General features: G+C 66.0%; 52 protein-coding genes (1 of these 52 cut by a window edge). 26 read left to right on the plus strand and 26 right to left on the minus strand.

What is annotated here, in order from left to right:
* Positions 1-241: 241 nt before the first annotated feature.
* Positions 242-1417 carry a tyrosine--tRNA ligase gene (gene tyrS / locus D5687_RS02225; RefSeq protein ID WP_125198261.1) on the minus strand — a complete coding sequence of 392 codons (1176 nt, stop codon included), beginning with the start codon at positions 1415-1417 and terminating at the stop codon, positions 242-244.
* Positions 1418-1531: 114 nt separating this feature from the next.
* Between tyrS and D5687_RS02230 the strand changes: the two genes are divergently transcribed.
* Positions 1532-3127, plus strand: coding sequence for a peptidoglycan DD-metalloendopeptidase family protein (locus D5687_RS02230; RefSeq protein WP_158611717.1), 1596 nt, complete (start codon positions 1532-1534; stop codon positions 3125-3127).
* A 49-nt stretch (positions 3128-3176) separates the two neighbouring features.
* A complete protein-coding gene (locus D5687_RS02235) occupies positions 3177-4301 on the plus strand; it encodes an anhydro-N-acetylmuramic acid kinase (protein ID WP_125198262.1) in 1125 nt (374 codons plus the stop codon).
* A 27-nt stretch (positions 4302-4328) separates the two neighbouring features.
* Here D5687_RS02235 and D5687_RS02240 read toward each other — a convergent pair whose 3' ends face one another.
* The 3 genes from D5687_RS02240 to argC form a co-directional block, all read right to left on the minus strand.
* Positions 4329-5483 carry a citrate synthase gene (locus tag D5687_RS02240; RefSeq protein WP_125198142.1) on the minus strand — a complete coding sequence of 385 codons (1155 nt, stop codon included), beginning with the start codon at positions 5481-5483 and terminating at the stop codon, positions 4329-4331.
* Positions 5484-5557: 74 nt separating this feature from the next.
* A complete protein-coding gene (gene erpA, locus D5687_RS02245; protein ID WP_125198263.1) occupies positions 5558-5911 on the minus strand; it encodes an iron-sulfur cluster insertion protein ErpA in 354 nt (117 codons plus the stop codon).
* Positions 5912-6377: 466 nt separating this feature from the next.
* Positions 6378-7412 carry an N-acetyl-gamma-glutamyl-phosphate reductase gene (gene argC / locus D5687_RS02250; RefSeq protein ID WP_125198143.1) on the minus strand — a complete coding sequence of 345 codons (1035 nt, stop codon included), beginning with the start codon at positions 7410-7412 and terminating at the stop codon, positions 6378-6380.
* 170 nt (positions 7413-7582) lie between these two features.
* Here argC and D5687_RS02255 point away from each other — a divergent pair, with 170 nt between their 5' ends.
* From D5687_RS02255 to D5687_RS02300, 10 genes are all read left to right on the plus strand, one after another.
* Entirely contained in the window at positions 7583-9586 is a 2004-nt protein-coding gene (locus tag D5687_RS02255) for a chloride channel protein (RefSeq protein WP_125198144.1), read from the plus strand.
* A 164-nt stretch (positions 9587-9750) separates the two neighbouring features.
* Complete coding sequence (locus D5687_RS02260) at positions 9751-10311, plus strand: peroxiredoxin (RefSeq protein ID WP_125198145.1); 561 nt, start codon at positions 9751-9753, stop codon at positions 10309-10311.
* A gap of 119 nt (positions 10312-10430) precedes the next feature.
* Entirely contained in the window at positions 10431-11189 is a 759-nt protein-coding gene (gene map, locus D5687_RS02265) for a type I methionyl aminopeptidase (protein WP_125198146.1), read from the plus strand.
* Between the two features lie 4 nt (positions 11190-11193).
* The gene (glnD, locus tag D5687_RS02270) at positions 11194-13890 is read left to right on the plus strand and encodes a [protein-PII] uridylyltransferase (protein ID WP_125198147.1); all 2697 of its coding nucleotides are present in this window, start codon (positions 11194-11196) and stop codon (positions 13888-13890) included.
* Entirely contained in the window at positions 13887-14552 is a 666-nt protein-coding gene (locus tag D5687_RS02275; RefSeq protein ID WP_125198148.1) for an RluA family pseudouridine synthase, read from the plus strand. The genes glnD and D5687_RS02275 overlap by 4 nt, the downstream gene beginning before the upstream one ends.
* 102 nt (positions 14553-14654) lie before the next feature.
* Positions 14655-15053: a succinate dehydrogenase, cytochrome b556 subunit gene (sdhC, locus tag D5687_RS02280; RefSeq protein WP_125198149.1), complete on the plus strand. Its 399-nt coding sequence runs from the start codon at positions 14655-14657 to the stop codon at positions 15051-15053.
* On the plus strand, positions 15050-15373 hold the full coding sequence (gene sdhD / locus D5687_RS02285) for a succinate dehydrogenase, hydrophobic membrane anchor protein (RefSeq protein WP_125198150.1): 324 nt from the start codon (positions 15050-15052) through the stop codon (positions 15371-15373). Before sdhC ends, sdhD begins: the two co-directional genes overlap by 4 nt.
* The gene (gene sdhA, locus D5687_RS02290; protein WP_125198151.1) at positions 15370-17121 is read left to right on the plus strand and encodes a succinate dehydrogenase flavoprotein subunit; all 1752 of its coding nucleotides are present in this window, start codon (positions 15370-15372) and stop codon (positions 17119-17121) included. The genes sdhD and sdhA overlap by 4 nt, the downstream gene beginning before the upstream one ends.
* A 56-nt stretch (positions 17122-17177) precedes the next feature.
* Positions 17178-17873, plus strand: a complete 696-nt coding sequence (locus D5687_RS02295; RefSeq protein WP_125198264.1) for a succinate dehydrogenase iron-sulfur subunit — start codon at positions 17178-17180, stop codon at positions 17871-17873.
* Positions 17866-18123, plus strand: a complete 258-nt coding sequence (locus D5687_RS02300) for a succinate dehydrogenase assembly factor 2 (protein ID WP_125198152.1) — start codon at positions 17866-17868, stop codon at positions 18121-18123. Before D5687_RS02295 ends, D5687_RS02300 begins: the two co-directional genes overlap by 8 nt.
* 30 nt (positions 18124-18153) lie before the next feature.
* Here D5687_RS02300 and D5687_RS02305 read toward each other — a convergent pair whose 3' ends face one another.
* The gene (locus D5687_RS02305) at positions 18154-18567 is read right to left on the minus strand and encodes a VOC family protein (protein WP_125198153.1); all 414 of its coding nucleotides are present in this window, start codon (positions 18565-18567) and stop codon (positions 18154-18156) included.
* Between the two features lie 108 nt (positions 18568-18675).
* Here D5687_RS02305 and dapC point away from each other — a divergent pair, with 108 nt between their 5' ends.
* Positions 18676-19884 carry a succinyldiaminopimelate transaminase gene (gene dapC / locus D5687_RS02310; protein ID WP_125198154.1) on the plus strand — a complete coding sequence of 403 codons (1209 nt, stop codon included), beginning with the start codon at positions 18676-18678 and terminating at the stop codon, positions 19882-19884.
* Between the two features lie 1036 nt (positions 19885-20920).
* A complete protein-coding gene (gene dapD, locus D5687_RS02315; protein ID WP_192894149.1) occupies positions 20921-21745 on the plus strand; it encodes a 2,3,4,5-tetrahydropyridine-2,6-dicarboxylate N-succinyltransferase in 825 nt (274 codons plus the stop codon).
* Positions 21746-21844: 99 nt separating this feature from the next.
* Here the strand turns inward: dapD and D5687_RS02320 are convergent, their stop codons facing one another.
* From D5687_RS02320 to phoB, 3 genes are read right to left on the minus strand one after another with little or no spacing between them, the layout of a single operon-like run.
* Complete coding sequence (locus D5687_RS02320; RefSeq protein ID WP_125198156.1) at positions 21845-22447, minus strand: bifunctional 2-polyprenyl-6-hydroxyphenol methylase/3-demethylubiquinol 3-O-methyltransferase UbiG; 603 nt, start codon at positions 22445-22447, stop codon at positions 21845-21847.
* A gap of 38 nt (positions 22448-22485) precedes the next feature.
* Positions 22486-23910, minus strand: coding sequence for a phosphate regulon sensor histidine kinase PhoR (gene phoR, locus D5687_RS02325; protein WP_125198157.1), 1425 nt, complete (start codon positions 23908-23910; stop codon positions 22486-22488).
* Positions 23911-23959: 49 nt separating this feature from the next.
* On the minus strand, positions 23960-24646 hold the full coding sequence (gene phoB, locus D5687_RS02330; protein ID WP_125198158.1) for a phosphate regulon transcriptional regulator PhoB: 687 nt from the start codon (positions 24644-24646) through the stop codon (positions 23960-23962).
* Between the two features lie 266 nt (positions 24647-24912).
* Here phoB and nadC point away from each other — a divergent pair, with 266 nt between their 5' ends.
* On the plus strand, positions 24913-25749 hold the full coding sequence (gene nadC / locus D5687_RS02335; protein ID WP_125198159.1) for a carboxylating nicotinate-nucleotide diphosphorylase: 837 nt from the start codon (positions 24913-24915) through the stop codon (positions 25747-25749).
* A 25-nt stretch (positions 25750-25774) separates the two neighbouring features.
* Here nadC and D5687_RS02340 read toward each other — a convergent pair whose 3' ends face one another.
* Positions 25775-26101, minus strand: a complete 327-nt coding sequence (locus D5687_RS02340; protein ID WP_125198160.1) for a cytochrome c — start codon at positions 26099-26101, stop codon at positions 25775-25777.
* 145 nt (positions 26102-26246) lie between these two features.
* Between D5687_RS02340 and D5687_RS02345 the strand changes: the two genes are divergently transcribed.
* Positions 26247-26591, plus strand: a complete 345-nt coding sequence (locus D5687_RS02345; protein WP_192894147.1) for an arsenate reductase — start codon at positions 26247-26249, stop codon at positions 26589-26591.
* The gene (dapE, locus tag D5687_RS02350; RefSeq protein WP_125198161.1) at positions 26588-27751 is read left to right on the plus strand and encodes a succinyl-diaminopimelate desuccinylase; all 1164 of its coding nucleotides are present in this window, start codon (positions 26588-26590) and stop codon (positions 27749-27751) included. The genes D5687_RS02345 and dapE overlap by 4 nt, the downstream gene beginning before the upstream one ends.
* 21 nt (positions 27752-27772) lie before the next feature.
* On the opposite strand, the gene proB is transcribed toward dapE, so the two are convergent.
* The 5 genes from proB to D5687_RS02375 all read right to left on the minus strand — a co-directional run bounded on the left by proB (position 27773) and on the right by D5687_RS02375 (position 32250).
* Positions 27773-28891 (minus strand): glutamate 5-kinase, encoded by a 1119-nt coding sequence (gene proB / locus D5687_RS02355; protein ID WP_125198162.1) that lies wholly within the window; start codon positions 28889-28891, stop codon positions 27773-27775.
* Between the two features lie 2 nt (positions 28892-28893).
* Positions 28894-29967 carry an Obg family GTPase CgtA gene (gene cgtA / locus D5687_RS02360; protein ID WP_125198163.1) on the minus strand — a complete coding sequence of 358 codons (1074 nt, stop codon included), beginning with the start codon at positions 29965-29967 and terminating at the stop codon, positions 28894-28896.
* 127 nt (positions 29968-30094) lie between these two features.
* Entirely contained in the window at positions 30095-30352 is a 258-nt protein-coding gene (gene rpmA / locus D5687_RS02365) for a 50S ribosomal protein L27 (protein ID WP_125198164.1), read from the minus strand.
* A 32-nt stretch (positions 30353-30384) separates the two neighbouring features.
* Complete coding sequence (gene rplU, locus D5687_RS02370) at positions 30385-30696, minus strand: 50S ribosomal protein L21 (RefSeq protein WP_125198165.1); 312 nt, start codon at positions 30694-30696, stop codon at positions 30385-30387.
* 135 nt (positions 30697-30831) lie between these two features.
* Positions 30832-32250: a KamA family radical SAM protein gene (locus tag D5687_RS02375; protein ID WP_240031393.1), complete on the minus strand. Its 1419-nt coding sequence runs from the start codon at positions 32248-32250 to the stop codon at positions 30832-30834.
* A 266-nt stretch (positions 32251-32516) separates the two neighbouring features.
* On the opposite strand from D5687_RS02375, the gene D5687_RS02380 reads away from it, so the two are divergent.
* From D5687_RS02380 to D5687_RS02405, 6 genes are all read left to right on the plus strand, one after another.
* Positions 32517-33284, plus strand: coding sequence for a CPBP family intramembrane glutamic endopeptidase (locus tag D5687_RS02380; protein WP_125198166.1), 768 nt, complete (start codon positions 32517-32519; stop codon positions 33282-33284).
* A gap of 66 nt (positions 33285-33350) precedes the next feature.
* Positions 33351-34448: a PQQ-dependent sugar dehydrogenase gene (locus D5687_RS02385; RefSeq protein WP_125198167.1), complete on the plus strand. Its 1098-nt coding sequence runs from the start codon at positions 33351-33353 to the stop codon at positions 34446-34448.
* 58 nt (positions 34449-34506) lie between these two features.
* A complete protein-coding gene (locus tag D5687_RS02390) occupies positions 34507-34839 on the plus strand; it encodes a hypothetical protein (RefSeq protein WP_125198168.1) in 333 nt (110 codons plus the stop codon).
* 86 nt (positions 34840-34925) lie between these two features.
* Positions 34926-36179: a TolC family protein gene (locus D5687_RS02395; protein WP_125198169.1), complete on the plus strand. Its 1254-nt coding sequence runs from the start codon at positions 34926-34928 to the stop codon at positions 36177-36179.
* Positions 36176-37957, plus strand: coding sequence for an efflux RND transporter periplasmic adaptor subunit (locus D5687_RS02400; RefSeq protein WP_125198170.1), 1782 nt, complete (start codon positions 36176-36178; stop codon positions 37955-37957). The genes D5687_RS02395 and D5687_RS02400 overlap by 4 nt, the downstream gene beginning before the upstream one ends.
* 12 nt (positions 37958-37969) lie before the next feature.
* Positions 37970-41245, plus strand: coding sequence for an efflux RND transporter permease subunit (locus tag D5687_RS02405; protein ID WP_125198171.1), 3276 nt, complete (start codon positions 37970-37972; stop codon positions 41243-41245).
* Positions 41246-41363: 118 nt separating this feature from the next.
* Here D5687_RS02405 and D5687_RS02410 read toward each other — a convergent pair whose 3' ends face one another.
* From D5687_RS02410 to D5687_RS02420, 3 genes are all read right to left on the minus strand, one after another.
* Positions 41364-42998, minus strand: coding sequence for an FMN-binding glutamate synthase family protein (locus D5687_RS02410; protein WP_125198172.1), 1635 nt, complete (start codon positions 42996-42998; stop codon positions 41364-41366).
* Between the two features lie 312 nt (positions 42999-43310).
* Positions 43311-43802 (minus strand): DUF302 domain-containing protein, encoded by a 492-nt coding sequence (locus D5687_RS02415; protein ID WP_240031394.1) that lies wholly within the window; start codon positions 43800-43802, stop codon positions 43311-43313.
* A 45-nt stretch (positions 43803-43847) separates the two neighbouring features.
* The gene (locus D5687_RS02420; RefSeq protein WP_125198173.1) at positions 43848-44411 is read right to left on the minus strand and encodes a carboxymuconolactone decarboxylase family protein; all 564 of its coding nucleotides are present in this window, start codon (positions 44409-44411) and stop codon (positions 43848-43850) included.
* Positions 44412-44534: 123 nt separating this feature from the next.
* On the opposite strand from D5687_RS02420, the gene D5687_RS02425 reads away from it, so the two are divergent.
* Positions 44535-45125 carry a TetR/AcrR family transcriptional regulator gene (locus D5687_RS02425; RefSeq protein ID WP_158611718.1) on the plus strand — a complete coding sequence of 197 codons (591 nt, stop codon included), beginning with the start codon at positions 44535-44537 and terminating at the stop codon, positions 45123-45125.
* A gap of 112 nt (positions 45126-45237) precedes the next feature.
* Here D5687_RS02425 and rmuC read toward each other — a convergent pair whose 3' ends face one another.
* From rmuC to D5687_RS02455, 6 genes are all read right to left on the minus strand, one after another.
* Positions 45238-46794, minus strand: a complete 1557-nt coding sequence (rmuC, locus tag D5687_RS02430; RefSeq protein WP_125198175.1) for a DNA recombination protein RmuC — start codon at positions 46792-46794, stop codon at positions 45238-45240.
* Positions 46791-47804, minus strand: a complete 1014-nt coding sequence (gene ribF / locus D5687_RS02435) for a bifunctional riboflavin kinase/FAD synthetase (RefSeq protein WP_240031395.1) — start codon at positions 47802-47804, stop codon at positions 46791-46793. Before ribF ends, rmuC begins: the two co-directional genes overlap by 4 nt.
* A 24-nt stretch (positions 47805-47828) precedes the next feature.
* Positions 47829-49415 (minus strand): murein biosynthesis integral membrane protein MurJ, encoded by a 1587-nt coding sequence (murJ, locus tag D5687_RS02440; protein ID WP_125198176.1) that lies wholly within the window; start codon positions 49413-49415, stop codon positions 47829-47831.
* 65 nt (positions 49416-49480) lie between these two features.
* Positions 49481-50491: a DUF262 domain-containing protein gene (locus tag D5687_RS02445; protein WP_125198177.1), complete on the minus strand. Its 1011-nt coding sequence runs from the start codon at positions 50489-50491 to the stop codon at positions 49481-49483.
* On the minus strand, positions 50491-51045 hold the full coding sequence (locus D5687_RS02450) for a hypothetical protein (RefSeq protein ID WP_125198178.1): 555 nt from the start codon (positions 51043-51045) through the stop codon (positions 50491-50493). The genes D5687_RS02445 and D5687_RS02450 overlap by 1 nt, the downstream gene beginning before the upstream one ends.
* A 226-nt stretch (positions 51046-51271) precedes the next feature.
* Positions 51272-51952, minus strand: a complete 681-nt coding sequence (locus D5687_RS02455; protein WP_125198179.1) for an arylesterase — start codon at positions 51950-51952, stop codon at positions 51272-51274.
* Positions 51953-51957: 5 nt separating this feature from the next.
* Here D5687_RS02455 and D5687_RS02460 point away from each other — a divergent pair, with 5 nt between their 5' ends.
* Positions 51958-52689, plus strand: a complete 732-nt coding sequence (locus D5687_RS02460) for an ABC transporter ATP-binding protein (protein WP_125198180.1) — start codon at positions 51958-51960, stop codon at positions 52687-52689.
* A complete protein-coding gene (locus tag D5687_RS02465) occupies positions 52689-55151 on the plus strand; it encodes an ABC transporter permease (RefSeq protein ID WP_125198181.1) in 2463 nt (820 codons plus the stop codon). The genes D5687_RS02460 and D5687_RS02465 overlap by 1 nt, the downstream gene beginning before the upstream one ends.
* A 26-nt stretch (positions 55152-55177) precedes the next feature.
* Here D5687_RS02465 and D5687_RS02470 read toward each other — a convergent pair whose 3' ends face one another.
* The 3 genes from D5687_RS02470 to ntrC form a co-directional block, all read right to left on the minus strand.
* A complete protein-coding gene (locus D5687_RS02470; RefSeq protein WP_125198182.1) occupies positions 55178-55939 on the minus strand; it encodes an NYN domain-containing protein in 762 nt (253 codons plus the stop codon).
* 69 nt (positions 55940-56008) lie between these two features.
* Positions 56009-56752: a ParA family protein gene (locus tag D5687_RS02475; protein WP_158611719.1), complete on the minus strand. Its 744-nt coding sequence runs from the start codon at positions 56750-56752 to the stop codon at positions 56009-56011.
* A 110-nt stretch (positions 56753-56862) separates the two neighbouring features.
* Positions 56863-57328, minus strand: partial view of a nitrogen regulation protein NR(I) gene (gene ntrC / locus D5687_RS02480; protein WP_125198184.1) — the end only. 989 nt of this gene lie beyond the right edge of the window; only the last 466 of its 1455 coding nucleotides appear in the window; the start codon falls outside the window, past its right edge; it ends in the stop codon at positions 56863-56865.

The raw sequence follows: 57328 nt of genomic DNA on the forward strand, positions 1-57328 counted from the left end.
GTCGGCTCGTCGCCGAGAAGAGCGCGTATCTTACGCCCCTCGTGTCGCCTGTCAACCCCTCGTAGAGGTCTTTTTGGCGACCCTCTCAGCGGCGTTTCCGTCGAGAGGAGCGAGGATTTTACGCTCGCTGCAGCGCCCGTCAAGTGTTTTTTCAATCATCTTTTCGGGGCTGTCTTACGGGGCGTTGGCATGGCCTGTGCCCCGTAAGGAGGAGCGCATCTTACGCGCTTTGCCGGGGGCGTCAACCCCCTCCGACGATGATTTTTGCCAGACGCCGTTTGCCCACCTGAATAATCGACTCACCCGCGGGCAGAACCAGCGCCCGATCCGTCACCGGCTCGCCGCCAAGCTTCACCGCACCGGCCTTGATGTGACGAAAGCCCTCGGAGTTGGACTGGATCAACCCGGCACGGTTGAGCGCCTCGACGATCGCCACCCCTTCATCGAGGCGCACCTCGGGCATGTCGTCCGGCAGCTGCTTTTTCTGAAAACGGGCAATGAACGCCTCGCGAGCCTTTTCGCCGGCGCCCTTGCCGTGGAAGCGATCCACGAGCTCGACGGCAAGCTCGAACTTGATGTCGCGCGGATTGCGCCCGCCATCGATCTCCTCGCGCAGGCGCGCGATATCTTCAAGGGGGCGGAACGAGAGGAGCTCGAAGTAGCGCCACATCAGGTCGTCGGAAATCGACATCAGCTTGCCGAACTGCTCGTCGGCGGGCTCCTCGATACCGATATAGTTGTTGAGCGACTTCGACATCTTGTTAACGCCGTCGAGCCCCTCGAGGATCGGCACGGTCATGACCACCTGGGGCTTCTGGCCGTACTGCTTCTGCAACTCGCGCCCAACCAGCAGGTTGAACTTCTGATCGGTGCCACCCAACTCGACATCCGCCTGCAGCTCCACGGAGTCATAGCCCTGAACCAGCGGATACAGGAACTCATGGACGGCAATCGAACGGTTCTCACGGTAGCGCTTGGAGAAATCGTCGCGCTCCAGCATGCGCGCCACCGTGTAGCGACTGGCCAGCTGGATCAGGTCGGCGGCGCTCTTCTGCCCCATCCACTCCGAATTGAAGACGATACGAGTCTTTTCCGGATCGAGGATGCGGAAGATCTGGCGCTCGTAGGTGCGGGCGTTCTCGCGCACCGCCTCCGGCGTCAGGGTCGGGCGGGTGGCGTTCTTGCCGGTCGGGTCACCGATCATGCCGGTGAAATCCCCGATCAGGAAGATGACCTCGTGCCCACGCTCCTGGAACTGGCGTAGCTTGTTGATCAACACCGTGTGTCCGAGGTGAAGATCCGGCGCGGTCGGATCGAAGCCCGCCTTGATCCGCAGCGGTCGCCCTTCGGCCAGCCGATCCACCAGTTCCTCGCGGACCAGCACCTCGTCGGCCCCCCGACACAACTCCGCCAGCATCTGCGCTTGCTCCTGAGACACGGTTCACCCTTCCAAGAATTACGTTGAATGGCTGCAGAAAGGCGGTTATGTTACCGGTTTTACACCATATATTTCTGCCAGGTTTTTATATCGATGCAACAGCGCCCTCTATTCAAGCCCAAACGCAGGCCATCTCGACTGATACGGCGCACCCTCCTGGTTGGTCTCGGCGTGTTCGCGCTCGGCAGCGTCGTCTGGCAGTTTTTGCCCGGCGAAGGCGCACAAGACGGCGCAGCCACTGCCTCGAAGCCAAGTGACGGCAACGAAATCCCACTGACGCTGGAAGCCATCGAGTCCCCGAATGAAACGGCACGCGAGGCAGGATCGGAATCCGTCTCGATCGACACGCCCACTTCGGGCAAGCAGTCAACGGCCTTTGCCCGATCCGTCAGCCTGGGTAGCCGCCCCAACTTCCATATCCCCGGCCAGGAAGAGGCCCTGAAGGCCATCGAGGCGCCTGAGGCCAATCGGGCTGCGGTCGGCAGCGCGGAGGATCTTGACCCGGTGGAAGGCGAGACGGAGAGCGCGTCACCCTCGCTAGAGGAAACCACCATCACGGTGGATTCGGGGGACACCCTGTCGACGATCTTCGAAAAAGCCGGCCTCGGCTACAGCGACGTGCTAAAGGTGCTCGATCTGGGCGATGAGGCCCGTCGCCTGGAGCGCATTCGACCGGGCGACAAGCTCGTACTGATGACGGACGACGCCGAACAGTTCGCCGGACTCAAATACGACTTCAGCAGCGAGAGCGAGCTTTCCATCTTCCGCAGTGACGGCGACCAGCTGGTGGCCGAAATTACCGACCTGCCCAGCGAGACCCGGCTGGTCTCGGCCGGCGGGACGATCAAGGGCTCGCTCTACCAGTCCGCGATCGCCACGGGCGTCCCCCCGATGCAGATCATGCAACTGGCCGAGGTCTTCGGGTGGAAGGTGGATTTCCTTCGCGACGTGCGGGATGGCGACCAGTTCCGGCTGATCTACGAGGTGCGCGAGCGCGACGGTGAGCGTCTCGGGACCGGTCATATCGTGGCCGCCGAGTTCGTCAATCGTGGCGAGCGGGTACAGGCCGTGCGTTACACCTCACCCAACGGCACGAGCGGATACTACGAGCCCGATGGCAGCAGCCTCGAGCGCGGTTTCCTGCGCTACCCGGTGGAGTTCTCCCGCATCAGCTCGAACTTCAACCCCAAGCGGCTGCACCCGATTCACAACACCGTCCGCCCGCACAACGGCGTCGACCTCGCCGCCCCGACCGGCACGCCGGTCAAGTCGGCCGCCTCCGGCCGTGTGACCTTCGTCGGCTGGAAGCATGGTTACGGCAAGGTGGTCCAGGTGCGGCACGACGCCAAGCACGAGACCCTCTACGCGCACCTGTCCGGCTTCAAGGGCAACCTCAAGCGCGGCGCGAGCATCGACAAGGGCACCACCATCGGCTTTGTGGGCATGACCGGCGCCGCCACTGGCCCGCACCTGCACTACGAATTCAAGGTCCACGGCAAGGCGCTCGATCCGCTCAAGGTCGATCTGCCGGAAGCGAACCCGATCGCCTCAGAGGACCGCAAGGATTTCATCGCCCGGACACGCGGTTCGCTCGAGGAACTGGCCCGCATCGAGGTCGACGTTGAAGGCGAGCAGCCGGTTCACCTCGCCAGCAACGAGCGTGTCTCCCGCGAATCACGTGAGGACTGACCCGAACCGCAAACGCCCCGAAGACAACTCCGAACTCTTCATTGGGGCGATGACGGGCACCAGCATCGACGCGCTCGACCTGTGCCTCTGCGATTTCTCCGGCTCGCAACCCCGCCTGATTGCCCACCACCAGGAGCCGCTGGACGCGACTCTGACCGCCCAGTTGACGCGACTGGCCCGCGGCATCGATGGCGAGGCAATCCATACCCCACCTGTCCCGGCAATCGACGCCATCGACCTGTTCGGCATGGCCGATCGCCGGCTTGCCGAGACCACTGCCGCGGGCGTCGCCCAGCTCCTGAAGCAGGCAGGGCTGCCGGCCAGTGCCGTGCGGGCAATCGGCTCGCATGGCCAGACCGTGCGTCATCGCCCGGACTGGCGGGAAGCGGCATTCACCCTGCAACTGGGTGACCCGAGCCGCATCGCCGAGCTGACCGGGATTACCGTGGCTGCCGACTTCCGTCGCCGCGACATGGCCGCCGGCGGTCAGGGCGCCCCGCTGGCACCCCCGGCCCATGCCGCCCTGTTCCCGCCCGGTCCCGAGGGGCGGATCGTGATCAACCTCGGCGGAATCGCCAATGCCTCGATCCTGCGCCCCGGCCGGGAACCCATCGGCCTGGACACCGGCCCGGCCAACACCCTGATGGATGCATGGCACAGCCGCCATCGGCAGGCTCCATTCGACCGGGACGGCCAATGGGCGGCTAGCGGGACGGCACACCCCGCGCTGCTCGAGCGCCTGCTGAGCGAATCGTTCTTTGCCGCCCCCGCCCCCAAATCCACCGGACCGGAACACTTCAACCTCGACTGGCTGGAACGATTGGGCGGAAAGTGGATCGTTACGCTCCCGGCCGAGGACGTCCAGGCCACCCTGCTTGAACTGACGGTCGAGAGCATTGCCCGGGCCCTGTCGCCTTGGCAGGTCGAACAAGCGGGCATGCCGATCACGCTGTGCGGCGGCGGGGCCTACAACGGGCGGCTGGTCGAGCGCCTAGGCGAACGGCTGGCCGCGCCGGTGGAAAGTAGCGCGGCTCTTGGCCTGGCGCCGGAATGCGTCGAAGGGGCTGCGTTTGCGTGGTTGGCCCGCCAACTGCTCAGCGGACAACCCGGCAACGCCCCCAGCGTGACGGGCGCGGCCGGGCCTCGCCTGCTGGGAGGCATCTACCCGGCCTGAGTCGGCCGGACCCTCAAAAGAGATCGATCAGCGGGCGCCGATCGGGCGATAGTCGCGCGGGCTTTCGCCGACGTATACCTGGGTGGGGCGATAGATGCGGTTGTTCGCGATCTGCTCCTTCCAGTGCGCCAGCCAACCGGCCGTGCGCGAGATGGCGAAGATCGGCGTGAACTGGTCACGCGGGATGCCGAGCTCGGCGTAGAGCAGCCCGGAATAGAAATCGACGTTCGGGTAGACGCCCTTGCCGGCCAGGTGCTCGGCCGCCTGGGTCTCGAGCTCGCGGGCGATCTCGTAGAGTGGAGAAAGCTGGCCACCACGATGCTCGCGCAACTGCTCGAGCAGCCCCTGCAGGATGTCGGCGCGCGGGTCCTTGACCTTGTACTCGCGGTGACCGAAGCCCCAGATCACCTCCTTGTTGGCCAGCTTCTGCTCCAGCCAGGGCGTGACGTTCTCCACCGAGCCGATCTCGTCGAGCATCGCCAGTACGCGCTGGTTGGCGCCGCCATGCAGCGGGCCGGCCAGCGTGCCGATGGCCGAGGCGACCACCAGATTCGGCGGCGCGAGCGTCGAGCCACAGACCAGCGAGGCGAAGGTCGAGGCATTGAGCGTGTGCTCGGCATGCAGGATCAGGCAGGCGTCCATGATGCGTGCCTCGATCGGGTCGGGCTCGCGCTCGGTCATCATGTACAGGAAGTTCTCCGCGTAGGAGAGATCGGCGCGCGGCGCGACCGGGTCGTCGCCCTTGCGGATGTGCTCCCACATGGCCACCAGCGTGGACATGCTCGAGAGGATCTTGACGATCATCTGCTCGACAAATTCGCTGTCGGCGTTCACGCCGTTGGCGGTCATGCGCTCCTGCCCCGGGTAGAACATGCCGAGACTGGCCACGCACGTCTGCAGCGCCTCCATGGGATGCCCGTCGATGGGCAGGAACTTCATGATGTCGCGCACGTTGTATTTCACGCGGCGATTGCGACGCAGGTCGGCATCGAACTCCGCGAGCTCGAGCGCCGTGGGCAGATCCCCGTGGATCAGCACCCACGCGGTTTCCTCGAACGTGCTCTGGCGGGCCAGATCCACGATGCGATAACCACGGTAGGTCAGGAGCCCGGCCTGACCATCCAGATACGAAATGGCAGACTGCGCCGCCGGCACACCCTGCAAACCCGGTACGAAATCCATCGACAACGCCTTGTAATAACCCTGACAAACGCGAGACGCGGGCATTGCCCGCGTCATGACCCATTACTAACCAGTCAGATCGAGAACGAGGAACCGCAGCCGCAGGTGGTCGCGGCATTGGGGTTGCGGATCACGAACTGCGCGCCGGAGACATCTTCCTTGTAATCGATCTCGGCGCCCTCGAGGTACTGGATGCTCATCGGATCGACCAAAAGGGTCACTCCCGAGCGCTCCACCGCCGTGTCGTCCGGCTGGACCTCTTCCTCGAACATGAAGCCGTACTGGAAGCCGGAGCAACCACCACCCGTGATGAACACGCGCAGCTTGAGCTCCGGGTTACCCTCTTCCTCGATCAGTGACTGGACCTTGTTCGCCGCATTCTCGGTAAAGACCAGCGGCGTGGTCTCGGTAGCCGGCTCGGCCACCATGGTGTCGGTTGCGTCAACCATCGCGTTCACCTCAATCGATTGCGCGTCCGCTCGGCGGAAAATCTCTTTGCCGAGCGGCAAACTCACAGTCTATCAGACCATTGGCGAATGCACGCGAGCTGGCACTGGGGAATCTCTGCACGATTCGATAGTGCCTCTGCGGGACCGCCAAGGGCCCAGTTGCAAGGCGTAGTCCGCGGTGAATGGCGAGGTCCTTCACAAGGACTGAACCGGATCGGCACGACGCCGATCCGGCCGGCGCAAGCCGGCCCGAAGGGCGAGGTCCAGGGACGGACTTCGCGACGCCGCAAATGGGTCCTTGGCGGCCCGCCCGAATGGGGGCTGGCAGGTTTGCCCGCACTCGGCGTTGACGCCCCTCGCCGGGCAATGAGCCCGCCTTCGGCATGGCGCCTTGATTGGGAACAAACCCGCCAGCCAGAGCTCCATCGAATCGTGCAGAGGTTCCCTAGGGCGAAAGCGCGACCAGCTCGAGGCCCGCCGACTCGTCACATCCCAGCATCAGGTTCATGTTCTGCACCGCCTGCCCGGCCGCGCCCTTGACCAGGTTGTCGATCACGCTGGAGACAACCAGCATCGGCCCATCGAGCGGCCGGTGCACGGCCATGCGGCAGATGTTGTTGCCGCGCACACTGCGGGTTTCCGGGTGGCTGTTCGGCGGCATGACGTCGACGAACGGCTCCTCGGCGTAGTAGCGCTCGTAGAGCCGCTGCACGTTCTCGACCGGTTCGCCGGCGAGCGGCAGGTAGACGGTCGACTCGATCCCCCGGACCATCGGCACCAGGTGCGGCACGAAGGTCAGGCCGATCTCGCGCTCGGCGATGGTGGTCAAGGTCTGGCGAATCTCCGGCTGGTGGCGGTGGCCGGCCGCCGCGTAGGTGCGCACGCTCTCGCCGGCCTCGGCCATCAGGGTGTGGACGGCGGCCGAACGACCGGCACCGCTGGCGCCCGACTTGGTGTCCGCCACGATCTGGCCGTGGTCGATCCAATCCAGCCCCATCAGCGGCAGCACGGCCAGCGTGGTCGCGGTGACATGGCAACCGGGGTTCGCGACCAGCTGCGCGCCGCGGATCTCGTCCCGGTAGAGCTCGGGGAGGCCATAGACGGCCTGATCGACCCATTGCGGCGAGGCATGCGTCATGCCATACCACTGCGACCAGACATCGAGATCCTTGATGCGGTAATCGGCGGCCAGATCGACCACCCGGACGCCCTGCTCGAGCAACGCCGGCGCCTCCTGCATCGCGATGCCGTTGGGCGTTGCAAAGAACACGAGATCACAGCCCGCCAGATCAGCCTCCCCCGGCTCGCTGAAAACCAGGTCGGTATGCCCGCGCAGGCTGGGATACAGGTCGTCCACGCGCCGACCGGCCTCGCCGCGGGACGTCATCGCCACCACCTCGACCTCCGGGTGGTGGGCCAGCAGGCGCATCAGCTCGACACCGGTATACCCGGTGCCTCCGACGATTCCGATCTTCTTCATGTCTTCGCTCGACTCCTCGTGCTTGGCTACGTCCGATCCTGCCCCCGCCTGTCGGGCAACGGGCGTTCGAATCGGGTCGGCAATCGTGGCATATTAGCAGCCACCACGCGGCGGACCATCCGTTCGTCCGACCGACCACCGACCTCATCTTCCCCCGGGAGGCCCGGCCCGTGACCGCTTTGCTCGCCCGCATCCAGGACTGGTTCGGCCGCCCGCTGAACCGGTTCATCGAGCGTCTGCGGCTGCGCCTGGCACAGCCGGATGCCCTGCTGCAGGTCACGCTGCTCGGCCTGATCGCCGGGCTGCTCGCCGCCCTGCTCGTGGTCGCCTTCCGGCTGGCGCTCGAGGGACTGCAGGTCTACGGCCTGGGACTGCCGGGCGCGGAACGCTACGAATCCCTGCCCGCCGAATGGCGTCTGTTGCTGCCGATACTGGGCGCCTTGGTCCTCGGGCTTGCCTTCCACCTGCTGCCGTTCGGCATGCGCAACGTCGGCGTCGGCCACGTCATCATCCGGTTTCACCGCTTCGGCGCCGACATGCCCTGGCAGAACGCCGTGGTGCAGTTCGTTGCCGGCGTGTGGGGTCTGCTGATCGGACTGACCGGCGGGCGGGAAGGCCCCGGCATCCACCTGGGCGCTTTCTCGGGCAGCCTGTTGGGTCATAGCCTTGGCCTGCCAAACAACAGCGTGCGCACCCTGTCCGGCTGCGGGGTGGCCGCGGCGATCTCCGCGGCCTTCAACACGCCATTGGCCGGCGTGATCTTCGCCCTCGAGGTGGTGATCAAGCAGTACACGCTGGCGAGCTTCCTGCCGGTCATCCTCGCCTCCTCGATGGGTGCGCTGCTGGCCACGACCGTCTTCGGGCCGGAAACCCTGTTCACCATCGAGATCCACCATCAGATGTCGTTCTGGGAGGTGCCTACGCTGCTGGCGCTGGGGCTGATCATCGGCGCGATGGCCGCCGGCTACATCCAGATCGTCGAGGGCACCATCGCCCGCAGCTGGAACTGGCCGGTCTGGGGGCGCTTTACCGCCGCTGGGGTGGCAACCGGCATCATCGGTTTCTGGGTGCCGGAAATCCTCGGCATCGGCCACGACACCACGGACCTGGTCGCCGCCGCCGAACTGACCCTGGGCGCCCTGCTGATCATCGCCGTGGCCAAGTGGCTGTTGGCCAGCGTCACCGTGGGCCTCGGTCTGCCGATCGGCACCATCGCGCCGGTGCTGATGATCGGCGCGGTGGTCGGCGGTACGCTCGGCAGCCTGCTCTACCGCCTCGACCAGATCCCGCTCAACGACGTCGCCTTCTACACGGTGCTGGGCATGGGCGCCATGATGGGCGCCACACTCCAGGCGCCACTGGCCGCCCTGGCCGCGGTGCTGGAGCTGACCAGTGACACCGGCGCAATCCTGCCCGCCATGATCACCATCGTCGTCTCGGGACTGGTCAGCCGCATGGTATTCGGCAAGTCCGGTCTCTACGACGCGATCCTGCGCGCCAACGACCAGCAGATGCCGGGACCGTCGCTGTGGTTCAACGGCGACAACATCGGCGTGTCAAGCATCATCGAGCGCCGTGTCGCCGAGGTAAACTGCCCCTGCAATCTCGCCCGCTTCGAACAGGCGCTCGAGGAGAAACCGGCGTGGCTGGTCATCCGCGACGAGAATCGCCAGGCAATGGGCGTGATCCGCTATGCCCCGGCCCGGGCGGCCTTCGACCAGGTCTTCAACCAGGCGCTGTTCGATGCCCAGGCTCGCGCGGAGCAGGCTGCACGAGAGGCCGACGCCGAGACGCAAGCCAGCCAGACATCGACGGAAAGCCAGCACGTCGGGGCAGACGAGACCACCCACACCCCCGCGAGCACGGGCGAAGGCGGCGCTGGGGGCGAGAGCTCCGATACACCGGAGGCAGGCGACGACGCGGGCACAGGCATCGACATGGACGCGCTGGCCAACCAGGTGCGCGAGGACGTCCTCCTCGACCCGGCGGAGATCAGCGGCTTTTACCAGGCCGCCGACGTCGAGGTCGGCTACACCCTGACCCAGGCTCAACGGGTGATGCGCGAGGAAGACGTCGGCGTGCTGGTCGCGCGACGCATGCTCGGCTCGCCGCAGGCCCGGACCCTGGGCGTGATGACCGCCGCCATGCTGGAACAGGCGATCGTCGAACGTTGACGCCGGCGGGTGTCAGGCGGAAACTTTGCCGTCTGCCGCCGGTCCATTTTGCTTGCCACGCACCGGTCGCTTTTGCCCAAGGACGCGTTGATCCAACAGGAATGCCGTTCCGGCTTGCCGGACCGCATTCCTATTCGACCTGAGCTTCCCAATGAGGGTTCGACATGACGCGACGTAACGATATTTCCCGCCGGACGAATACCGCCGCGGATCCGCACCACGACAGCTCACGCCGCCGCTTGCTGCTGGGCGGCGCGGGGGCGCTGCTCACCCTGGGGCTGGGCGGCTGCCTGTCCGACAGCGGCCTGCCGCTGGAGGGCGTGACCGTGCAGGATCGCGACGGCAAGCCGGTGGAGCTGGCGGCGATCAAGGGCAAGCCCACCTTGATCACCTTCTGGGCGACCACCTGCCCCGGCTGCGTCAAGGAAATCCCGCACATCCAGGAACTGCACGACAAGTACGCCGACCGCGGCGTGAACGTGGTGGGGCTGGCAATGAGCTACGACCCGCTCGATCAGATCAACAAGATGGTCGAGGAGCGCGACATGACCTACACCATCTGGCAGGACAAGGACGGCCGCGGCGCCGAAGTATTCGGGCCGGTGCGCGTCACGCCGACGACCTTCATTCTCGATGCCCAGGCTCGCATCGAGTTCCAGAAGATCGGCGTGTTCGACGTCGACCGGGTCGAACGCACCCTCGACCGGCTGCTCGAGTCGGCTTGAGGGTCATCGACCCGCGCGCCCCGACGCCCCGCGAGCCGGGGCGTTTTTCGTTACACTGACGGTCTTTGCGCGCGTCTCGCGTCGTGGCAGACACAATCAGGGGAGCCCGTTTCCAGGTCATGAACATCTCCATCAAGACTCCCGAGGAAATCGAGAATATCCGCATCGCCAGCCAGCTGGCCGCCGAGATACTGGTGCTCCTGCGCGAGCACGTGAAGGCTGGCGTGACCACCGGCGAGCTCAACGAGATCGCCCACCGTCACATCACCGAGGTTCAGGGCGGCACGCCGGCGACGCTCGGCTACCACGGTTTCCCCGCCTCGATCTGCACCTCGCTCAATCACCAGGTCTGCCACGGCATTCCCGGCGACAAGACCCTGCGCGACGGCGACATCCTCAATATCGACGTCACCGTGATCAAGGACGGCTGGTACGGCGACACCTCGGCGATGTACACCGTCGGCAAGCCCTCGGTGCGTGCCCAGCGGCTGATCGATGTCACCCATGAGGCGATGATGAAGGGCATCGAGACGGTCCGTCCCGACGCCACCCTCGGCGACATCGGCCATGCCATCCAGACCCATGCCGAGGCGAGCGGGTTTTCCGTGGTGCGCGAGTACTGCGGCCACGGCATCGGGCGAAACTTCCACGAAGACCCGCAGGTGGTCCACTACGGCAATCCGGGCGAGGGCGTACGCCTCAAGGAAGGCATGGTCTTCACCATCGAGCCGATGATCAACGCCGGCAAGAAGGAGATCAAGCTGCTGGGCGACGGCTGGACGGTGGTCACGAAAGACCACTCGCTGTCGGCGCAGTGGGAGCACACGGTCGCCGTGACCAAGGACGGGTTCGACATCCTCAGCCTGCCGCCCGCCTAACTCCATGCAATCAACAGGGCAACCGGCCCCCAACGGTCGATTCGGCGACCAGAGCACCTTCCCGGCCGACCGGCCGCTGGCGCGCCAGCTCGAGACACTGAACGACCACTGGGCCGAGGCGCTGACCGACGAGGCCAGCGCCCGCGGCTTCATCCAGGAGGTTACCGCGCGCGTCGACAGCGCCCTGCGGGCCCTGTGGCAGGACAAGCTTGCCGACACGCCCTGCGCCCTGGTCGCGGTCGGCGGCTACGGCCGCGGCGAGATGTTCGTCCACTCGGACATCGACATCATGGTGCTCACCGCCGATCACGCCCATGACGAGGCGGTGCAGGCGTTCCTCTACACCCTCTGGGACACCGGCCTGTCGATCGGCTACGCCGTGCGCAGCGTCGAGGAATGCCTCGAGGCGGCCACCGACCCCACGGTCTACACCAGCCTGATCGAGATGCGGCTGATCGCCGGCGACGAAGAGCTGCTCACGCGCCTGGATGCCGCCATTCGCGACGATGCGGCCTTCGATCCGGCCTGGTTCTTCGCCGCCAAGATCGACGAGCAACAGGCGCGCTACGAGTCGCACGACAATGTCGGCACCAAGATCGAGCCACACATCAAGGAAGGCCCGGGCGGCCTGCGCGACCTGCACACCATCCGCTGGCTGGCCAATCGCATCGACGGCGCCCCCAGTCTCGCGGCGATGCACCGGGCCGAACTGCTGCGCGATGACGAATACCGGGCGCTGCTACATGCCGAATCGCTGCTGTTTCGCATCCGCATCGGCCTGCACGGCCTGGCCGAACGGGCCGAAGAGCGCCTGTTGCTGATGCACCAGAAAACGCTGGCCGGCGCGTTCGGCTACGAGGGGCTCCAGGACGGCAACCTCGCGGTCGAGCGCTTCATGCAGCACTTCTTTCGCGCCACCATCGAGGTCGAACGCCTCAACCAGCTACTGATCCAGCGCTGGCGTGAACGCCTGCACCCGGAAATCCTCGAGCCGATCCAGCGGCTCAACCCGCGCTTCGTCCGTCGCGGCCGGTTGATCGAGACCCGTGACGCGCAGGTCTTCATGCGCTCGCCCACCGCCATCCTCGAGCTGTTCCTGCTGCTCGCCGAGCATCCCGAGCTCGAGGGCATGACGGCCGCCACCGCCCGACAGCTGCGCGCCAACCTGTCGGTGATCGACGCCGGTTTTCGCGCCAACCGACACGCGAAACAGCTGTTCATGCGCCTGTTGCGCGCCGAGCGCGGCGTCTACCTCGCGCTGCGCAACATGAACCTCACCGGCGTGCTCGCCGCCTACATCCCCAACTTCGGCCCGATCGTCGGGCTGATGCAGTTCGACCTGTTCCACGCCTACACGGTCGACACCCACACCTTGCTGGTGATCCGCAACCTGCGCCGTCCCGCACTGCCCAAGTACCGCGACGAGAACCCAATCGCCTCGGACGCCTTCAAGCGTATTCCCCGTCCGGAAGTCCTGTACCTGGCCGGGCTGTTCCATGACATCGCCAAGGGCCGCGGTGGCGATCACGCCGAGCTGGGCGCGTTCGATGCCCGGGATTTCGCCCGGGCGCATGGCCTGGCGCGCGAGGATATCGATCTGGTCGGCTGGCTGGTCGAGCAGCACCTGCTGCTCTCGTTCACCGCCCAGCGCCAGGACATCGAGGACCCGGAGGTCATCCGGCGCTTCGCCGAACAGGTCGGCAGCGCCGAACAACTCGACTACCTCTACCTGCTGACGGTGGCCGACATCCGCGCCACCAACCCGCAGTTGTGGAACTCCTGGCGCGACACCCTGCTGCGGCGCCTGTTCGAGCTCACCCACCAGCACTTTGCCGAGGGGGTGCGCTCGTCGGCACAGATCGTGCGCGAGACACGCCGCGACGCCAATCGCCAGGGTTCGAGCGAAGGCATGGATGCCGCCAAGCTGGCCGCCTGGCTGTCGGGCATGCCGGAGGAGTACTTCCTCAGAAACGAGATCGACAACATCCTGCGCCACTCGCGGGTGGCGGTCGATGCCGACCTGCCCGCCCTGACCATCAACGACGACCCGCAGCACCAGGCAACCCAGATCCTGATCCTGGCCCAGAACCACCCGGCACTGTTCGCCCACGTGGTTGCCGGCATCGACCGGGAGGGCCTGAACGTCCAGTCGGCCAACATCACCGTGATCCCGCGCCCGCTGGTGGTCGAAAGCGGGCTCAACGCCGTGGACGACGAAGGCAACCGCGAACCCTTGCCCGAGTCGGAGCTGATTCTGCTGGAATTTTTCGTGCTCGATCGCCAGGGGCACGCCGTCAGCGATCCCGGCGCGATCGAGGCACTGCACGAGCGGCTGGAAGGCGTGATCCACCGCCCGGAGCGCGCCCTGTCGATCACCCGCCGGCGCACCCCGGCCCAGCTCTCCAGCCTGGACGTGGACACCGAGGTGGAATTCATTGCCGACGTCGCCCGGGCACGCACCATGATCCAGGTCCTCACCAAGGACCGGCCGGGCCTGCTGGCCGATCTCTCCGACACCCTGTGGCGCATGGGCGCCATCCTGCTGCACGCGCGCATCGCCACCCTGGGCGAACGCGCCGAGGATGCCTTCTTCGTGGTCGACCAGTATGGCCACCCGATCAACGACCGCGAGCACCAGCAGGCAATTGCCGACGCCCTGATCCACGCCGCCAAGGGCAGCGCCGCCGAGAAAGGCACATGAGCCCGATCGACCACAACCTGCCCGCCAACCAGCCGCCAGGGGACTGGGCGCTGATCGACGAGCGCCGCGATTTCCTGGTGGTGGCCAAGCCCGAGCGGATGCTGTCGGTCCCCGGCATCGGCCCGGACAAGCAGGATTGCCTGATCACGCGGGTGCAGACCGAGTTTCCCGAGGCGCGTATCGTCCACCGGCTCGACTGGGACACCTCGGGCCTGCTGGTGCTGGCACGCAATGCCCGCGCCCACTCCTTCCTCTCCAAGGCCTTCGCCGCGCGCGACGTGGACAAGACCTACGAGGCATTGATCGACGCCCCGCTGGAGCCGGTCGAGGGCCTGATCGACCTGCCGATCGGCAAGGACCACGAGCGCCGGCCGCGCTACCGCATCGACCCGCAGAGCGGGCGGCCGTCACAGACCCGCTACCGCTTGGCCGAACCGGTGGAAGACGGCATTCGGATCATTCTCGAGCCGATCACCGGACGCTCGCACCAGCTGCGCGTGCACCTGCTGGCCCAGGGGCGCCCCATCCAGGGCGACTCGCTCTATCACCCCGAGGCCAACCGCCACGCGCGGCTGATGCTGCACGCCGCCCGGCTGGTCTTCCCCGACCCGGAACACCCCGACGCCCCCAAGGTCGGCTACCACTGCGAACCGCCGTTCTAGCCCGGGTATTTCCTGAAACTTCCGGGCTAGGGCATCCGGCGATCAAGCGCCTATAGTAGCCAGTAGGCCAACGCACACGGACAAGGAAAGGCAAACCGCGCCATGCCGCCCAGGGATCCGAACACTGATCAAAAACGCCCGGTCTTTCTCGACCTGCGCCGGATACGTTTCCCTCCGCAGGCGATCGCCTCGATCGCCCACCGGCTGACCGGCGTGCTGATGATCCTCGCGATCCTCCCGGCCACCTGGCTGTTTGCCATCAGCCTGTCGGGCCCGGCGGGATTCGCCCGGGCCGGCGAGGTGCTGACGGGGATCCCGGCGCGACTGGCGGGCCTGCTGCTCGCCCTCGCACTAGCCCACCACCTGTTCGCCGGCATCCGCTACCTGCTGCTGGATATCGACATCGGCATCAACCGCGTGACCGCCCGCCGCAGCGCGCTGCTGGTCATGGGGTTGGCCGTGATCGCCGGTCTGGGCCTCTGGTGGGGACTATGGGCATGAGCGGGCTGTCCGCCTGGCTGATCCAGCGTCTGTCCGCGCTCTATCTCGCCGGATTCACCGTCTACGCACTGGTCCGCCTGGCGATGGCCGAGTCCTTTTCGCATGCGGCGTGGAGCGACTGGCTGGCCGCGCCGCTCAATGCCGTGACGCTCTGGCTGGCCGCGCTGGCGCTGCTGCTGCACGCCTGGGTGGGCGGACGCGACGTGCTGCTCGACTATGTCCATCCGCTCGGCCTGCGCGTCGTCATGCTGACCATACTGGCCGGCTGGCTGCTCGGGTCGGGAATCTGGTTCGGCGCGATACTGCTGGAGGTGATGTGAAGCGACAGGTCGATGCACTGGTGATCGGGGCCGGGGGCGGTGGACTGCGCGCGGCGCTGCAACTGGCCCGGGGCGAGGCGAGCGTGGCGGTGGTCTCCAAGGTCTTCCCCACCCGGTCACACACCGTCGCCGCACAGGGCGGCGTCAACGCCTCGCTGGCCAACGCCCTGCCGGACAACTGGCACTGGCACATGTTCGACACGGTCAAGGGCAGCGACTACCTCGGCGACCAGGACGCGATCGAGTACATGTGTCGCGCCGCGCCCAAGGCGGTCCGCGAGCTGGAACACTTCGGCGTGCCGTTCTCGCGCCTGCCCGACGGGCGGATCTACCAACGCGCCTTCGGCGGGCAAAGCCAGGACTTCGGCGGCGAACAGGCCGCACGCACCTGCGCCGCCGCCGACCGCACCGGGCACGCGATCCTGCATTCGCTCTACCAGCAGAATCTCGCCGCTGGCACGCACTTCTTCGACGAGCATTTCGCGCTCGACCTGCTCGTTGATGACGCCGGCGCGGTCCTTGGGGCACAAGTCCTCGACATTGCCAGCGGCGAGACGACCACCATCGAGGCGCGCACCACCCTGCTCGCCACCGGCGGGGCGGCCCAGATTTACCGCACCAACACCAACGCGCTGATCAACACCGGTGACGGCATGGCCATGGCACTGCGCGCCGGCATCCCGCTCCAAGACATGGAATTCGTCCAGTTCCACCCCACTGGCATCGCCGGCAAGGGCATGCTGATCACCGAGGGCGTGCGCGGCGAGGGTGGCTACCTGGTCAATGCCGAGGGGGAGCGCTTCATGGAACGCTACGCCCCCCACGCGAAGGATCTGGCCAGCCGCGACGTGGTCAGCCGCGCGATCGTCACCGAGATCCGCGAGGGGCGCGGCTGCGGCCCGAACGGCGACCACGTCCTGCTCAAGCTCGATCATCTCGGCGAGGCCGTCATCAGCGAACGCCTGCCGGCGATCCGCGAAACCGCCAAGACCTTCGTCAACATCGATCCGGTCGACGACCCCATCCCGGTGTTCCCCACCGCGCACTACACCATGGGCGGCATCCCCACCAACCGCCACGGGCAGGTGGTCCGCCCGGGCGAGGATGGCAAGGACCAGCCCGTCGAGGGCCTGTATGCCGCGGGCGAATGCGCCTGCGTCTCCGTGCACGGCGCCAACCGGCTGGGCGGCAACTCCCTGCTCGACATCGTGGTCTTCGGCCGGGCGGCGGCCCGGCACATGCTCGAGCACCTCGCCGCGCACCGCTATCACCGCCCCCTGCCGGAACAGGCCCCCGCCCGCGCACAAGCCCTGGCCGATGCCATCGAGACGCGGGAGACCGGCGAGGCGGTCGCCGCCCTGCGCCGCGAGCTCCAGCAGACCATGGAAGACTATGCCGGCGTATTCCGCCGCCAGGACCAGCTGGACGAGGGGCTCGAGCGCATCCGCCAGCTGCATGCCCGCAGCCGACGGCTGGCGATCGGCGACCACGGGCGCGTGTTCAACACCGCGAGGATCGAGGCGCTGGAACTGGTCAATCTCGCCGACGTGGCGCTGGCAGCGATCACCGCGGCGGCCGCCCGAACCGAAAGCCGCGGCGCGCATTCCCGCATCGACCACCCCGAGCGCGACGACGAGCACTGGCTGGTGCACAGCCTGTTCTCGCTCGAGACCGGCATGCGTTACAAGCCCGTGCGGACCACCCCGCTGACGGTGGATGCATTCCCGCCCAAACCGAGGGTCTACTGATGAGCGAATGGCTGCCGGTCCGCTTCATGCGACCTCCCGGCCCGCGCGACGGGCGGATGCGCTTTTCCATCTACCGCTACGATCCGGAAAGCGACGAGGCACCCCGCCAGCAGGAATACGTCCTCGACGACCTGTCTCCCGACGACATGCTGCTCGACGCGCTGTTAAGCCTGCGCGAGATCGACGAGACGCTCGGTTTCCGTCGTTCCTGTGGCGAGGGCGTCTGCGGGTCGGATGCGATGAACATCAACGGGCGCAACGGGCTGGCCTGCATCACCCGACTGGGCACGCTGACCGACCCGGTGGAGATCCGCCCGCTGCCAGGGATGCCGGTGATCCGCGACCTGATCGTCGACATGGACAACTTCCACCACCAGTACCAGCGGGTCGAACCCTGGCTGCAACCGGACGCCCCGCCGCCGGACCGAGAGCAGGCCCAGACGCCCGAAGAGCGCGAGCGTCTCGATGGCCTGACCGAATGCATCCTCTGCGGCTGTTGCTCGGCCGCTTGTCCGTCCTACTGGTGGAATCCGGAGCGTTTTCTCGGCCCGGCCGCACTACTGCAGGCCGCCCGATTCATCGAGGACAGCCGCGACACCGCCACCGAGGCACGCCTCGAACAGCTCGACGATGCCTACAAGCTGTTCCGCTGCCACACCATCATGAACTGCAGCGATGTCTGCCCGAAGGGGCTGAACCCCACCGAGGCGATCGGACGCATCCGTCGACGCATGCTGGGTCGACATGTTTGAAGACGAACGGCGCGCCCGCCTGCGCTGGCGCTGCCGGCGGGGCCTGCGAGAGCTCGACCTGCTGCTCGGCCCGTTCGCCGAGCGGCAATTGCCCGTACTGGCGCCAGACGAGCTCGACACCCTCGACCGCCTGCTGACGGCGGCCGACCAGGACCTGCAATCCTGGTTTCTCGGCCGGGAGCGCCCGAGCGACGACTCCCTGGCCGATCTGGTGGAACGGATACGGCAACAGGCGCGTTCATCCGAGTAAACCCCGGGTGAACACGACGGAAAAGGCGCGTTACGCGAAGCCTTTCGTCCCGACCAACTCCACCGCATTGCCGTCCGGATCACGGAAGAACAGCGCGTCCCGACCGGATCGCGAGCGCGTGAAGGCAAGCCCCTTGGCCTCCAAACGCCCGGCGAAAGGTGCAGTCGCCTCGACTCGCAACGCGAAATGTCGGTCGCGCCCGCCGTGTTCCGGTCGACCGTCGACCCCGTCGGGGTTGGGCAACTCGAGCAGGTGCAAGGCCTGTCCGCCGCCCAGCGACAGCCACGCGCCCGGGAAACCGAGATCGGGACGCGGCAACTCCGCCAACCCCAGCACCTCCACGTAGAAATCGCGCGCCCGTCGAGCATTGCTCACCAGCAGGCTCACGTGGTCGACTCCATGGGCCTCGGGCGACGGATCGAGTCGGTTGTCGGCATCAGGCATGACTGGCTCCCGGTTCGGTTCTCGCCGCAACTCGCAGCGACTGGATCGGGCACCTATAATGCCCGGTCGCATCCCGCCCCGTCACCACCCAACCGAACGGCTCCCGGCATGAATCCCAATCTCGACCGACTGCATCCCTACCCCTTCGAGAAGCTCGCCGAACTCAAGGCTGGCGCCGAGCCGCCAGCCGACCGGAAGCACATCCCTCTGTCGATCGGCGAACCGCGCCATGCCCCGCCGGCGATCGTGCTCGATACCCTGCGTGAGGCCCTGCCGGAAATCGCCCGTTACCCGGCGACCAAGGGCGAGCTGTCCTTGCGCGAGGCGATGGCCGACTGGCTGACACGACGCTTTGCGCTCACACCGGGGCAACTGGACCCAGAGGCGAACGTGCTGCCGGTCGCCGGCACCCGCGAGGCCCTGTTCGCCATCGCCCAGGCGGTGGTCGACCGCGACAGCGGCAACCAGCCGCCGGTGGTGCTGATGCCCAATCCCTTCTACCAGATCTACGAGGGGGCGGCCCTGTTGGCCGGGGCCGAGCCCTACTACTACCCGACGCTGGAAGAAAACGGCTTTCTGCCCGACTTCGATGCCATCCCCGAGGCCATCTGGGAACGCGCGCAACTGCTCTACGTCTGCTCGCCGGGCAACCCCAGCGGCGCGGTGATCGATGCCGAGCGCTACCGCAACCTGCTCGCCAAGGCCCGTCAGCACGAGGTGGTCATCGCGGCCGACGAGTGCTATTCCGAGATCTATTTCGACGAGGCGCGGCCACCGACCGGACTGCTGGAAGTCGCCAACGAGGTCGGTGGCGAGTCACCGTTCGAGAACGTGATCGTCTTCCACAGCCTTTCCAAGCGCTCCAACCTGCCGGGCCTGCGCTCGGGGCTGGTCGCCGGCGACGGCACCCTCTTGAAGCGCTTTCTGCGCTATCGCACCTACCAGGGCTGCGCCCTGCCGCTACCGACCCAACTGGCATCAATCACCGCCTGGAACGACGAGGAGCACGTGCGCGCCAATCGCGGCTTCTACCGCGAGAAGTTCGATGCGGTGCTGGAGATCCTCGAGCCGGTGGCCGGCATCGACGTGCGCCGGCCGGATGCCGGGTTCTACCTCTGGGCCGGGGTGGAAGGCGACGAACGCGACTTCGCGCGTCGGCTGTTTTCCGAGCAGAACATCACCGTGCTGCCGGGCCGTTTCCTCTCGCGTGAGGCGAACGGCGTGAATCCCGGGGCGGGATTCGTGCGGATGGCGTTGGTCGCCGAGCTGGACGACTGCGTCGAGGCGGCGGAGCGGATTCGGGCGATGCTTTCCTGAGACGCGAAACTCGCGTGACTGTGAGGCGGCGACTAACCGCCACTGGGTTTTCGCACGCCGGCTAGCCCACGCGGCACGGATGCACTGCCGTGCATGGCGTGCGAGTCGATTTTCTTGCTTGTCCAAGAAAATCGACGAAAAGAAGACACCCCAATGCCTTGGCCCTTCGGGCCTGATCGCCGCGGATTGCATCCGCGACGATCAGCCTCGCGAACGCGGGATTGCGGACGGGTCGGTTCGACGCGACGTCGTGTCGCGGCGAACCTCTGGCCGGCGTCCATGCCGGCCAGACCCTGCAATCCCGCGTTCGCGAGGCAAGGCATAAGGGGAACCGCCCCCTTCGATTAAGCCGAGGGCGCGACCTCGGGGCAGCGTCTCTCTTGGAGATTTCAGTGACACCACCTGATGGTCGGGGACAAGGTCCCCTTGCGTCCTGCCTCGCGGCTGGTGGATGGCTCGGGGTCGGAGCGACAGGGACGTCGCTCCGAGGCTCGCCGTGACAGGAAGTCACGTCGAGCCGGCCCCGAAGGCAGCCGCCGGTCGCGAGGCTTCGAGCGCGGACGAAGTCCGTGCTCGAAGGCCCGCAGGGCCAGGACGCCGGGGTGCCCTTCTTTTCGCCCCTTTTCTTGGGCAAGCAAGAAAAGGGGCTCGCGCGCCAGGCAGGGCGGTCGGTCGTGGCCACGGCGCGAGAGAGGCGTGCGAAACGATCCTCCAGGTTCTGGTCGAGAAAACTGTGAATTCCTCGACCGATGGCCGAAGTCGGACTGAAATCCGACCTACAGGGGCTGGTGGTCAAGCGGTCTTTGACAAGCAAGAAGATCAACTCGCGCGCCCGGCGGGTTCATCAAGGCCCCCTCCCGCAAAACCGGCGCGCGAAAACCCTGACGGGCTTCGACGGACAACCCGCACCCCGCGAGACAAACGCCATCAACGATCTGTTGTTACAATAACCACCAATTGATTACCCCGTTTCCCGGCCGACCCAGAGAGGTCGGCCGCTCGTTTTTCCAAATCATTTCAGGAGCATCCGATGGACATCTCTTCCATTCGCGACACGATCGAATCGGCCTTCGAGCGCCGCGCCGAGATCAACCCGGGCAATGCCCCGGCCGACGTGGTGGAGGCAGTCGAAACCGCGCTCGCCGGTCTCGACGATGGCTCGCTGCGCGTCGCCGAGCGCCGTGGCGTCGGTGACTGGCAGGTCAACGAATGGCTGAAAAAGGCCGTACTGCTGTCGTTCCGCCTGCGCAACAACGAGGTGGTTTCCGGCGGCGACGTGAACTACTTCGACAAGGTACCGACCAAGTTCGCCGGCTGGGACCAGGCACGCTTCGAGGCCGCCGGCATGCGCGTCGTGCCGAACGCCGTGGCCCGCCGAGGCAGCTTCATCGCCAAGAACACCGTGCTGATGCCCTCCTACACCAACATCGGCGCCTACGTCGACGAGGGCACCATGGTCGACACCTGGGCGACGGTCGGCTCCTGCGCCCAGATCGGCAAGAACGTGCATCTTTCCGGTGGTGTCGGTATCGGCGGCGTGCTCGAGCCGCTGCAGGCGGCCCCGACCATCATCGAGGACAACTGCTTCATCGGCGCGCGTTCCGAGGTGGTCGAGGGCGTGATCGTCGAGGAAGGCTCGGTGATCTCGATGGGCGTCTACATCGGCCAGTCGACCAAGATCTACGACCGCGAGACCGGCGAGATCCACTTCGGCCGTGTGCCGGCCGGCTCGGTGGTCGTCTCCGGAAACCTGCCGTCCAAGGACGGCAAGTACAGCCTGTACTGCGCGGTGATCGTCAAGAAGGTCGACGAGAAGACCCGTTCCAAGGTCGGCATCAACGAGTTGCTGCGCGACGTCTAAGCATGCCGTGCCGTTGGACGCGTCCAACGGCACTACGACACACACGAAAAGGCCCGCAGGGAGAGAAAGAATCCCTGCGGGCCTTTTGACGTCTGGAGATCAGCCTTGGCGTCGTCCCACGCCGTGGGTGACGAACCCGGGCCCCTGGTGCCCCGGTCCCTCGTCGAGCAGGGCCTTGCCCTCGGCGAGAATAAGCCACTCCAGTCCGGGCAGATCCTGCGAGAGATCACTGGCCCGCACCAGCATGTCGGCCCGCTTGGGCCCGCCGCTCTGATAGGCCAGCTGGCGCGGGTGGAACAACTCGATGATCAGCAGGCCACCGGGGCGCAGGGCGGCCGCGGCGCGGCGGTAGACCTCGCGCCGCGACGGCGGCTCGAAATGAAGGTAGATCAGCACGACGGCATCGAAGCCATCTTCCTCCCAGTCCCACTCGGTCAGATCGCCACAGTGAACCGCCACGCTGACATCGCGCTCGTCGGCCAGCTGCCGGGCCTTCTCGCAGCCCACGGCGGAGTAGTCGATGCTGGTGACGTCGAAGCCCTGTTCGGCGAGCCAGACGCCGTTGCGTCCCTCGCCATCACCCAGGACCAGCACGCGGCCGCCCGGCGGCAGACGCCAGGACTGGCTCAGCAGGAACTCGTTGGGGTGGGTCCCGTAGAGGAAATCGACCTGGCCGTACTTTTCGTTCCAGAATTCGGACATCGGCTGGCTCGCGGCCCCTTGTGGCAAGTCGGGTCAGTCTAACCCATGTTTGCGGGGCTGGACGGCCAGGCGGCCGGGGCCGGAAAGATCACGCGAAAGCAGCTGCCCTCGCCCGGCGTGCTGTCGATCTCGAGCCGCGCCCCGTGGCGCAGAGCCACGTGCTTGACGATCGCCAGCCCCAGACCGGTGCCACCCCGCGACCGCGACCGGCCCACGTCGATGCGATAGAACCGCTCGGTCAGGCGGGGGATGTGGCGCGCCTCGATGCCGATGCCCGAGTCGCAGACTGAGAACACGGCCCGGCCCTGATCGTCACGCGCCCAGCGCACCTCGACACGCCCGCCGGCCGGGGTGTACTTGACCGCGTTGAAGACCAGGTTGGAAAACGCCGACTGCAACTCGCGTGGCACGCCCCACACAGTCAAGGCAGGGTCGAGGTCGGCGCGGATGTCGTGACCTTCCTCGCCGGAGACCAGTCGCGCGTCGTTGAGGATCGGCCCGACCAGGCGGGCCACGTGGATTGTCTCGAACCAATCGGCATCGGGCTGCGAGGTCTCGAGCCGGGACAGCAGCAACAAGTCCTCGACGATGCGCCGCATCCGATCGGCCTGCTGGTGCATATTCGACAGGATGCGGTGCATCTGCGGATCGTGCCCTTCCTCGGTGTCGAGCAGGGTCTCGACATAGCCGGCCAGAACGGTCAGCGGGGTGCGCAGCTCGTGCGAGACATTGGCCACGAAGTCCTGACGCACCCCCTGCAGCCGGTGCAACGCGGTCACGTCACGACCGATCAAGAGATAGCGATCCGGGCCATAGGGCTCGATCCGCAGGCTCAGGGTGCGGGTCTCGTCCGACGGCGCGACGATCTCCAGCGCTGGTCGATCATCCCCCTGTTTCAGCCAGGCGATGAAGGCCGGGGTACGCCAGAGGTCGTCCAGACGCAACCCGATATCCGAGCGGTTGAGCCCGAGCATGTCGATGGCGGCGTGGTTGATCCACTCGATTTCGCGCTCGGCGGTGAGCACCACCATGGCGTCCGGCACCGTCATCGCCGAATGATGATATCGCTTGAGCAATGCCACCAGGCGGCGCTGGCGGCGGGACCAGCGCCGGCTCAGTCGCCGCTGGCGCACCTGGATCAAGCCGGGCAATCCCCAGACCCGGCGCGGCTGGGAGGTGACGGGCAAGGCACGCGCCAGGTAGATCACGCGCCACAGCAGCGCGACGGTATAGATCAGCAGCCCGCTGACGGGCGCCAGGGCCCAGGCGGCCTCCCAGCCAATCGCCGCTCCGCCCCAGGCGACCATCGACGCCAGTGCCAAGACGGCCAGGACAAGCACGCCTTCCTCGCGCCATGCACGCTGGCGCGCCTCGGCCAATCGCAGTTGTCGCAGTTGGGCGCGGCGCTCGAGCCGCGTCGGCGAGGGAAGGTCATCAGGAAAGGGAGGTCGCGAATCGGTCATCAACGAAATCAGCAGTTCATCAGCCAGCCCAAAGCACGATCCATAACCGTCATTGGGCCGAAAGCCGGTAGCCCACACCGCGTACGGTCTGGATCAGGCCATCATAACCGCTCGGTGCGAGCACCTTGCGCAGACGCAGGATATGCACGTCGACCGTCCGCTCCTCGACGTAGGCGTTCTGCCCCCAAACCCGATCGAGCAACTGCGCGCGGGTGAACACGCGATCCGGATGCTTCATGAAGAAGGCGAGCAGGCGGAACTCGGTCGGGCCGATATCGACCGGTTCGGCGGCGGCGGTCACCCGGTAGCTCTCCTGGTCGAGCTTCAGCCCGGCGACGTCGAGAACGGGGTTGTCGGTGTCCGGCGACACCCGACGCAGCACTGCCTTGATCCGCGCCATCAGTTCGCGCGGCGAGAACGGCTTGGTCACGTAGTCGTCGGCGCCGGCCTCCAGCCCGCTGACCTTGTCCTCCTCCTCGCCGCGCGCGGTGAGCATGACGATCGGCACATCCTTGGTCAGCTCGTCGCGCTTGATGCGTCGAGCAAACTCGATGCCGCTGGCACCCGGCAGCATCCAGTCAAGCAGGATCAGGTCGGGCTGCTTTTCCGCCAGACGCTCGAACGCCTCCTGTACATCGGCTGCCTCGATCAGGTTGTAGCCAGCGCGCCCCAAGGCGAAGGCGACCATCTCGCGGATCGGCTTCTCGTCCTCGACGATCAGTATGGTCTTTTGCATTCGATCATCCCGGCCAGCGCCGGTCCTCGCAACAATCGGTGTGAGCGGGAAGCCGGGGGACCGGGTGGAACCGGGTAAAACCCCGAGCATCTGCCGGCATTAAACGCCGCGGCGATGACAGCAGCATGACAAGATGACAGCGTGACGGGAAGCACCAAGAGGCCCAGGCCACCACACAACCGCGCAGGGCCGGCCGGCTGCGTGTCAATTCGCCCTCGAGAACTTGCTAGACTTCCGTCCCCGACTATCCGACACACGGTGCCTCAATGAGCAAAGCCGACCCTGACATCGTCGCCCTGGACGTGGCGCGCGCCCTGGCCGAGGACATCGGCAGCGGCGACGTCTCGGCGCAGCTGATCCCGGCCGACGAGACCGCACATGCCCGCATCATCAGCCGCGAGCCGGCAATCCTCTCCGGTGTCGACTGGGCGGATGCCGCCTTCCGGCGCGTCTCGCCGGCGGTGCGGATCGAGTGGGCCGCCGCCGACGGCGACAGCCTGTTCCCGGAACAGAGCCTGTGCCTGCTCAGCGGCCCGGCGCGCGCCCTGCTCACGGCCGAACGGGTGGCGCTGAACTTCCTGCAGACGCTCAGCGCAACGGCCACGGTCACCCGCCGATTCGTCGAGACGGTCGAAGGCACCGGCACGCAGATCCTCGACACCCGCAAGACCCTGCCCGGCCTGCGTTACGCGCAGAAGAAGGCGGTTACCGACGGCGGCGGCGCCAACCACCGCATGGGTCTCTACGACATGGTGATGATCAAGGAGAACCACATTCGGGCGGCGGGATCGATCACCGAGGCCGTTCGGGCCGCCGGGGTGGTGGCACGCGACCTGCCGCTGGAAGTCGAGGTGGAGAATCTCGAGCAACTCGAGGAGGCGCTGGGCGCCGGGGTCAAGCGCGTGCTGCTGGACAACTTTGCCCTGGATCAGCTGCGCGAGGCCGTCCGGCTCACCGCCGGCCGGGCCAAGCTGGAATCCTCGGGCAATGTATCGCTCGAGACGGTGCGCGACGTGGCCGAGGCCGGCGTCGACTACATTTCCATCGGCGCACTGACAAAACACGTCGAGGCGATCGACCTGTCGATGCGGTTCATCGACTGATCACGCCCCGAGCGCGTCGATCAGGTCACTCGAAGTCGTAGTATTCCTGATTCAACCAAGCGGTAACCGCCTCGACCTCTTCGTCGAACCACGGCAGACCGAAGTTGTTGGCACAGCCCTGGACCTGGGTGCGCAGGCTGTCGTAGCTACCCATATTGCCGGCGTCCGCGCGTGCCTTGAACCAGTCGTCGTCGTGCGGAACCATGTGGCACTCGGAACAGTTCTCGGCAAAGAGCTCCCCGCCCCAGCTGATATCCGGCTCGGCGGCCGCGGGCACGGCGAGCATCAGGCCGGCGAGAAGGCCCAGCATTCGAGTCGGGCTTGCGTGCATCGTCATCTTCCTGGTTCGCATGGCATTGCCACTCCTTTTCTGCTGCAATTCTTAATGCGCGGGCCATCTTCAGGGCCGCATGGAGTTCGAGTGTAGGACGCCGACACTGATAGGAAAATCAATTTTTCCTATCCGGAACAACAATTTTCACTTGATAGGACTATCGATGATCACCGTCTACGGGATCCCCAACTGCGACACCGTGAGAAAGGCCCGCGCCTGGCTGGCCGAGCAGGGGCTGGATTATCGCTTTCACGACTTCAAGAAGGCGGGCGTCCCGGAGGCCCAGCTGGATGACTGGCTGGAGCGATTCGGCTGGGAGACGGTGATCAACCGCCGGGGCATGAGCTGGCGCCGCCTGCCGGCCGAGGAGCGCGAGGCGATGGACAGCGCGCACGCCCGCGAGGCGGCGCTTGCCAATCCGAGCCTGATCAAGCGCCCGGTGGTGGAACACAACGGCAACACCCTGGTCGGCTTTTCCGCCGACGACTGGCAGGAGGCCCTGGCATGAGTGAGGCAACCATCGATCTCGCGCGCGAACTGATTCGTCGCCCCTCGGTCACGCCGGACGACCAGGGGTGCCAGGCGCTGATCGCCGGGCGCATCGCCCCGCTGGGCTTTGCGATCGAGTCGTTGCGCTTCGAGGAGGTCGACAACCTCTGGGCAGTACACGGGGGCCGGGGCGACGCCGCTCCCTTGTTCGTGTTCGCCGGGCACACCGACGTGGTGCCGACCGGCGAGGCCTCGCGCTGGACCTACCCGCCGTTCGGCGCCGAAATCCACGGCGGGCGCCTGTACGGACGAGGCGCAGCCGACATGAAGGGGTCGGTGGCGGCCTTCGTCACCGCCACTGAGCGCTTCCTCGCCCGGCAACCCGAACCGGCCTTCCGGCTGGGCTACCTGATCACCAGCGACGAGGAGGGTCCCGCGCAGCACGGCACCAAGCGCGTGGTGCAGTGGCTGCGCGAGAAGGGGATTTCGATCGACTGGTGCCTGGTGGGCGAGCCGTCGAGCCGCAACCGGCTGGGCGACGAGTTCAAGATCGGGCGGCGCGGATCGATCACCGGCAACCTCGTCATCGAGGGCCGTCAGGGGCACGTCGCCTACCCGCACCTGGCGGACAACCCGGTGCACCGCGCAACGCCGTTCCTGGCCGAGCTGGTCGAGATCGAGTGGGACCAGGGCAATGCGCACTTCCCGCCCTCGACGCTGCAGATCGCGAACATCCACGCGGGCACCGGGGCGAACAATGTCATCCCCGGCGAGCTCGCCGTGCAGTTCAATCTGCGCTTCAACACCGAAACCTCGGTCGAGGCAATCAAGAGTCGGGTCGAGGAGTTGCTCAAACGCCACGGCCTGAGCTATCAACTCGACTGGCATCTCTCGGGCGTGCCGTTCCTCACCCGCGACGACGGGCCGATGGTGGGCGCGGTCGAGCGGGCCGTGGAAGGCGTGCTGGGAACGGCGCCGACGCCCTCTACCGCGGGCGGGACATCGGACGGGCGCTTCATTGCGCCGACCGGCGCCCAGGTGATCGAGCTCGGCCCGCTCAACGCCACCATCCATCAGATCGACGAGCATGTCGCTGTCGAGGATCTGAAAGTCCTGTCCGCTATCTACGAGCGCCTGCTCGACGAACTGGATACCGAGGCGCGACGCCTCCGGGGCTGACCGTCGGTCGCTGTCGCGACCTCAAAGGAGCACCAGGTTGTCCCGGTGCACCAGTTCGTTTTCCTCGCGATAACCGATCGCCTCGGCGATCGCCTGGCTCGAGCAACGGACCAGCCGCGCGGCGTCGCTGCTGGGGTAGTTGACCAGCCCGCGCGCGAATTCATGGCCGTCGGCGTCGACGATCGAGACCAGCTCACCGCGGGCGAACTGCCCCGAGACGCCCGTCACGCCGACCGGCAGCAGCGAACGTCCCTGCTCGGCCACCGCCCGGGCGGCACCGGCATCGACCCGCAGCTGGCCCCGCACCCGCAGCTGCCCGGCCAGCCATTGCTTGCGCGCGGCGAGCCGGTTGGTCGCGGGGCGAAAATGCGTTCCCAGCGGCTCACCGGCGGCGAGTCGGCAGAGCACGTCCGCCTCGCTACCCGCCGCGACGATCGTCGCGGCGCCGGAACGGGCGGCGCGCTTGGCGGCCAGCACCTTGGTGTACATGCCGCCGCGACCGAGACGCCCGCCTTCGGGGGAGGCCATAGTTTCGAGGGTCGGGTCGCCGGCGGTCACCTCGGCCAGTAGCTTCGCGTCCGGCTGCTTGCGCGGGTCGGCCTCGAACAGGCCCGGCTGGTCGGTAAGGATCACCAGCATGTCGGCCTCGACCAGGTTGGCGACCAGCGCGGCGAGTGTGTCGTTGTCGCCGAAGCGGATCTCGTCGGTGGCGACCGTATCGTTCTCGTTTACCACCGGCACCACGCCCAGGTCGAGCAGCGTGCGCAACGTACTGCGGGCGTTGAGGTAACGCTCGCGGTCGACCAGGTCGTCGTGGGTCAGGAGGATCTGCGCCGAATGGGTATCGAACCGCGCCAGCCCCTCGGCGTACGCCTCAACCAGGCCCATCTGGCCGACGGCCGCGGCCGCCTGCAGCTTGGGCAGCGACTCGGGACGTTCATCCCAACCCAGACGCGCCATGCCCTCGGCGACCGCGCCGGAGGTGACGATGAGGATCTCGCGCCCCTCGCGGCGGAGCTCGGCCAACTGGCGCGCCCAGGCAGCGATTGCCTCACGGTCCAGGCCGCGCCCGTCCCCGGTAACCATCGCCGAGCCGATCTTGACCACCCAGCGCTGATAGCCCCTGACCTCGTCACGCATCCTCAGTCCTCCGTCGACGATCCCGGGCGATCGGTCGCCGCCTCACGCTCACGCGCCCACTCGGCCTCGAGGTATTCGAGGATCGCCCAGACCAGTGGCTGCGTGCCGGTCTTGTCCAGGGCGCTGATCGCGAACACCGGCCCGGTCAGCCCGATCTCGGTCGCGTAGCGCTGTTTCAATGCCTCGATATTGGCCTCGCGCTCCTCGTCCGCCCAGACATCGATCTTGTTGAGCACCAGCCAGCGGGGCCGCTCGGCAAGCGACTCATCGTATTTCTCCAGTTCCGCCTCGATGGCCGCGACGCTCTCGACCGGGTCGACTTCGTCGTAGGGGGCGACATCGACGACGTGCAGCAGCAGGTTGGTGCGCGCCAGGTGCTTGAGGAACCGGATACCCAGTCCCGCTCCCTCGGCCGCGCCTTCGATCAAGCCGGGAATGTCGGCGACCACGAAACTGCGGTGCGGCTGGGGCGCGACCACACCCAGGTTGGGATACAGGGTGGTGAACGGGTAGTTGGCGACCTTGGGCCGGGCGTGCGAGATGGCGCGGATCAGGGTCGACTTGCCGGCGTTGGGCTGGCCAAGCAGGCCGACATCGGCCAGCACCTTGAGCTCCAGGCGCAGCCGGCGCTCGTCGCCCGGCGTGCCGTCGGTCTTCTGTCGCGGGGCACGATTGATCGAGCTCTTGAACCGGGTGTTGCCCAGCCCGTGCCAGCCCCCCTTGGCCACCAGCAGCTCGGCATCGGCCTCGACCACCTCGCCGATCCCCTCGCCGGTGTCCTCGTCGTGGACTACCGTGCCCAGCGGCACGTGGACGTACAGGTCGCCGCCCTTTCGGCCGGTCATGTTGCGGCCCGCGCCGTTCTTGCCCCGCTCGGCCTCGTAGTGGCGCTGGAAGCGGAAGTCGGCCAGGGTGTTGAGGTTGACGTCGCCGACCAGGTACACCGACCCACCGTCACCGCCATCGCCGCCGTTCGGTCCGCCGAATGGCACGTACTTCTCGCGGCGAAAGCTCACCACGCCATTGCCGCCATCACCGGCCTTGACCTTGATGGTCGCTTCATCGACAAATTTCACGACACGATCCCCACAATTCCCTGTCCGATTGCGGACAGACCACAAACACGAAAGCCCCGCTCGCGGGCGGGGCTCAGACGACGGTCACCGGCCAGCCGGGCTGACCGCCAACTTACATCGTGCCGGTTCAGGCCGACTCGATGCTGACGAAACGGCGGCTCTTCGGACCCTTGGTCTCGAACTTCACCTGGCCGTCGGTCAGGGCGAACAGGGTGTAGTCGCGGCCGACGCCCACGTTGCTGCCGGCGTGGAACTTGGTGCCACGCTGACGAACGATGATGCTGCCAGCGGAGACGGCTTCACCGCCGAAACGCTTCACGCCGAGGCGCTTGCTTTCACTGTCGCGCCCGTTCCGGGTAGAGCCTGCTGCTTTCTTATGTGCCATGGTTCAAGTCTCCTGGTCTGGTCACCGGGCGCTTAGGCGCTGATGCCGGTGATCTTGAGTTCAGTGTAGGCCTGGCGGTGGCCCTGACGCTTCATGTGGTGCTTGCGGCGGCGGAACTTGATGATCTCCACCTTCTTGCCACGACCCTGGCCGACGATCTCGGCGGTGACGCTCGCGCCATCGACGTTGGGCGTGCCCACCTTGATGTCAGAGCCGTCGCCGACCATCAAAACCTGATCCAGCGTCACGGTGCTGCCGGCTTCGCCAGAGAGCTTCTCGACGCGCACCTTGCTGCCTTGCTCGACGCGGTACTGCTTACCGCCGGTAACGACCACTGCGTACATGCTGTAAAACCCGAATGTTTATGCGTAAAGAGGTCGGCGACACATTGCTGCCACCGACCGGCGTTGTTTGAAGGCGCGCAATCTTAGCGACCCGCGCCCCGTCCGTCAAGGGAGATCTGCAGACTTCCCAAGGGCTTATGCCTCGACTTCCGCGGCATCGATCACCTTGAGGCCGCTTTCCTCCTGCATCGCCGCGTACTCGTCCTCGAAGAAGAACGTCTCCTCGCGGAAGGCCGGCGTCAGCTCATTGAGCCAGGTGGCTTGCTCGTCGTACTTGGCGAAGAACGGCCGCTGGACCCAATCCGGGTTGCGACCCTGGACGAAGCGCAGGACGAACACCTTCTCGCCCTGGATCTCGGCCACGCCCTGGATCTCGACCTTGCCCGGTCCAGCGGACATGGACGGGCCACGGGCGGTACGCGCCAGGCCCGAAACCCGCTTCATCGCGTCGCGATAGATCCGGTGCGCCTCGGCCAGCGGCACCTCGAAGCGGTACTTCGCCCCGGTGTCGCGCTCGACGAACATGTAATAGGGAATCATGCCCAGACGTACCTGCTCGCGCCACATGCGCGCCCAGACCTCGCCCGAATCGTTGATGTGCTTGATCAACGGGCTCTGGGTGCGGATCTCGGCGCCGGTGGCGCGGATGCGCTTGACCGCCTCGCGGAAGATGGGGTTCTCCATCTCCTGGTAGTGGTTGATGTGCGCCATCACCGCGACGTGCTTGCCGGACTCGACCAGCCGCTCGAACAGCCCCAGGAGCTCGTCGGCGTCCGCATCGGTGACGAAGCGATACGGCCAGAACGACAGCGCCTTGGTGCCGATGCGCACGGTCTGCACGTGCTCGAGGCGTTCGTCGAGCAGGCCCTCGAGATACGGCGCCAGGTGCTTGGTCTTCATCACCATCGGGTCGCCGCCGGTCATCAGCAGATCGGTCAGGTTGGGACGCTCAGCCAAGTAGTCGAGCAGCTGGCCGGCCTCCTTGGAGGCAATCTTGAGGTCTTTGTCACCGACGAACTGCGCCCAGCGGAAGCAGAAGGTGCAGTAGCTGTGACAGGTCTGCCCCTGACTGGGGAAGAACAGCGCGGTCTCGCGGTACTTGTGCTGCACGCCCTCGACCGTCTCGCCGTTGACCTCGGGGAGGTTCATCTCCATCTGGCCGGCCGGGTGCGGGTTGAGCTTGTGCCGCAGCTTCCAGGCCAGCGCGGTGATCTCCTCCTTGGGCGCCTCGCGGCGATGCAGCTCGGCCATCTGCTCGTACATCTCGGGGTCGAGCATGTCACGCTGCGGGAAGGTCAGGGCGAAGATCGGGTCGTCGGGGGCACGGTCCCAGTCAATCAGGTTCTCGATGACGTAGTTGTTGACGCGAAACGGCAGCACGCTCGCGACGACCTTCATCTCGAACAGCGCCTCCTCGCCGAGTCGCTTGAGCGGCTCGATCTTGTCGAGGTGGCGATCGGTGAAGACCTGCAGCTTGGGCGCCTGCCCATCCTGCGTACCCGCCGCTGTCGCGTGGCGGGTTCCGGGAATGCTTCGCTTGGCAACAGTCGTCATAAAACCTCGTCTGGTGCGCATGGGATAGGCCGTGCCGACCACGAGGGAAAGGCGGAACGGCGCGGCTCGCGCGCCGTTCGGTATTCCCCCAAGGCCGGCGAATTCTAGTGCATTCCCCGATAAAAACAACCGCTTATACGCATGAATGCCCTCCGTGTCGGCCAAAATCGATGACCACGTCCTCGCTAGCCGCCCCCTCGGCGACAATGCCCTTTTCCAATGACCAGGGCCCCACGCCGGAACGAACAAAAGTGTCAGAACACCCCATGACCGATCTTCGCCACTGGGGCCTCGCCCTGGCTCTCTCCGTGACCACGGGCCTGGCCGCGCTGTTCACCGGACACGCCGAGCCACCAGGCCTGGCAGTGCTACTGCCATTGCTGGGATTGGGGCTGATCACCGCCACCCGCGGGACGATCGGCCCAATCACCGCGACCATCGTCATCGGCCTGGGCGTGATCCTCAGCCTTCATCTCTGGCCCGGCTTTGACAACCCGCGGATCTGGCAGGACCGACACTTCTGCCGCGACTGCCTGCCCCACAGCCTCTACCTGTCGGTCGACCAGGCCCTGCTGGTGGCCGCCTGGCTGCCGCTGCTGCTCGGGCGTTGGCGGGCAACCCGTCCGTTATCCCTGCTAACAGCCGGGCTCGCGACCATCGCCGCGGCGATCGCGTTCGGCATCGCCACCGGCCTGTTCCGCTGGCAGCCGGGCTGGCCCGGCGTATCGCTACTGACCCTGTTTGCCGCAGTGAACCTGGTCACGGTCGCCGCCGAGGAAGTGCTGTTCCGCGGCCTGATCCAGCGGCAGCTGTTGGCCCGGCTGGGCGCGGTGCATGCCTGGTGGCTCACCGCGCTGATCTTCGGGCTGGCGCATCTGCCGTTTGGCGTCGAGTTCGCTGCCGCGGCCACCGTCGCCGGGCTGGGCTACGGCTGGGTCGCCTGGAAAAGCGGTTCGCTCTGGCCGGCCATCGCGCTGCACTGGCTGGTCAACGTGCTGCACTTCTCGCTGCTCAGCTACCCGATGCTGGCCTGAGAACCTCGACCGACTCGTCTAATCTCGAACCCCACATGACCGGAACACTCGCCGCGAGGAACCACCATGTTTCGTGCACGACTTGCCCTGCTCATTCTCCTGCCGCTGGTGCCACTATTCGCCGTCCAGCCGGCGTTGGCCGAGCCGGCCGTCGAGACGATCACCGACGAGCTGCATCACCCCTGGGCCCTGACCTTTCTAGCCGATGGCGAGTTGCTGGTTACCGAGCGGCGCGGCCGACTCTGGCGCATCGACCCGGCGACCGGTGAGCGCCAGGCGATCGAGGGTGTGCCCGAGGTCGACCACCGCAACCAGGGTGGGCTGCTCGACGTGCTCGCCCATCCGGCGCATGCCGACGGCCAATGGATCTACCTGACCTGGGCCGGGCGCTGCGACGGCGGCAACGCCACCCACCTGGGCCGCGGGCGACTGGAGGACAACCGGCTGGTCGACTTCAAGACACTGCATGTCGCCACGCCCTGTGTCGATTCCGGCATTCATTTCGGTTCGCGGCTGGCCTTCGATCGCGACGGGCTCCTGTTCATGACCGTCGGCGACCGCGGCGAACGCAATCGCGCCCAGGATCTCGCCGATCACAACGGCTCGGTCCTGCGATTCCACGACGACGGCCGCATTCCGGCCGACAACCCGTTCGTCGACCGGCCCGATGCCGAAGACGCGATCTTCAGCTATGGCCACCGCAACCCGCAGGGGGCAGCCACTCATCCGCAAACCGGCCGCGTCTGGATCCATGAACACGGCCCGCGCGGCGGAGACGAGATCAACATCCCGGCCGCCGGGGAGAACTTCGGCTGGCCGATCCAGACCTACGGCCGCGAGTATGCCGGCCCGGAAATCGCCCCGGACGAGGTCGAGGGCGTGACCGGACCGCTCCATCACTGGACGCCATCGATCGCCCCCTCCGGCATGACCTTTTACGATCACGCCGCCGCGCCTGACTGGCAGGGCAACCTGTTCGTCGGCGCACTGGTCAAGCGCCACCTCGCCCGTCTGCAACTGGATGGCGAACGCGTGGTCAGCGAGGAACGCTGGCTGGAGGAACGCGAGTGGCGTATCCGCGATGTCGAGGTCGGGCCAGACGGTGCGCTCTGGGTGATCACCGACCATGCCGATGGTCGACTGCTGCGGTTGACACCCGACTGACCGCCAATCCGCGATAGGCCTTGCGCCCGCCAAAAGAGGCACCTATAGTCCCGGCACCATGAAATTCATGCACCTGGTCACCCTGCTGCTCGCCTTCTGGGCACCGCTGAACGCGGTGACCGCCGGCGTGGCCATGCTCGATTGTCCGATCGACGAGACAATCGAGCACTCGGCCGATTGCCCGAGCACGAGCGGCACGACCGAGCAGCCAACTGCCTCGGCGGGCTGTGACCACTGCGGCAACTGCGTGCTGCTGGGCGGCTTCTCGCTGCCGGCCCAGGCCACACCCGCCGCCATCCACCTGCCCAACGGCACCCTCGACGCGCCGCTGGCCGACTCGATGGCCGCCGGCGTTCCGAACACCCCGTTCCGCCCTCCCCTCTCGGCCTGACACAGCCGAGAACCCCGGGGCATCACGCCTCGCACACCTCGGCTGACCCAGCTTCCCGCTGACCGTCTTTAACCGAGGAAACCTCCATGAACCAATCCATTCTCTCGCGGGCCGCCGTGGCCTGGCTGGCGATCGTCGCGCCGATCACGCCAAGCCTGGCCGACTCGTCGGCAGATGCCGGGCCACGCCTGACACTGGAAGCAGCCGAACAGGCCGCAACCCAGAGCGACGAGGGCCTGCAGGCTGCCGATCGACGGCGCGCCGGTCTGGCCGCGACCGCCGAGGCCGCCGACGAACTGCCCGACCCGCGGCTGTCCGTCGCCCTGCAGAACGTGCCCACCGACAACTACAGCCTGAGCGATTCACCCATGACCCAGACGGTGGTGACGCTCTCGCAGAGCCTGCCGCCGGGTGACACGCTCGCCTTCCGCGGCGAGCAGGCCGAAGCCCGCGTCGCCGGCTCGGCAGCCGCCCTGGCCACCGCCGACCGCCAGCTCAAGCGCGAGGTGCGCCGACTGTGGCTGGCCGTCTACCGCGAAGAGGCCCTTGGCCGCCTGCTCGAGACCGAGCGCGCGCTGTACCGGGAGTTGCTGGAAAGTGCGCGCACCGCCTACCAGGTCAACGAGGCCAGCGGTAGCGATCTGGTCGCCCTGCAGGCGCGGCTGTCGCGGATCGGGGATGCCCTCGACCGTCGCCGGGGCGAGGCCGAGGCCGCCCGGGCCCGGCTGGCACGCTGGGTAGGTGATGCCGCCCAGCGCCCCTTGCCGGACTCCCTGCCCACCAGCCTGAGCGACGAGCCGAGCGGCGAGCTCGACCAGCAGCCCGAGCTCGACCGCCTGCGCGCCGAACTCGAAGCCGCTCGCGCCCAGGTGGGCGAGGCCGAAGAGCAATTCGCCCCGGAAATCGGTCTGCAGGTCGGCTATGGCCTGCGCGCCGGCAGCGAGCCCAACACGCTGTCCGCCGGCGTGAGCGTGAGCCTGCCGATCTTCAGCGAACGCCGCCAGTCCCCCCGGCTACGCGGGGCGCAACAGTCCGCCCAGGCCGCCCAGCTCGAGCTGACCAAGCGCGCGCGTGATCTCGCCGCCCAGGCCGACGGCATCCGCGCCCGCCTGACCGCCCTGGACCGGCGCGTCACGCGCTACGAGACCGACATCATTCCCGAACTACAACAGGTCGCCGAGATGATCCGCGGCGAGATCGGCTCCGGGCGGGGCGAATTCGACGCCCTGATCGAGGCCGAACGCGCCGTCGTCGAGGCCCGCCAGGAACTGCTCACCCTGCGCCTCGACCGTGCCGACCAACTCATCGACCTGCGCTACCTGCTGGAGCCGACCGCATGAAGACCCACACGCATCGCCATCCGACTGTCCGCATCAAGCGACTCACCCGCGTCACGCTGCTGGGCTCGGCCCTGGTCACCCCGGCCCTGCTGATGGGCGTCAACCCGGCGATCACCTCGGTGATGGCGGCCGACAATGGCAACCAGAACGACCACGACGGTCACGATCACGCCCAGTCCGCGAGCGACGGCGGCGACACCGTGACCCGCTGGACCTGCCCCATGCACCCGCAAATCGTCGAGGAAGAACCCGGCAGCTGCCCGATCTGCGGCATGGACCTGGTCGAGAAGGAATTCCCCGCCGAGGAGGCCGAGCAGGCAGCGAACGAAGACGCGGAGCCCACCTCGAACGATGAGGGCAATGATCAAGCCGAATCGTCCGATGACGGCGGCGACACCGTGACCCGCTGGACCTGCCCGATGCACCCGCAGATCGTCGAGGAAGAACCCGGCAGCTGTCCGATCTGTGGCATGGACCTAGTCGAGAAGGAATTCCCCGCCGAGGAGGCCGAGCAGACCACCGAATCCTCCGCCAACGAGGACGCGGACGAAGGCCACGATCACGCCCAATCCGCGAGTGACGGCGGCGATACGGTCACCCGCTGGACCTGCCCGATGCACCCGCAGATCGTCGAGGAGGAACCCGGCAGCTGCCCCATCTGCGGCATGGATCTGGTCGAGAAGGAATACCCGGCCAGCGAGGTGGGCGGCGGCAAGTCGGACTCCGGTCAGGAGGTGCCCAGCTACCCGGGCGTGTCGGTCGACCCGATCACCGTGCGCCACATGAACGTGGTCATCAGCGAGGCCGCCGAGCGACAGCTCGCCGGCGAGATCCGCACGGTGGGCACCGTCGGCTACGACGAGGACCGGCTCGCCCACGTCCACCCGCGCGCCGAGGGCTGGGTGGAAACGCTCAAGGTCGCCTCCATCGGGGCCAGCGTGAAGCAGGGCGACGTGCTGCTCGAGGTCTACTCCCCCGACATCGTCTCCGCCCAGCAGGACTACCTGGTGGCCCTGCGGCGCGGCATGGACGACCTGATCGAATCCAGTCGCGCGCGCCTGGAACTGCTGAATGTGCCCGAGTCGACCATCGAGCGCATCCGCCGCGAGCGTAAGGTGCAACGTCGCATCCCGTTGCTCGCCCCGCAGGACGGCTATGTCGCCGAGATCGACCTGCGCGAGGGCATGTACATCCGCCCGGACATGGAGCTCTACACCATCGCCCGCCGCGACCAGGTGTGGGTCAACGTCGACGTACTCGAACGGCGCATGCAGTCAGTCGGCGAGGGCCAGACCGCCCGCATGCACGTGGACGGCGTCCCCGGCCGCGAATTCGAGGGCACGGTGGACTTCGTCTATCCGGAACTCGACCCGCAGTCACGCACGCTGCGAGTGCGGCTGGTCTTCGACAACGAGGACGGCCTGCTGCGCCCCAACCAGTTCGCCGAGGTCACCTTGAGCCCGGCAAACGCCCCCGAGGTGCTGACCGTGCCGTCGACCGCCATCATCCCCGCACCCGGCGGCGCCCGCGTGGTGGTACGCACCGGCGAGGGTCGCTTCCGGCCGATGGTGGTGGAGACCGGCGTCGAGGCCGGCGGCTACACCGAGATCGTCTCGGGGCTGGAGGCCGGCGATCAGGTGGTCGCCTCCGGGCAGTTCCTGATCGACTCGGAGTCGAACGTCCAGGCCGCCTTCTCGCGCCTGTCCGGCTCCAGTGGCTCGGAGACGTCGAAGGAAAAGGACTCGTCCGGCAACGGCCAGTCCGGTCACCAGCACTAAGGGGAGGCAGACATGATCGAGCGACTCATCCATGCCTGCATCCGCCTGCGGGTGCTGGTCGTCCTGCTGGCCGCCCTGCTGGCCGTGGCCGGCTGGGCGAGCTGGAAGGCCACCCCGCTGGACGCGATACCGGATCTCTCCGACACGCAGGTGATCGTCAAGACCAGCTATCCGGGCCAGTCGCCGCAGGTGGTTCAGGACCAGGTCACCTACCCGCTGACCACCCGCCTGCTGGCCGTGCCCGGCTCGACGGCTGTGCGCGGCTACTCGTTCTTCGGCGACTCCTACACCTACGTCACCTTCGAGGAAGGCACCGACCTCTACTGGGCCCGCTCGCGGGTACTCGAATACCTCAACCAGGCCAGCGAGGACCTGCCCGAGGGTGTCACCCCCAGTCTGGGTCCGGATGCCACCGGCGTGGGCTGGGTGTTCCAGTACGCGCTGAACGATCCCACCGGCCAGCATGATCTTTCCGAGCTGACGACACTGCAGAACTGGTTCTTGAAGTTCCAGCTCGAGTCGGTCGAGGGGGTCTCGGAAGTGGCCACGGTCGGCGGCATGGTGCGCGAGTACCAGATCGTGGTCGACCCGCAGCGCCTGCGGGTGTTCGGCATCTCGATCACCGAGCTGCGCGAGGCGATCGCCGAGGCCAACCGCGAGGTCGGCGGCGGCGTGATGGAACGCGGCGGCGCCGAGTACATGATCACCAGCCGCGGCTACCTGCAGTCGGTCGACGACATCGCGCAGATCCCGGTGGGCGTCTCGGATTCGGGCACGCCGATCACGGTCCGCGATCTCGGCCGGGTCGAGGTCGGGCCGGCCGAACGGCGCGGCATCGCGGAGCTCGACGGCAAGGGCGAGGTCGTCGGCGGCATCGTGGTGATGCGCCACGGCGAGAACGCCCGCGAGGTGATCGCCGCGGTCAAGGAGAAGCTCGAGGACGTCAAGTCCGGCCTGCCCGAGGGCGTGGAGGTACTGACCACCTACGATCGCAGCGGCGTGATCGAGCGGGCAGTGGCCTTCCTCGAGAAGAAGTTGGTCCAGGAGCTGATCGTGGTGGCACTGGTCAGCCTGATCTTCCTGTTCCACCTGCGCTCGGCGTTCGTCGCCATCGTCAGCCTGCCGCTGGGCATTCTCGCCGCGTTCATTGTCATGCACTGGCAGGGCATCAACGCCAACATCATGTCGCTGGGCGGGATCGCGATCGCCATCGGCGCGATGGTCGATGCCGCGATCGTGATGATCGAGAACGCCCACAAGCACCTGGCCCGCTACCGCGAGCAATACGGACAGGCCCCGAAAGGCGAGAAGCACTGGCACCTGATCGGCCGCGCGGCCAGCGAGGTCGGTCCGGCCCTGTTCTTCTCCCTGCTGATCATCACCCTGTCGTTCCTGCCGGTATTCGCCCTTGAGGCGCAGGAAGGCCGCCTGTTCGCCCCGCTGGCCTACACCAAGACCTACGCCATGGCGGCCGCCGCCGGCCTGGCCGTGACGCTGGTGCCGGTGCTGATGGGTTATTTCATCCGCGGGCGGATCCCCAAGGAGGAAAGCAACCCGCTCAACCGCTTCCTGATCTGGGGCTATCGGCCGCTCTTGTCCGGCGCCCTGCGCTTCCCGAAGACCGTGCTGGTCGGCGCCCTGCTGCTCCTGCTCTCGGCCGTGCTGCCGTTTGCCGGCGTTTCCGGCTTTCTCTCGCCGCTCAAGTGGGGCGGGGACACGGACTGGCAGGCGCAGGTCACCGACTGGCAATCAGGCCTCGAGCGCCAGTGGCAGGGGTGGTTCGACGGCTCACCGCGGCTCGCCGGGCTGGGCTCGGGGCTGGGCTCGGAGTTCATGCCGCAACTCGACGAGGGCGATCTGCTGTACATGCCCACCACCCTGCCGGGCCTGTCGGTGGGCGAGGCGCGCCTGCTGATGCAGCAGGTCGACGGCCTGATCGCCCAGGAGCCGGAAGTCGAGCGCGTGTTCGGCAAGATCGGCCGGGCCAACACGGCCACCGACCCCGCCCCGCTGACCATGATCGAGACCAGCATCACGCTCAAACCGCGTGACGAGTGGGACGAGGGCGTGACGCTCGACGACCTGATCGAACGGCTCGATGACAAGGTCGACTTCCCCAGCCTCAACAACGCCTGGGTAATGCCGATCAAGACCCGCATCGACATGCAGACCACCGGCATCCAGACGCCCATCGGCATCAAGATCACCGGCTCGGATCTGGAGCAGATCGAGGCGATCGGCCAGGAGGTGGAGACCGCGCTCAAGGGCCTGCCCGGCACGCGCAGCGCGTTCGCCGACCGCACCTCCGACGGGCGTTACGTGGTGATCACCCCCGACCGCGCCAAGGCCGCACGCGTGGGGCTGAACATCGGCGAGATCCAGCGGGTGATCAGCCTGGCCGTTGGCGGGGTCAAGGTGACCGATACCGTCGAGGGACTGGAACGCTTCCCGGTCAGCCTGCGCTACCCGCAGGCCGACCGCGATTCGGTCGAGGCACTGCGCGATCTGCCGATCGTCACACCCACGGGGTCGACCGTGGCGCTGGGACAGGTCGCCAGCGTCGAGATCGAGTCCGGCCCACCGGTGATCAAGTCGGAGAACAGTCGACCGGCCGGCTTCGTCTTCGTCACCACCCGCGGCGTGGACCTGGGCGGCTACGTCGAACGGGCCAAGCAGGTGCTGCGCGACGAGGTCGACCTGCCGCCGGGCTACGCGATCGAGTGGGCCGGCCAGTACCGCTACATGGAGCGTGCTGCCGAGCGCCTCAAGCAGGTAGTGCCGCTGACGCTGGCGATCATCTTCCTGCTGCTGTACCTGGCCTTCCGCCACGGCGGCAAGGCGGTCATGATCATGGGCACCCTGCCCTTCGCGCTGATCGGCAGCTTCTGGCTGCTGTGGGCGCTGGGCTACAACCTCTCGATCGCGGTGGCGGTGGGACTGATCGCCCTGGCTGGGGTGGCCGCCGAGTTCGGCGTGGTGATGCTGATCTACCTCGACCAGGCGATCAAGCGCCGCCAGGAGGAAGGCCAGTTCAACACGCGCGCCGACCTCAGGGACGCCCTGATGGAAGGGGCGGTGCTGCGGGTACGGCCCAAGGCGATGACCGTCGCCGTGATCCTCGCCGGCCTGATGCCGATCATGATCGGCGTGGGGACCGGCTCGGAGGTGATGTCGCGCATCGCCGCGCCGATGGTCGGCGGCATGATCACCGCACCGATCCTGTCGATGATCGTCCTGCCGGTGATCTACTGGCTGTGGCAGAGACGCAAACTCCCCACGACCACCTGAGAATGCGCGACGACCTAGAGTAAAAATGGCCGGGGACTTCCCCGGCCTTTCTTTTGCCCAGAGGCACGCGGCGCGCGTTTGGCCTTGCCCCTGCCAAACGAGGGATAGCGACTCACCGTCAGTCGCGCGCCACCGGCTGGCGTGAGTCCCGAATCTCCGTCAGGCAGGCCTCGGGCAGAAAGCTGTCCGCTCTCGCCTCGCGCAATTCCAGGGCATAGCGCTCGGGCGGGTCGTCGAGAAAGCTGCCCTTGCGCACGTAGGGAAAGATCTCGTCATAACGTCGGATCGAATCCGGACTGATCCGACGGTAGAGGTGGGTGCGGTTGAGCGCCTCGGGGTGGCGCAACCCGGCGGACGACAGCAGGTCCGACGTCGCCGCCAACGTGCCTTGGTGGAAATGGCAAACCCGTGAGCCCTTATCGGACACGACCAGCCCCCGATAGAGATTGGGGTTCTGTGTTGCCACGCCCGTGGGACAGCGATTGCTGTTGCACGTCAACGACTGGACGCAACCCAGCGCCAGCATCATGCCGCGCGCGCTGTTGCAGAGGTCCGCCCCCAGGGCGAGATTCTTGACCAAATGAAACCCGGTGAAGATCTTGCCCGAGGCGATCACCCGGATGTGCTGGCGAATGCCGAAACCCGTCAGGCTGTCGTCGACGAAGGCCAGGGCCTCGCGCAGGGGCATGCCCACGGAGTTGGTGTACTCGATCGGCGCCGCACCAGTCCCCCCTTCACCACCATCGACGGTGATGAAGTCCGGGTAGATCCCGCGTTCGACCATCGCCTTGCCGATCGCGAGGAATTCACTCTTGCGACCAATCGCGAGCTTGATCCCCACCGGCTTGCCGTCGCTGAGATCGCGCAGCCGCTCGACGAAGTCGATCAGGCCCAGCGGCGAATCGAAGGCGCTGTGAACCGGCGGGGAATTGATGCGCGTGCCCGGCGGCACGTCACGAATCGCCGCGATCTCGGCGGTATTCTTCTCGGCCGGCAGGATCCCGCCATGGCCAGGCTTGGCCCCCTGCGAGATCTTGAGCTCGATCATCTTGACCGTCGGCAGACAGGCGCGCTCACGGAAGGTCTCGGCGCAGAACCGCCCCTGGTCATCCCGACAACCGAAATACCCCGTCCCGATCTGCCAAACCAGATCGCCACCGTGTTCGAGGTGATAGGGGCTCAGCCCACCCTCGCCGGTGTTATGCGAGAAGCCGCCGAGCCGCGCGCCGCGGTTCAACGCCATAATGGCGGTAGGGCTGAGTGACCCATAGCTCATGGCGGAGATGTTGAGCACACTGGCGGAGTACGGCTGCCTGCATTGCGGACCACCCACCGTCACGCGCAGGTCGGGGTCGATCTCCTCGACGTCGATGGCCGCCATCGACTGGGCCAGCCACTCGTATCCCAACCGATACGTATCGACGCGCGTGCCATAGGGCACCGTCTCGCTCTGTTGCTTGGCGCGCTGGTAGACCACCGAGCGGAACATGCGGCTGATCGGCCTGCCATCGGTGTCCGATTCCAGCAGGTACTGGCGGATGAATGGCCGCATCCGCTCCATTAGCCACCGCCCTCGCGCGACCAGGGGAAAGTTGCGACGCAATGAATGCCGCGGCTGTGCCATGTCGTACAGCCCGATGGCAATCAGGGGGAGCACCACCAGGAAAGCCCACCACATGGGTGACCAAAGAAACCCAATCGCGCCGATCAGGGCGATCGATAGAACGGCAAAGAAGAGAAAACGCCAATGCATGTGAGCGCCCTACGAGTTCGAAGTATCCGGTCCGCCAGCTAGCGGTGTCGACGTGGCAGCACGAGGACAGTCCTAACCATGCCCCATCCCCGTTGGTGCGAAACCATCGCGTGGTTCCACGAAGGTCCCCTGGAACTGTGCTCGCAGCGCCGGGTTGTCTGCAACTCGAACGCCAACGAATGCCTCGCATTGAGAAAACCCCTGTCGGTCGGGTTGGTACCCACCGGACAGGGGTCAGTTCAATTTGCGGACCGTTCTTCAATGTCTCGCCTGGCTGGCAATCCAGCGCCGCGCGCGGGGGCACTTCGCGCGTCATTCAGCGCCAGTGGCGGCCCGCGCAAACCCATCGAGTGCCTGGCCGACCTTCTCCTGCACCGGCGCGGCACAATCGCCGATCCCGTGTCGTTCGACGAGGTAGTCGGCCGTGTTGTAGGCCACCTTGACGATATCCCCGTCTTCCCAGATCAGCATCTTCATCGGCAAGTCGATCGCCACCGTCGGAGCACACTTCATCAACTGGGTGCCTGCCGCTGGGTTGCCGAAGATCACCAGCCGCGTCGCAGGCATCTCCATGTCAACCGTCTTGGCGTTGGCCTGGTGATCGACCTGTGCCATGACCGTCAGGCCCTTGCCTTCGACCGCCTCGACCAGCCGCTCTTCGGTCTCGGCCACGCTGTACTGGCTTTCCAGCGTCGTCAGGCCATTACCGGCCAGGGCCGTGGCCGGCAGCGCAAAGGCCGGCCCAGCCAATAGCGTGCCCAACAATGCGGCTCGCATTTTCGAAAACATCGTGTTGCGGTTCATCACTTCACTCCATTTGTTGTCTCGGGGAACAGGAACAGGGTTAGTTCACGCCGACGGCGGTGTCCAGGCATTGCCCTGCATTGGTTCATCCACCGGTGTATCCGCCAGGTGGTTGGTGTAATTGCTCAAGGTCTTCTGCGCGATGCCCACCAGCACGTCGAACAGCTGCGACGGCTCGTAGCCGGCATCGAAGAAGCGCTGCTGAGTCGCCTCGCTCGGCCACCCTCGACGATCGACCATTTCGTGGGTCAACTGGCGCAGGGCCTCCAGCCTGGGGTCATCAATCGGCTGGTCGTTGCGGATCGCCTCGACCACCGGGTCATCCACTCCCATCATCCCCGCGGTGGTCGTGTGCGCGGCCATGCAGTAGTGGCACTCGTGGTAGCGGCTGACGGTCAGCAGCACGACATGCTGCTCGGCGGCATCGAGGCCGGTTTTCGACTGGAAGATGTCGGAAAGCGACAGGTACGCCTCGGCCAGCGCCGGGGACTCGGCCATGATGCCGATCAGGTTGGGCAGGAAACCGAATGCCGCGGTGGCCTGTTCGATCGAGGCGGCAGCCTTGTCTGGCGCGGTTTCGGCGGTATGGACGGGATAACGGTCGGACATTGCCACGACTCCTCGACGGGTTATAATTGAACAAACGTTCAACGCACAAGGAACGTATACCAACACGAACGATCGTTCAAATAAGTGCGAGCAACGCACCAGCGACCAGGATTGATGACCACCATGGCAAGAACGGCGGCATTCGAACGCGACCAGGTACTGACCGAGGCGATGAAGCTCTTCTGGTCACGGGGTTACAACCGCACCTCGATGCGCGACCTCACCCAGGCCACACGCCTCAACCCGGGCAGTCTCTACGCGGCCTTTCGCAACAAGCAGGGCATGTTCCTGGAGTCGGTCGACCTGTACACCCGGGCATTGCGCCGGGAAACCGAGGCCACGCTGGGCGGGGAAGGAAATGCCGCCGCACGGATTCGACGATTCTTCGACAACCTGCTGGACGGCTCGGCGCACGACGCGGAGAACAAGGGGTGCCTGCTGATCAACACACTGATCGAGGCACCGGCCGACGAGCCGGAACTGCGTCGGCGGGCCGGCGAGGCACTGAAATACGTGGAGGGTCGTTTTGCCGAGGTGCTCGACGAGGGACAGGGCGACGGGTCGATTCGGACGGTGACGTCCCCGGAGCGCCAGGCGCGCCTGCTGATGACGGGCATCTTCGGCTTGCGCGTCTACGCCCGGATGCCGGAGGGGCGGGAACACGCCGTCGAGATCGTCGACACCCTGCTACAGGGTGTTATTCAGGCGGGGTAATCCATTGATCACCAACTATGGGCATGCCCGCCTCGCGATTGAGAACTGATCCAGCGACTCCACATCGACACGCCTTGCTCCCGCGCCAGTCACCCTCCATTCCTGCAGGCAACTACTCTTTCGACGCCGCCTGACCTTCGGAGGAATCGGACAACGCCTCGGTCAGCTCGGCGGCCGTCAACGGGCGCGGCTCCTGGGTCACCGGATCGAGCGAGGCGATGTCCTTCTCGGCGGAGACGGTCTTGAGATCGCGGAACTTGCGCGCGCTGGGCAGCACGCGGGACTCGAGCGTACCCACGGAGCTGTTGTAGGCATCCACGGCCTGATTGAGCCGATTGCCCACCTTGTTCCAGTGATCCGCCAGCGTGCCGATGCGCTCATAGAGCTCCTTGCCCAGCGCGGCCACCTCGGCGGCATTCTGCGCCATGGCCTCCTGCCGCCAGCCGTAGGAGACGGCCTTCAACAGCGCGATCAGGGTGGTGGGGCTCGCCGGGATGACGCGGTTCTCGGCGCCGTACTCGATCAGCCCCGGGTCCTCGGCCAGCGCCGCGGAGAAGAAGGCCTCGCCCGGAACGAACAGCACCACGAACTCCGGTGACGGGTCGAACTGGTCGAAGTAGCTCTTCTTCGCCAACTGGCCGACGTGATTGCGTACCTGGCGGGCATGGTGGACCAGTGCGGCCTTGCGGGCGGTCTCGTCGTGCGCCTCGACGGCCTGCAGGTAGGCGTCCACTGGTGCCTTGGCATCGACCACCACCTGTCGACCACCGGGCAGGTGGACGATCATGTCGGGGCGCAGGCGGCCGGCCTCGGTGGACTGGCTGACCTGCTCCTCGAAGTCGCAGTGTTCGAGCATGCCGGCCATTTCGACCACGCGCTTGAGTTGCAGCTCGCCCCAGCGCCCGCGCGCCTGCGGCTGGCGCAAGGCCTTGACCAGGTCCGCGGTCTCGCGGTGCAGCCGCGGCAGGTGGGTCTGCAGCAGGTCGTTGACCTGCTGGCTCAAGGCCGAATAGGCGCCGGTACGCGCCTGCTCGAGCCCGTCGAGCTTGGTATCGAATTTCTCCAGGCGCTCGCGGATGGGTGCGGTGAGTTGCTCGATCGCCTTGTGGCGCGCCGAGAGGTCGTCCTTGGCCTGGTGCTGGAAGCGCTCGAGATTCTCGCGCGCGAGCTTGAGAAAGGATTCGTTGTTGCGCGACAGCGCATCGGCCGACAGCCCCTTGAAGGCGTCCGAGAGCTTCTCCCGCGCCTCGTCGAGAAGCTTCAATTTCTCCTCGGCCGCCTCGCGCTCGCGTTCGAGCCGTTCGGTCAGCTCGGCCTTTTCCGCCTTGAGCGCGGCGCTGGCCTCCCGCTCGGCATCCAGCGCCGCCTGCGCCTCGCGCCGCCGGGTCTCGAGCGCATCACGCATCTCGACCAGGTGCTGGCGCTCGGTTTCATGGCGGGCGGCCATGGTGCGTGCCTCGGCCAACTCCTCGCGGGCGGCGCTGAGCGACTCGGTCTCCGCCTCGAGCAGGGACTCGAGGCGCTCTTGTTCGGTGACCAGGCGGTCGCGCTCGCGCGTCTCGGCCCGCAGTCGGGCCACCAGCCAGGCGGTCGCCACCAGCATGACCAGCGCGACCGCTGCCAGCCCCCAGGCAATCGGGTTGTCGATCAGCACGTCGATGGACGTCATGCGGTCTCTCCTTCATCCACCGGCCAGGGCGTCCCCGCCCGGCGATGCGTGTCTATCAATCGGCGCGCTTCGGCCACGTCCGCCCCGATCTGTTCGACCAGGGCATCCAGCGATTCGAAACGCCGCTCGTCGCGGATATCGGCCAGAAACTCCACCGTCGCCAACTGGCCGTAGAGATCGCCGTCGAAGTCGAGCACAAACACCTCCAGACGCGCCTCGCCACCATCGACGGTCGGACGGGTGCCGATATTGGCCACGCCGAAGCGCGGCCCGCCGTCGATGCCGCTCATCCGCACCAGAAAGACTCCGCGCAACGGCGACAGCCGGCGTCGCAACGCGATGTTCGCGGTGGGAAAACCCAGCTGGCGGCCGCGCTTGTCGCCGTGCATCACGCGCCCGCAGAGAAAGAACGGATGGCCCAGCAGGCGCGCGGCGGCGACCACGTCGCGGGCCTCGAGCGCCGCGCGCACCCGCGTCGAGGAGACCCGCTCGCCGTCGAGGGTGACGGTCACCGCCCGCTCGACGCCGAAGCCAATATCCGGCCCCATCGATTCCAGCAGGGCGAAATCGCCGGCGCGTTTGGCGCCGAAACGAAAATCGTCGCCGATCACCACGTGGCGCGCACCCAGTGCCTCGACCAGCAACTCGTTGACGAAGTCTCGTGCCGACATGCCGGCCAGCCGCGCATTGAAGGGCATCAGCACCAGCCGGTCGACCACGCCCAGCGCCTCGAAGGCCTGGAAGCGCTCGCGCAGGCGGGTGAGCCGCGCCACTGGCGGAACACCATGGCGCTCGGCGAAAAACTCCCGCGGCAGCGGCTCGAAGATCACCACCGTCAGCGGCAGCCCCAGCTCGTCGGCACGCGCGGCGGCCTGCCGGATCACCGCGCGATGCCCACGATGCACGCCATCGAAATTGCCGATGGTGACCACCGCGCCGGCGCGTGGGGCGGCTTCGGTGGGCTGTGTCCCGGGAGACAGGCGGACGAGTTCCATTCGGGCTTCCTTCATTGACGTTCCGTCATTGCCATTCCGTCATTGGTGTTCGGGCGACACGTGACGGTCGAAGGCGACTACTGACCACAGCCGGCGCGGCGTCTGCCCGAACATGGCGGCGGCCGCAACGAACGTCACCACCCCCAGCGTGATCAGTCCGAGCACCGCGCCGACTCGTTCGAACCAGACCCAGCCGCTCCAGACCTCGGCGACCGGGCTCACCCAGAGAAGCAAACCGGCCATGGCCAGGGCAGCGAGCGTAACGTGGCCGATGAACCGGCGCGTGCCCGCCTCCACCCGCCAGGCGCCGCGCTGGCGCAGTGTCCACCCCAGCAACAGGGCATTGACCCAGGCGGCCATCACGGTGGTCAGCGCCAGGCCCACGTGGGCGAGATTGCCGCCCAACCAGATGATCCACGGCAGCACCAGCAGGGCCTTGAAGACCAGGTTGGCGACCACCGAGATCACGGCGATGCGCACCGGGGTCACCGTGTCCTGCCGGGCGAAAAAGCCCGGCGCGAAGATCTTGATCAGCAGGAAAGCCGGCAGGCCGAGGGCATAGGCGACCATCGCCATCGACACCATCTGGGTATCCGTGGGGGTGAACGCGCCATACTCGAACAGCGTGGCCAGGATCGGCACCGACAGGCCGATCAGCCCGGCCATCGCCGGCACGCCGATCAGCAGGGTCAGGCGCAGCGCGCCGTTGACGGTGCGATTGTAATCCTCGTCGCTGCCCCGGGCGAACGCGCGCGACAGGGCGGGCAGGATCACCGTGCCGATCGCCACGCCGAACACACCCAACGGCAGCTCGACCAGGCGGTCGGAGTAGTACAGCCAGCTCACCGAGCCGGCCACCAGCAGGGAGGCGAGGATGGTGTCGATCAGCAGGTTGATCTGCGTGACCGAGGCACCGAACATCGCCGGCAGCATCAGCCGCAGCGTCTTTCTTACCCCGGGGTGATGACCGAACCTCGGGCGCGGCAGCAAACCAAGCCGGGCGAGGAACGGCAACAGGAAAAACAGCTGCAGGATCCCGGCGACGAACACGCCCCAAGCAAGCGCCATCACCGGCTCGTCGAACAAGGGCGCGGCGATCAGTGTCGCGGCGATCAGGCTCAAGTTGAGCCAGATGGGCGCAAGCGCCGGCATGGCGAAGCGGCCAAAGGCGTTCAGGCTGCTGGCGACGAAGGCGGTCAGCGAGATGAACAGCAGGTAGGGAAAGGTAATCGCGAGCATCGTCTCGGCGAGCTCGAGCTGGGCCGGGTCGTCGGTGAAACCGGGGGCGAACAGCATCACCAGCAGTGGCGCGCCGGCGATTCCCAGCGCGACGACCACCGCGACGATCGCCGCCAGCGTGCCGAACATGTAGTCGACGTAGCGCTTGAGCTCCTCGCGCGTCGAGGTCTCGCGGTACTCGGACAGCACCGGCACGAACGCCTGCTGGAAGGCGCCCTCGGCGAACAGCCGGCGCAGGAAATTCGGAATCTTGAAGACGACGAAGAAGGCGTCCATCGACGCACTGGCGCCGAACACCCGCGCGAGCAGCATGTCGCGCACGAAGCCCAGCACCCGCGAGATCATCGTCATGCCGCCGAAGGCCGCGCTGCTCTTCCAGATGCTCATCCGTAACGCCTTGAATAAGCGACCGTTTGGTGCGCCAGCGAAGAACGGTCGGCTTGATTCATTGGTTAACTTGCAGCATTTTGAACTAGAGCGTAAATAGACTCGCCACGTTTGATTCTGCTACTCCTATCGTTACTCGCCTGCAACGCTGCGCTGTAATATTCCTGAGCCTCCCTATCATCCCCAGAATCTCCGGACGGAACTCGATCCACACGTGCATAAAAGTCATCTAGAAGCCCTCTCAATGCACACGCGTCAACTGCAAGGCAATTCTTGATCAATGCCCTATGAAGCTCCACAAAAAGTGTAAAGAAATCAGCCTTTTTAAAGGCTCTAGAATTGCTATTAAAATTTAATCTGTCGATAAACAAAAAAACCTCGGATATCTCTTTATATAATTTATCCCGCCCGGGAAAATCTTCGTTGTACTTCTCTAAGTAATTTTCTAGCTCTTTATCCCTATTAAAATACGTACTAATAATAGTTATTATAAGACCCAGACAGTATCTTACATCGTTCATTCGTTTTATATCAGTGGATGTGAACACCCGGTTATCTTCAAAGATTTTACTTTGAGAAATCTCTTCGGCAAATTTCTTGAACTCACCAGCGTAACGCGAATTATGCAACTCCATTGCATTGAGGCCATAGCTTGTCGAGTTAATTCGCTTAAAAACCTCTTTAATATCGCTCATGGGCATATTTCCCATGTCTCTAACCACTACTTTATACTCCAAGAAACCTATCTGTTTACCTTCATCAAGGTCTTTATACGCGGGTAAATTTTTACCCAGCTTTAAGTCAGGAGAGCCTTTAAAGTACTGGTACAAAGTAGTGACTCTTTGCTGGCCATCGACTAGAACTTCGGCGCCGTCTCCGGTTTTTGGATCCACTTTTCCCGCAGCAATGTATATTTCTGGAAACGGATAACCTTCAAGCACCGTTTTTATGAATTCAATCTTGTCCTTATTGGTCCAAACCAAGCGTCTCTGAAAATCCGGCTGCGGGATGAGCGTCTTGTTCCCAATAGCCGTTAACAGCACTCGAAGGCGCCTATTTGATGCTGAAGTGTCCATTAAAAAGCCTCCTGAATGCATTGATCAATACAGATGGTTTGGTACTCTTGCAAGAAAAAATGAGAATGATAGAGGCCGCCTCGTATCTTATAAGGGCCAAATCGATTACTACTGGTTAAATCATTGAAAAAGCTCCACCATTCATCAGTAAAACCAAAGTAACTACTTGGCGGGAGTTTATCCGGCCTTACCCAACCATCAGCAAGATATTTGAAAAATCTTCCTGATGACGGCCAATCTGCACCACTCTTTTTGTAAAGGTAAGCTTCTTGCCATACACGCTCAAACAATGAGGTTGAGACAATCGCGATATCAATGTCAGAGTCATCATTGAAAAGCCCATATCTTCTTGAAGGCTTTATACTAAATCCTAATTTTCCTGAACCAACCATCAGCACATCATTAAACTCTATTCGAAAATGCTCACAGATCACCTCTCGCAACTCAAATAAACTATGATTGTCTAGCAAATGACATCCGCCACCAAGAACGTACTTTCTATAGACTTGGAGGCTATTTAAATTTTTCAGATCAGCTTTAAACTCTTCGATCATTATAAGCCATCCGTCTCCTCTCAAAATCTCAAAGCTAACCAAAAATGGACACTTCCAAGTGTCGCACAACATCCCGCCATCAACGCAGGCCCGACCTGGTTATTGATACAATTCAACCCCTTAAGCACACCATCAAGATACCTTGCAGGTGCGTTATCAGGCGCGTCCGCGGTTTAATGCTTTAACGGCGCTGGCAGGGCACAAATGTGTGCTCCGTGAAGCGCGCTCACTCGGGTGTTTCCGCATCATCCAACTCCCACAACGGCGCCACCACGTCCCAGACGTTTTCCAGCACCCGCTTCTGTCCCTCGGCATTCGGGTGGATGCCGTCGTCGAGCATCAGGGCGCGGTCGTCAGCTGCCCCTTTCAGGAGAAAGGGCAGGCCGGGGAGGTCGTTTTTCTCGGCCAGGCGGGCGTACATGTCGCGAAAGGGGTCGGCGTAGGCAGGGCCGTAGTTGGTCGGAAGCATGATGCCCAGCAGCACCACCTGCGCTCCGCTTTCCTCGGCGCGGTCGATGAGTTTCTGCAGGTTGGCCTCGATGGTGCTCAGCGGAAGGCCGCGCAGGCCGTCGTTGGCGCCCAGTTCAAGCAGCACCCAGTCGTAGTCGCCGGTCTCGAGCACCTCGGGCAGGCGGGTGAGCCCGCCGGAGGTGGTCTCGCCACTGGCCGAGGCATTGGTGATCTCGAACGAGCCTGGAACGCGCTTGTCCAGGCGTTCACGCAGCCGCGCGACCCAGCCGTCCTCGGCCGGCAGCTTGTAGGCCGCCGAGAGCGAATCGCCGAACACCAGCACTTGCGTCGCCCCCTGCGTCGGCGCAGACGGGCTGTCGTCACCTATACTCGCGCCGACTCCGAAACACAGCAGCAACAGCCCGGCGATAGCAGCCGACCAACGACTTCCGAGCATTCCCCATGTCCTCATCCGATACCCCCCGAGACGACAGCCAGCCAATCCTGACCGTCGAGGGCGTCACGCAGACCGTGCGCACGCCCGAACCGCTGACCATTGTGCATGAGGCCACCCTGCAAATCTTCCCCGGCGAGGCCGTCGCGCTGGTCGGTCCGTCAGGGGCCGGCAAGTCGACGCTGCTGGCGCTGATGGCCGGGCTGGACACGCCCACCGCCGGGCGGATCACACTGGCCGGCCAGTCGTTGGAGGACCTGGACGAAGACGGCCGAGCGGCGGTGCGCGCCGGGCATGTGGGCTTCGTGTTCCAGTCCTTCCAGCTGATCGACGGGCTCAATGCGCTGGAGAACGTCGCCCTGCCGCTGGAACTGGCGGGCGAACGCGGTGCGGAGGCGCGGGCACGCGAGGCACTGGTGGAGGTCGGCCTGGGTGAGCGGCTTGCCCACATGCCTCGCCAACTCTCCGGCGGCGAGCAGCAGCGTGTCGCGCTGGCCCGCGCCTTCGTCATCGAACCGGACATCCTGTTCGCCGACGAACCCACGGGCTCGCTGGACACGGCCACCGGCGAGCACGTCATCGAACTGCTTTTCCGCCTGCGCGAACGCCACCAGACCACGCTGGTGCTGGTGACCCACGACCCGGCCCTGGCCGCCCGCTGCGACCGGGGCTTCGAGGTGAATGCCGGCCGGGTCACGGACTGGCAGCCCGATCCGGATGCGCTGCGGGGTCCGAAATAATGGCCGGGGTCATGCACAACGCCCGACTGGCCTGGCAAGGGCTGGTACGCGAGGTACAAAACGGACTGCTCACGCCCATGCTGCTCGCCCTGCTGGTGGCCGTGTCGGCGGTGACGGCGGTGGGTTTCTTCGTCGACCGCGTCGACGGGGCGATGCGTGCACAGGCCGCCCAGTTCCTCGCCGCCGACGCCCGGGTGGAATCGCCCGATCCACTCGACGAGGTCGTCGGGATCGCCCGGGAACTGGAACTGATCACTAGCCAGCACGTCACCTTTCCCACCGTGGCACTCGCCGGGGAGCAGAGCCAGCTGGTGGGCGTCAAGGCGGTCGACGGCGCCTACCCGCTGCGCGGCGACCTGCGCATCGACGACGGCGAGACGGTGAGCACGGTCGAGCACGGCCCGCCCGCCGATCAGGTCTGGATCGCCCGACGCGCCCTGCTCTCGCTGGACACCGCGATCGGCGATTCGATCGCGGTGGGGCAGTCAGAGCTGACGATCGGCGCGGTGCTCGAGCGCGAGCCCGACGTGGGTAACGTCTTTGCCCAGGCCGCGCCCAGATTGATGATCCACCTTGACGATCTGGCCGCCACCGGGCTGGTGAGCGACACCAGCCGCGTCGAACACGCCCTGCTGCTGGCCAGCGATGCCAACGATCGCGACGCCCGACTCGAGCGACTCGCCGAGCGCCTGCCCGACCGCTTGCAGCTGGAACGCCCGGAATCCAGCCAACCGGCGTTCGAGACCGCCTTCGACCGCGCCGCGCGCTTTCTGGGTCTCGCCTCGGTGGTCGCCGTGCTGCTCGCCGGCGCGGCACTGGTAATCGCGGCACGACACTACAACCGCGTGCAGCAGGGGGCGGCCGCGCTGATGCGCGCACTGGGCGCGTCCTCCAAGCAGATCGGGGCGATCTACCGCTGGCGCCTGCTGATGCTGGCGCTGCTGGCGGCCATCCCGGGCATCATGATCGGCGCGGTCACGCAGTTGCTGCTCGCCGACCTGATGGCGCAGGTCCTGGAGGTCGACCTGCCGCCGCCCGGCTTCACACCGGTGGCGCTGGGACTGGCGGTCGCGCTGGTCGCGCTATTCGGCTTCGCCCTGCCCAGCCTGGTGCAGCTCAAGCACACCCCGCCGCTGCGGGTGCTGGTCGAGCACGCGGTCGCACCCAGCCCCGCGGCGACGCTGCTGTTCGGCGCGGGCATCGCGGCGATCACACTGCTGGTCTGGTTCCAGGCCCGCGATGCCGCACTGACGTTGTGGGTACTGGTCGGGCTGGGGGCGAGCCTGCTGGTCTTTCTCGCCGTCGCCTGGCTGCTGGTGACGCTGCTGCGCCGCTGGCCGGCCCGGGGCGTGGCCCGCTTCGGGCTGGCGCGCATGGCGCGCGCCCGCTGGATGTCTGCCACCCAGATCGCCGCGCTCGCGCTGGGCGTGACCGCGGTGCTGCTGCTGTCGGTGGTCCGTTCGGACCTGATCGATGCCTGGGAGCGCCAGATCCCGGCCGATGCGCCCAACATCTTTGCCATCAACATCCAGCCCGAACAGGTCGAAGGCATGCGTGCCTTCCTGCAGGATGCCGGCATCGAGAACGCCAGCTTCTACCCCATGATGCGTGCCCGCTGGACCGAACTGGACAACGAGCCGGTGGACAAGGCGCGCTACGAGGGGCGCGCGCATCGACTGGCCACGCGGGAATTCAACCTCTCCGTGGGCGAGGAAGCCGCCGCGCACAACCGCGTCACCGCCGGCGATCTGGGCACGGAAGGCTTTTCGGTGGAAGAGGGCATCGCCGAGACGCTCGGCTGGTCGCTGGGCGACCGGCTGACCTTCACCGTGGACGGCCGGGAGGTGACCGCCCCGATCACCTCGCTGCGTGAAGTCGACTGGGACTCGATGCGACCAAACTTCTTCGTCATCGCCAGCTCATCGCTGATGGACGGCGTGGCCACGCAGTACATCACCAGCTTTCACTTCCCCGACGGCGCGCCGGAGACGCAGGTGGCCCTGTTGCGCGAATTTCCCACGGTGACGCTGTTCGACGTCTCGCGGATCCTCGACGAGGTACGCACGCTGATCGACCGGGCGAGCCAGGCGGTGGAGTACGTGTTCGCCTTCACGCTGGCCGCCGGCCTGGTGGTGCTGCTGGCCGCCTTCGGTGCAAGCGAGCGCCAGCGCATCCACGACGCCGCCGTGTTGCGGGTAATGGGCGCGAGTCGCCGCAAGGTGGTCGCCGCGCTGTGGATCGAGTTCCTCACCCTTGGACTGCTGGTGGGAATGCTCGCGGCCGTTGCCGCCATGGCCGTCGGCGCCACGCTCTCGGCCCGGGTATTCGGTCTGCCGCTGGCGTTCAACCCCGGCTTGCTCCTTTGGGGGCTGGGCGCCGGCCTTCTGCTCGCGGCGCTGGTCACGCCATTGCTGGCCCGCCGAATGACGAGTATCGCCCCGGCCCGCGCATTGCGGGGCTGATTGCAGCCGGATGCGTGGAACCGAGCCTATGGGGCTTGTTTACCGGCCTTCTCCTCATTTCGCCGCGCATCGCGAACAAAAACACCGCTTTTCCGCCGATCAAGATCGAACAGCCCAATCGTCTCGAACAGCGAACTGAGCTTCGTGTGGCCGTAATTGCGCGGATCGAAGTCATTGGCTGTCTTGCTCATGTAGCTGCCGACCGGGCTCAGATTGGCCCAACCATTCTCGTCCGACGTCGCCTCGACAGCTGCACGCGCGAGCCGCACCAGCGCCGTGTCACTCCGCAGCTCCTTGCCACCACGGGGCTTGTGCACGGGCATGACGTCCTCTTCCTCGGGCGCGGTGAACACTTCGGTGTAGATGAAACGGTCACAGGCTGAGACGAAGGCCTTCGGTGTCTTCTTTTCGCCAATGCCAAAGACACTCAGTCCCGATTCGCGGAGCCGTGCGGCCAGGCGAGTGAAATCACTGTCGCTGGATACGATGCAGAATCCCTCGAAGCGATTCGTGTAAAGCAGGTCCATGGCATCGATGATCATTGCGCTGTCGGTGGCGTTCTTGCCGCTGGTGTAACCGAACTGTTGCATGGGCTGAATGGAATGATCCAGCAACACCGCCTTCCACTTACCCAGTCGCGGGGTGGTCCAATCGCCGTAAATCCGCTTTACGTGGGCGACGCCGATCTTGGCCACTTCGGCCATCAAGCCATCCACTATGCCCGGCTGGGCGTTGTCAGCGTCAATCAGAACAGCGAGTGAGAGGTTCGAGCCATGTCCGTTGGCCATGATGAATTCCTTTCTTTATCGGCCCTTTGAAGGCCCTTGCGGCATGTATGACGTGCATTCCTGCAATCATCAGGCAAAGAGATCGTCGATCTCGTCCCAGAGGGCGCGGTAGGCCTGATTGGCCGGGTGGCGTGGCTCGCGGTAGACGCTGGGCTGCTGGTCCTCGCCCATCTGTTCGACAATCGAGGCGTAGGGGATCTCGCTTGAGAGCAGTTCGGGGATGTCGTGGCGATGGCGCTCGGCGAACTCGCGGTGCATGCGCCGGCGCCGATCGACCAGGGAGAGGAAGGCGCGTAGGCGTTCGGGGTGGATATGGCGCTCGTCGAGGTGGCGCTTGAGCTGGAACCAGGTGCGTTCGGACAGGTGGGTGGGCACCATCGGCACCAGCACCATGTCGGCGGCGCGCAGCACGTTGTCCGCCAGCAGCGACAGCCCCGGCGGCGCGTCGATCCAGATTTCCTCGAACTGCTCGGCCAGCGGATCGATCAGCTTGGCCAGCCGATAGCCGGCGTCCTTCTTGTCGGCGAGATGATGCTCGATCGCCTGCTGGCCGGGCAGGGCCGGCAGCACCCAGAGGTGGTTGTGGATCGTGGGGCGCACCGAGGCGGCCAGCCCCTTGGGCTTGAGAAGCTTCTTGACCGACCGCTCCGCGCCCGCCTCCGATTGCAGGTACCACGACGCGGCGCTTTGCGGGTCGAGGTCCCAGACCAGCACACGCCGGCCGGCCGCCGCCGACAACGCCGCCAGGTTGACCGCCGCGGCGGTCTTGCCCACCCCGCCCTTGACCGAATACAGCGCCACCGTCTGGGCCATGCCTTTCCTGCTCCTGCCTCGATTGAACGTCAGGCCGAGCATAGCATCGGGCGGGGGCGGATCTTGTGACAGTCGCCGCCGACGAGCATGACCGGAACGCTTGTTTCTCTTCAGTGCTCGCCCAGTTCCTTGAGCTTGCGGGTGACGGTGTTGCGTCCCCAGCCGATCAATGCGGCGGCCTTCTGCTTGTGCCCACCGGTGAAGGCCAGCGCGGCCTGCAGGAGGGTGCGCTCGAAGGCGGGGCCCGCGGTGGCGAGCAGGTCCTGATCACCGGCCTTGAGCCGTGCCTCGGCCCAGCGCGACAGGTCGCTGGTCCAGCGCGAGAGCAACTGGTCGTCGCCCGCGGCGCCATGCTCGCCGCCCAGTCCTTCGGTGATGGTATCGGGCAGATCGTCGATGCTGATCTCGTTGCCCGGCGCCATCACGGTCAGCCAGCGGGCGATGTTCTCCAGCTCGCGGACGTTGCCCGGCCAGGGGTAATCGCACAGGCGGGCCTCGGCGGCGCGGGTGAGGGTCTTGACCGGCACGCCCAGTTCCTCGGCGGCGCGGACCAGGAAAAAACGCATCAGCTGCGGG

Source organism: Guyparkeria sp. SCN-R1 (genome assembly GCF_003932495.1).
Lineage (GTDB): Bacteria > Pseudomonadota > Gammaproteobacteria > Halothiobacillales > Halothiobacillaceae > Guyparkeria.

Bases quoted from the DNA above. Each gene is read 5' to 3' on its own strand.
- tyrS (WP_125198261.1), bottom strand. From the start codon at position 1,417: ATGCTGGCGGAGTTGTGTCGGGGGGCCGACGAGGTGCTGGTCCGCGAG.
- D5687_RS02230 (WP_158611717.1), top strand. From the start codon at position 1,532: ATGCAACAGCGCCCTCTATTCAAGCCCAAACGCAGGCCATCTCGACTG.
- D5687_RS02235 (WP_125198262.1), top strand. From the start codon at position 3,177: ATGACGGGCACCAGCATCGACGCGCTCGACCTGTGCCTCTGCGATTTC.
- D5687_RS02240 (WP_125198142.1), bottom strand. From the start codon at position 5,483: ATGGATTTCGTACCGGGTTTGCAGGGTGTGCCGGCGGCGCAGTCTGCC.
- erpA (WP_125198263.1), bottom strand. From the start codon at position 5,911: ATGGTGGCCGAGCCGGCTACCGAGACCACGCCGCTGGTCTTTACCGAG.
- argC (WP_125198143.1), bottom strand. From the start codon at position 7,412: ATGAAGAAGATCGGAATCGTCGGAGGCACCGGGTATACCGGTGTCGAG.
- D5687_RS02260 (WP_125198145.1), top strand. From the start codon at position 9,751: ATGACGCGACGTAACGATATTTCCCGCCGGACGAATACCGCCGCGGAT.
- map (WP_125198146.1), top strand. From the start codon at position 10,431: ATGAACATCTCCATCAAGACTCCCGAGGAAATCGAGAATATCCGCATC.
- glnD (WP_125198147.1), top strand. From the start codon at position 11,194: ATGCAATCAACAGGGCAACCGGCCCCCAACGGTCGATTCGGCGACCAG.
- D5687_RS02275 (WP_125198148.1), top strand. From the start codon at position 13,887: ATGAGCCCGATCGACCACAACCTGCCCGCCAACCAGCCGCCAGGGGAC.
- sdhC (WP_125198149.1), top strand. From the start codon at position 14,655: ATGCCGCCCAGGGATCCGAACACTGATCAAAAACGCCCGGTCTTTCTC.
- sdhD (WP_125198150.1), top strand. From the start codon at position 15,050: ATGAGCGGGCTGTCCGCCTGGCTGATCCAGCGTCTGTCCGCGCTCTAT.
- D5687_RS02295 (WP_125198264.1), top strand. From the start codon at position 17,178: ATGCGCTTTTCCATCTACCGCTACGATCCGGAAAGCGACGAGGCACCC.
- D5687_RS02300 (WP_125198152.1), top strand. From the start codon at position 17,866: ATGTTTGAAGACGAACGGCGCGCCCGCCTGCGCTGGCGCTGCCGGCGG.
- D5687_RS02305 (WP_125198153.1), bottom strand. From the start codon at position 18,567: ATGCCTGATGCCGACAACCGACTCGATCCGTCGCCCGAGGCCCATGGA.
- dapC (WP_125198154.1), top strand. From the start codon at position 18,676: ATGAATCCCAATCTCGACCGACTGCATCCCTACCCCTTCGAGAAGCTC.
- D5687_RS02320 (WP_125198156.1), bottom strand. From the start codon at position 22,447: ATGTCCGAATTCTGGAACGAAAAGTACGGCCAGGTCGATTTCCTCTAC.
- phoR (WP_125198157.1), bottom strand. From the start codon at position 23,910: ATGACCGATTCGCGACCTCCCTTTCCTGATGACCTTCCCTCGCCGACG.
- phoB (WP_125198158.1), bottom strand. From the start codon at position 24,646: ATGCAAAAGACCATACTGATCGTCGAGGACGAGAAGCCGATCCGCGAG.
- nadC (WP_125198159.1), top strand. From the start codon at position 24,913: ATGAGCAAAGCCGACCCTGACATCGTCGCCCTGGACGTGGCGCGCGCC.
- D5687_RS02340 (WP_125198160.1), bottom strand. From the start codon at position 26,101: ATGCGAACCAGGAAGATGACGATGCACGCAAGCCCGACTCGAATGCTG.
- D5687_RS02345 (WP_192894147.1), top strand. From the start codon at position 26,247: ATGATCACCGTCTACGGGATCCCCAACTGCGACACCGTGAGAAAGGCC.
- dapE (WP_125198161.1), top strand. From the start codon at position 26,588: ATGAGTGAGGCAACCATCGATCTCGCGCGCGAACTGATTCGTCGCCCC.
- proB (WP_125198162.1), bottom strand. From the start codon at position 28,891: ATGCGTGACGAGGTCAGGGGCTATCAGCGCTGGGTGGTCAAGATCGGC.
- rpmA (WP_125198164.1), bottom strand. From the start codon at position 30,352: ATGGCACATAAGAAAGCAGCAGGCTCTACCCGGAACGGGCGCGACAGT.
- rplU (WP_125198165.1), bottom strand. From the start codon at position 30,696: ATGTACGCAGTGGTCGTTACCGGCGGTAAGCAGTACCGCGTCGAGCAA.
- D5687_RS02375 (WP_240031393.1), bottom strand. From the start codon at position 32,250: ATGACGACTGTTGCCAAGCGAAGCATTCCCGGAACCCGCCACGCGACA.
- D5687_RS02380 (WP_125198166.1), top strand. From the start codon at position 32,517: ATGACCGATCTTCGCCACTGGGGCCTCGCCCTGGCTCTCTCCGTGACC.
- D5687_RS02385 (WP_125198167.1), top strand. From the start codon at position 33,351: ATGTTTCGTGCACGACTTGCCCTGCTCATTCTCCTGCCGCTGGTGCCA.
- D5687_RS02390 (WP_125198168.1), top strand. From the start codon at position 34,507: ATGAAATTCATGCACCTGGTCACCCTGCTGCTCGCCTTCTGGGCACCG.
- D5687_RS02395 (WP_125198169.1), top strand. From the start codon at position 34,926: ATGAACCAATCCATTCTCTCGCGGGCCGCCGTGGCCTGGCTGGCGATC.
- D5687_RS02400 (WP_125198170.1), top strand. From the start codon at position 36,176: ATGAAGACCCACACGCATCGCCATCCGACTGTCCGCATCAAGCGACTC.
- D5687_RS02405 (WP_125198171.1), top strand. From the start codon at position 37,970: ATGATCGAGCGACTCATCCATGCCTGCATCCGCCTGCGGGTGCTGGTC.
- D5687_RS02410 (WP_125198172.1), bottom strand. From the start codon at position 42,998: ATGCATTGGCGTTTTCTCTTCTTTGCCGTTCTATCGATCGCCCTGATC.
- D5687_RS02415 (WP_240031394.1), bottom strand. From the start codon at position 43,802: ATGAACCGCAACACGATGTTTTCGAAAATGCGAGCCGCATTGTTGGGC.
- D5687_RS02420 (WP_125198173.1), bottom strand. From the start codon at position 44,411: ATGTCCGACCGTTATCCCGTCCATACCGCCGAAACCGCGCCAGACAAG.
- D5687_RS02425 (WP_158611718.1), top strand. From the start codon at position 44,535: ATGGCAAGAACGGCGGCATTCGAACGCGACCAGGTACTGACCGAGGCG.
- rmuC (WP_125198175.1), bottom strand. From the start codon at position 46,794: ATGACGTCCATCGACGTGCTGATCGACAACCCGATTGCCTGGGGGCTG.
- ribF (WP_240031395.1), bottom strand. From the start codon at position 47,804: ATGAAGGAAGCCCGAATGGAACTCGTCCGCCTGTCTCCCGGGACACAG.
- murJ (WP_125198176.1), bottom strand. From the start codon at position 49,415: ATGAGCATCTGGAAGAGCAGCGCGGCCTTCGGCGGCATGACGATGATC.
- D5687_RS02445 (WP_125198177.1), bottom strand. From the start codon at position 50,491: ATGGACACTTCAGCATCAAATAGGCGCCTTCGAGTGCTGTTAACGGCT.
- D5687_RS02450 (WP_125198178.1), bottom strand. From the start codon at position 51,045: ATGATCGAAGAGTTTAAAGCTGATCTGAAAAATTTAAATAGCCTCCAA.
- D5687_RS02455 (WP_125198179.1), bottom strand. From the start codon at position 51,952: ATGCTCGGAAGTCGTTGGTCGGCTGCTATCGCCGGGCTGTTGCTGCTG.
- D5687_RS02460 (WP_125198180.1), top strand. From the start codon at position 51,958: ATGTCCTCATCCGATACCCCCCGAGACGACAGCCAGCCAATCCTGACC.
- D5687_RS02465 (WP_125198181.1), top strand. From the start codon at position 52,689: ATGGCCGGGGTCATGCACAACGCCCGACTGGCCTGGCAAGGGCTGGTA.
- D5687_RS02470 (WP_125198182.1), bottom strand. From the start codon at position 55,939: ATGGCCAACGGACATGGCTCGAACCTCTCACTCGCTGTTCTGATTGAC.
- D5687_RS02475 (WP_158611719.1), bottom strand. From the start codon at position 56,752: ATGGCCCAGACGGTGGCGCTGTATTCGGTCAAGGGCGGGGTGGGCAAG.